Source organism: Acetatifactor muris, from assembly GCF_024623325.1.
In the GTDB taxonomy this organism is placed as follows: domain Bacteria; phylum Bacillota; class Clostridia; order Lachnospirales; family Lachnospiraceae; genus Acetatifactor; species Acetatifactor muris.
In genome coordinates, this window is record NZ_JANJZD010000032.1 from 1 (window position 1) to 51,737 (window position 51,737).

At 46.0% G+C, this 51,737-nt stretch carries 46 protein-coding genes; 30 read left to right on the plus strand and 16 right to left on the minus strand.

Going from position 1 to position 51,737, the window contains the following annotated elements:
• Positions 1-220: 220 nt before the first annotated feature.
• The 3 genes from NSB25_RS22635 to NSB25_RS22645 all read right to left on the minus strand — a co-directional run bounded on the left by NSB25_RS22635 (position 221) and on the right by NSB25_RS22645 (position 4,750).
• Positions 221-1,111, minus strand: coding sequence for a carbohydrate ABC transporter permease (locus tag NSB25_RS22635; protein WP_103241194.1), 891 nt, complete (start codon positions 1,109-1,111; stop codon positions 221-223).
• 29 nt (positions 1,112-1,140) lie between these two features.
• Complete coding sequence (locus tag NSB25_RS22640; RefSeq protein WP_103241193.1) at positions 1,141-2,088, minus strand: ABC transporter permease; 948 nt, start codon at positions 2,086-2,088, stop codon at positions 1,141-1,143.
• Between the two features lie 307 nt (positions 2,089-2,395).
• Entirely contained in the window at positions 2,396-4,750 is a 2,355-nt protein-coding gene (locus tag NSB25_RS22645; RefSeq protein ID WP_103241192.1) for a helix-turn-helix transcriptional regulator, read from the minus strand.
• Positions 4,751-5,217: 467 nt separating this feature from the next.
• Between NSB25_RS22645 and NSB25_RS22650 the strand changes: the two genes are divergently transcribed.
• From NSB25_RS22650 to NSB25_RS22680, 7 genes are all read left to right on the plus strand, one after another.
• Positions 5,218-6,840, plus strand: a complete 1,623-nt coding sequence (locus NSB25_RS22650; protein ID WP_103241191.1) for a CTP synthase — start codon at positions 5,218-5,220, stop codon at positions 6,838-6,840.
• A 155-nt stretch (positions 6,841-6,995) separates the two neighbouring features.
• Positions 6,996-8,273, plus strand: a complete 1,278-nt coding sequence (locus NSB25_RS22655) for an AI-2E family transporter (RefSeq protein WP_172455203.1) — start codon at positions 6,996-6,998, stop codon at positions 8,271-8,273.
• 29 nt (positions 8,274-8,302) lie between these two features.
• The gene (locus tag NSB25_RS22660) at positions 8,303-9,157 is read left to right on the plus strand and encodes a helix-turn-helix domain-containing protein (protein ID WP_103241189.1); all 855 of its coding nucleotides are present in this window, start codon (positions 8,303-8,305) and stop codon (positions 9,155-9,157) included.
• Positions 9,158-9,297: 140 nt separating this feature from the next.
• Positions 9,298-10,380 carry a Gfo/Idh/MocA family protein gene (locus NSB25_RS22665; RefSeq protein WP_103241206.1) on the plus strand — a complete coding sequence of 361 codons (1,083 nt, stop codon included), beginning with the start codon at positions 9,298-9,300 and terminating at the stop codon, positions 10,378-10,380.
• Between the two features lie 193 nt (positions 10,381-10,573).
• Positions 10,574-11,737 carry a Gfo/Idh/MocA family protein gene (locus NSB25_RS22670; RefSeq protein ID WP_103241188.1) on the plus strand — a complete coding sequence of 388 codons (1,164 nt, stop codon included), beginning with the start codon at positions 10,574-10,576 and terminating at the stop codon, positions 11,735-11,737.
• A gap of 86 nt (positions 11,738-11,823) precedes the next feature.
• Positions 11,824-13,002, plus strand: a complete 1,179-nt coding sequence (locus NSB25_RS22675; protein ID WP_103241187.1) for a Gfo/Idh/MocA family protein — start codon at positions 11,824-11,826, stop codon at positions 13,000-13,002.
• Positions 13,003-13,072: 70 nt separating this feature from the next.
• Positions 13,073-13,801 (plus strand): MerR family transcriptional regulator, encoded by a 729-nt coding sequence (locus NSB25_RS22680; protein WP_103241186.1) that lies wholly within the window; start codon positions 13,073-13,075, stop codon positions 13,799-13,801.
• Positions 13,802-13,885: 84 nt separating this feature from the next.
• Here NSB25_RS22680 and NSB25_RS22685 read toward each other — a convergent pair whose 3' ends face one another.
• Positions 13,886-15,271 carry an MATE family efflux transporter gene (locus tag NSB25_RS22685; RefSeq protein ID WP_103241185.1) on the minus strand — a complete coding sequence of 462 codons (1,386 nt, stop codon included), beginning with the start codon at positions 15,269-15,271 and terminating at the stop codon, positions 13,886-13,888.
• Positions 15,272-15,545: 274 nt separating this feature from the next.
• Here NSB25_RS22685 and NSB25_RS22690 point away from each other — a divergent pair, with 274 nt between their 5' ends.
• The 7 genes from NSB25_RS22690 to NSB25_RS22720 all read left to right on the plus strand — a co-directional run bounded on the left by NSB25_RS22690 (position 15,546) and on the right by NSB25_RS22720 (position 21,728).
• Positions 15,546-16,259, plus strand: coding sequence for an MBL fold metallo-hydrolase (locus NSB25_RS22690; RefSeq protein WP_103241184.1), 714 nt, complete (start codon positions 15,546-15,548; stop codon positions 16,257-16,259).
• Between the two features lie 115 nt (positions 16,260-16,374).
• Positions 16,375-17,220 (plus strand): DUF2971 domain-containing protein, encoded by an 846-nt coding sequence (locus tag NSB25_RS22695; protein WP_103241183.1) that lies wholly within the window; start codon positions 16,375-16,377, stop codon positions 17,218-17,220.
• A gap of 83 nt (positions 17,221-17,303) precedes the next feature.
• Complete coding sequence (locus NSB25_RS22700; protein ID WP_103241182.1) at positions 17,304-17,966, plus strand: metallophosphoesterase family protein; 663 nt, start codon at positions 17,304-17,306, stop codon at positions 17,964-17,966.
• Between the two features lie 97 nt (positions 17,967-18,063).
• A complete protein-coding gene (locus tag NSB25_RS22705) occupies positions 18,064-18,498 on the plus strand; it encodes a DUF2383 domain-containing protein (protein WP_103241205.1) in 435 nt (144 codons plus the stop codon).
• A 60-nt stretch (positions 18,499-18,558) separates the two neighbouring features.
• Positions 18,559-19,239 (plus strand): NUDIX hydrolase, encoded by a 681-nt coding sequence (locus NSB25_RS22710; RefSeq protein WP_242982544.1) that lies wholly within the window; start codon positions 18,559-18,561, stop codon positions 19,237-19,239.
• Positions 19,240-19,495: 256 nt separating this feature from the next.
• Complete coding sequence (locus NSB25_RS22715) at positions 19,496-21,052, plus strand: DUF1538 domain-containing protein (RefSeq protein WP_103241203.1); 1,557 nt, start codon at positions 19,496-19,498, stop codon at positions 21,050-21,052.
• A complete protein-coding gene (locus NSB25_RS22720) occupies positions 21,036-21,728 on the plus strand; it encodes a transposase (protein ID WP_103241181.1) in 693 nt (230 codons plus the stop codon). Before NSB25_RS22715 ends, NSB25_RS22720 begins: the two co-directional genes overlap by 17 nt.
• Before the next feature lie 12 nt (positions 21,729-21,740).
• On the opposite strand, the gene NSB25_RS22725 is transcribed toward NSB25_RS22720, so the two are convergent.
• On the minus strand, positions 21,741-22,481 hold the full coding sequence (locus tag NSB25_RS22725; protein WP_103241202.1) for a DUF8091 domain-containing protein: 741 nt from the start codon (positions 22,479-22,481) through the stop codon (positions 21,741-21,743).
• Positions 22,482-22,629: 148 nt separating this feature from the next.
• On the minus strand, positions 22,630-23,271 hold the full coding sequence (locus tag NSB25_RS22730) for a helix-turn-helix transcriptional regulator (RefSeq protein ID WP_103241180.1): 642 nt from the start codon (positions 23,269-23,271) through the stop codon (positions 22,630-22,632).
• 455 nt (positions 23,272-23,726) lie between these two features.
• Between NSB25_RS22730 and NSB25_RS22735 the strand changes: the two genes are divergently transcribed.
• From NSB25_RS22735 to NSB25_RS22745, 3 genes are all read left to right on the plus strand, one after another.
• Complete coding sequence (locus NSB25_RS22735; protein ID WP_103241201.1) at positions 23,727-24,050, plus strand: PadR family transcriptional regulator; 324 nt, start codon at positions 23,727-23,729, stop codon at positions 24,048-24,050.
• 88 nt (positions 24,051-24,138) lie between these two features.
• Positions 24,139-24,816, plus strand: coding sequence for a permease prefix domain 1-containing protein (locus tag NSB25_RS22740; protein WP_146040125.1), 678 nt, complete (start codon positions 24,139-24,141; stop codon positions 24,814-24,816).
• A gap of 546 nt (positions 24,817-25,362) precedes the next feature.
• The gene (locus tag NSB25_RS22745) at positions 25,363-26,565 is read left to right on the plus strand and encodes a DUF4097 family beta strand repeat-containing protein (protein WP_103241177.1); all 1,203 of its coding nucleotides are present in this window, start codon (positions 25,363-25,365) and stop codon (positions 26,563-26,565) included.
• On the opposite strand, the gene NSB25_RS22750 is transcribed toward NSB25_RS22745, so the two are convergent.
• From NSB25_RS22750 to NSB25_RS22765, 4 genes are all read right to left on the minus strand, one after another.
• Positions 26,552-27,688: a type II toxin-antitoxin system HipA family toxin gene (locus tag NSB25_RS22750; protein WP_103241176.1), complete on the minus strand. Its 1,137-nt coding sequence runs from the start codon at positions 27,686-27,688 to the stop codon at positions 26,552-26,554. The two genes, NSB25_RS22745 and NSB25_RS22750, sit on opposite strands and share 14 nt — an antisense overlap.
• A complete protein-coding gene (locus NSB25_RS22755; protein WP_103241175.1) occupies positions 27,675-27,959 on the minus strand; it encodes a helix-turn-helix domain-containing protein in 285 nt (94 codons plus the stop codon). Before NSB25_RS22755 ends, NSB25_RS22750 begins: the two co-directional genes overlap by 14 nt.
• Positions 27,960-28,491: 532 nt before the next feature.
• Positions 28,492-29,541 carry a LacI family DNA-binding transcriptional regulator gene (locus tag NSB25_RS22760; RefSeq protein ID WP_103241173.1) on the minus strand — a complete coding sequence of 350 codons (1,050 nt, stop codon included), beginning with the start codon at positions 29,539-29,541 and terminating at the stop codon, positions 28,492-28,494.
• Positions 29,510-30,346 carry a histidinol-phosphatase gene (locus NSB25_RS22765; RefSeq protein WP_103241172.1) on the minus strand — a complete coding sequence of 279 codons (837 nt, stop codon included), beginning with the start codon at positions 30,344-30,346 and terminating at the stop codon, positions 29,510-29,512. Before NSB25_RS22765 ends, NSB25_RS22760 begins: the two co-directional genes overlap by 32 nt.
• Positions 30,347-30,818: 472 nt before the next feature.
• On the opposite strand from NSB25_RS22765, the gene NSB25_RS22770 reads away from it, so the two are divergent.
• From NSB25_RS22770 to NSB25_RS22825, 12 genes are all read left to right on the plus strand, one after another.
• On the plus strand, positions 30,819-32,180 hold the full coding sequence (locus tag NSB25_RS22770; protein WP_172455202.1) for an extracellular solute-binding protein: 1,362 nt from the start codon (positions 30,819-30,821) through the stop codon (positions 32,178-32,180).
• A 103-nt stretch (positions 32,181-32,283) separates the two neighbouring features.
• Positions 32,284-33,660, plus strand: coding sequence for a carbohydrate ABC transporter permease (locus NSB25_RS22775; protein ID WP_103241170.1), 1,377 nt, complete (start codon positions 32,284-32,286; stop codon positions 33,658-33,660).
• Positions 33,657-34,523: a sugar ABC transporter permease gene (locus tag NSB25_RS22780; RefSeq protein ID WP_103241169.1), complete on the plus strand. Its 867-nt coding sequence runs from the start codon at positions 33,657-33,659 to the stop codon at positions 34,521-34,523. Before NSB25_RS22775 ends, NSB25_RS22780 begins: the two co-directional genes overlap by 4 nt.
• A 450-nt stretch (positions 34,524-34,973) precedes the next feature.
• Positions 34,974-35,534: an RNA polymerase sigma factor gene (locus NSB25_RS22785; RefSeq protein WP_103241168.1), complete on the plus strand. Its 561-nt coding sequence runs from the start codon at positions 34,974-34,976 to the stop codon at positions 35,532-35,534.
• The gene (locus NSB25_RS22790; protein ID WP_172455201.1) at positions 35,512-36,201 is read left to right on the plus strand and encodes a DUF4367 domain-containing protein; all 690 of its coding nucleotides are present in this window, start codon (positions 35,512-35,514) and stop codon (positions 36,199-36,201) included. The genes NSB25_RS22785 and NSB25_RS22790 overlap by 23 nt, the downstream gene beginning before the upstream one ends.
• A 78-nt stretch (positions 36,202-36,279) precedes the next feature.
• Positions 36,280-36,696, plus strand: a complete 417-nt coding sequence (locus tag NSB25_RS22795; RefSeq protein ID WP_103241166.1) for a hypothetical protein — start codon at positions 36,280-36,282, stop codon at positions 36,694-36,696.
• A 111-nt stretch (positions 36,697-36,807) separates the two neighbouring features.
• Positions 36,808-38,394 (plus strand): hypothetical protein, encoded by a 1,587-nt coding sequence (locus NSB25_RS22800; RefSeq protein ID WP_103241165.1) that lies wholly within the window; start codon positions 36,808-36,810, stop codon positions 38,392-38,394.
• Between the two features lie 172 nt (positions 38,395-38,566).
• The gene (locus tag NSB25_RS22805; protein ID WP_146040123.1) at positions 38,567-39,400 is read left to right on the plus strand and encodes a hypothetical protein; all 834 of its coding nucleotides are present in this window, start codon (positions 38,567-38,569) and stop codon (positions 39,398-39,400) included.
• Between the two features lie 14 nt (positions 39,401-39,414).
• A complete protein-coding gene (locus NSB25_RS22810; protein ID WP_103241163.1) occupies positions 39,415-40,194 on the plus strand; it encodes a hypothetical protein in 780 nt (259 codons plus the stop codon).
• Between the two features lie 381 nt (positions 40,195-40,575).
• Entirely contained in the window at positions 40,576-40,704 is a 129-nt protein-coding gene (locus NSB25_RS22815; protein WP_257479316.1) for a hypothetical protein, read from the plus strand.
• 80 nt (positions 40,705-40,784) lie between these two features.
• Positions 40,785-40,988, plus strand: a complete 204-nt coding sequence (locus NSB25_RS22820) for a hypothetical protein (protein ID WP_103241162.1) — start codon at positions 40,785-40,787, stop codon at positions 40,986-40,988.
• Between the two features lie 104 nt (positions 40,989-41,092).
• Entirely contained in the window at positions 41,093-42,166 is a 1,074-nt protein-coding gene (locus NSB25_RS22825; protein WP_103241161.1) for a C39 family peptidase, read from the plus strand.
• Here the strand turns inward: NSB25_RS22825 and cptIN are convergent.
• Both cptIN and NSB25_RS22835 read right to left on the minus strand, forming a co-directional pair.
• Positions 42,161-42,664: a type III toxin-antitoxin system CptIN family toxin gene (gene cptIN / locus NSB25_RS22830; RefSeq protein WP_103241160.1), complete on the minus strand. Its 504-nt coding sequence runs from the start codon at positions 42,662-42,664 to the stop codon at positions 42,161-42,163. The genes NSB25_RS22825 and cptIN overlap by 6 nt on opposite strands.
• Positions 42,665-42,901: 237 nt before the next feature.
• Positions 42,902-43,597 (minus strand): hypothetical protein, encoded by a 696-nt coding sequence (locus NSB25_RS22835; RefSeq protein WP_103241159.1) that lies wholly within the window; start codon positions 43,595-43,597, stop codon positions 42,902-42,904.
• A 239-nt stretch (positions 43,598-43,836) separates the two neighbouring features.
• Between NSB25_RS22835 and NSB25_RS22840 the strand changes: the two genes are divergently transcribed.
• Positions 43,837-45,687 (plus strand): LysM peptidoglycan-binding domain-containing protein, encoded by a 1,851-nt coding sequence (locus NSB25_RS22840; RefSeq protein WP_103241158.1) that lies wholly within the window; start codon positions 43,837-43,839, stop codon positions 45,685-45,687.
• A gap of 146 nt (positions 45,688-45,833) precedes the next feature.
• Here NSB25_RS22840 and NSB25_RS22845 read toward each other — a convergent pair whose 3' ends face one another.
• From NSB25_RS22845 to NSB25_RS22860, 4 genes are all read right to left on the minus strand, one after another.
• Positions 45,834-48,422 carry a glycosyl hydrolase family 95 catalytic domain-containing protein gene (locus tag NSB25_RS22845; protein WP_103241157.1) on the minus strand — a complete coding sequence of 863 codons (2,589 nt, stop codon included), beginning with the start codon at positions 48,420-48,422 and terminating at the stop codon, positions 45,834-45,836.
• 79 nt (positions 48,423-48,501) lie between these two features.
• Complete coding sequence (locus tag NSB25_RS22850) at positions 48,502-50,310, minus strand: type 2 periplasmic-binding domain-containing protein (RefSeq protein WP_103241156.1); 1,809 nt, start codon at positions 50,308-50,310, stop codon at positions 48,502-48,504.
• A 57-nt stretch (positions 50,311-50,367) separates the two neighbouring features.
• Entirely contained in the window at positions 50,368-51,261 is an 894-nt protein-coding gene (locus NSB25_RS22855; protein WP_103241155.1) for a carbohydrate ABC transporter permease, read from the minus strand.
• A gap of 79 nt (positions 51,262-51,340) precedes the next feature.
• Positions 51,341-51,737 (minus strand): ABC transporter permease subunit (locus NSB25_RS22860; RefSeq protein WP_257479317.1); only part of this gene is annotated, 397 nt, incomplete at its 5' end.

The following is a 51,737-nucleotide window of genomic DNA, read 5'->3' on the forward strand; positions in this document are numbered from 1 at the left end:
TTTTCAAGGCATAGTACCCGCTATGTCCAATGTTTATGTCCATTTTTCTCAAATTTCTTTTCCTGCACCATATTCAGTTGTCAATTTTCAGTTAGAATCACATTCATTGAGATTCCGAGAAGTTATTGTTTTAAAGAATTTTTACTATTATTAAACGGATACCAAAGAGGCCATCCGGTTTAACCACTGAACGATGACATTTCGAATAACAATTCACGGCTTACCCCTTTACGGAGCCGATCATAACGCCCTTTACAAAGTATTTCTGTACAAAGGGATAGATAATCATCAATGGTAAGGTACTGATAATGATCGTTCCATATTTCAGCATCTCGCTTAAGTACTGGTTCTTTCGGATCATCTCCGGGTCTATGTTGGATTGGTTCAGGTTTACCTGGGACAGCAGAAGAATCCTTCTGAGCACCAGCTGTAACGGATACTTTTCCTGGGAATTCAGGTAAATCATAGGTCCGAAATAGGAATTCCAAAGGCCTACCACCACCCACAGGGAAAGCACCGCAATAATGGGGGTGGATAAGGGAATCACGATTCTGGTGAAAAATCGGAAATCCGAACAGCCGTCCATCTCCGCAGCTTCCTGTAACTCCTTCGGAATGGTATTGGCGAAAAATGTGCGTGCCACGATGATATTGTAAGCGCTCACTGCGCCTGGCAGCACTACCGCCCACATGGTATCCATCAGTCCCAGATTCTTGACCAGCAGATAGGTGGGGATCAGGCCGCCTGAGAACATCATAGTAAACAGGATGATCATTGTGAAGATTTTTTTCCCCCGGAAATCATCCCGTGAGAGCGGGTAAGCCGCAAACAGGGTGAGTACCATGCTGACGATTGTACCGACAAACGCATAAAGGATAGAATTCCGATATCCGGTCCAGATACTCTGATATTTAAATACTGCCTGATAGCTCTGCAGCGTGGGTTCTACCGGAAAAAGCTTAACCTTACCGCTCATCAGCGCGTCTCCGGAACTGAAGGAACAGCTGATAATGTAGATAAGCGGGTACAGAACTATCACAAGAAGAGCCGTAAGCATGATATAATTGATAAAGTAGACCACCTTATCCTGTGTTATCTTTTTACGTTTCATATATCCAACTCCTTTCCCATTCCGCGGATTTACAGAAATCCTGTCCCGGAGAGCTTATCCGCAATTTTATTTGTGATCAGAATCAAAATCAGGCCAACCAGCGACTGGAAGAGGCCGATTGCGGTAGAGTACGGAAAATCCGGGAAAGTGGAGACCAGTGACACCTTGTAGGAATAAGTGCTGATGACCTCTGACATGGCAATATTATTCTGGTTCTGCATGGCCAGAATCTTTTCATATCCGATATTCAGAGTACCTCCCATATTCAGGATCAACATAATGATAGCTGTGGGAATGATAGCGGGAATATCCACATACCAGATCCGCTGCAGAAGCGTAGCTCCGTCAATGATGGCTGCCTCGTGCTGCTCCTGGTCCACCCCGGCCAGCGCCGCCATGTAGATGATTGCTCCGAAGCCAACCCCCTGCCAGACACCGGACCACACATACAGGGACGAAAAATAATTGGCATTTCCCAGAATATTAATTCCAAAATTGTTGAAGAAGAAACTTCCGATGACACCGGCCCGGTTGTCAAATATCATGTTGATAATGCCTACAAACACGATGGTGGAAATAAAGTAAGGACAATAGCTTACCATCTGAACAACCTTTTTATATGCCAGATTTCTGGCGTAATTCAAAGAAAGCGCCAGAATTATTGAACAGGGCATACTGACCAGCATGGAATAGACGGAAAGCACAATCGTATTGCGCAGACATTCTCTGAAATTGTAGTTGCTGAAGAACCGCATAAAATTGGACAAGCCGTGATTGGAAGCCCAGGGACTGTCCCAGATGCCAAGACTCACTTTATAATCTTTAAAGGCGAGTATTACCCCGTACATGGGGGCGTAGGCAAAGATAAACAGCATGATGATTGGAAAGGCAATCATCAGGTATAACTGCCAGTGTCCGAGAAAATATTGGGCAAAGGTTTTTCGGTGTCCAATCTGAACTTTTGTCTTTTTTGACATTTTCTGTTTTTACTCCTCTCTGCATTTATTCTGATTTGACTTTACCAATTTGCACAAAAAAAGTAAATATTCACTTCTTTTTTTGGTTATTCATTTTTTAATGTATTTGTGTAAACAGTTAAAATCCGTTACTTTACTGGCTTTTTTCAAAAATAGTACCTCTGACATTATGGTGGTGAACAAGGGAATGGCAGGGGAATGTTCCGTTAAAAAAGAAAAAAGATGGCGAACGATAACCATCTTTTTTCTTTTTATGCATTATTTCATTTTAACAGGTTTTATTTTCCTTCTATAATAATATGGGTTTCTAATTCTTACGGTATTCCGACGCGCTGTTTCCCGTCACCCGGCGGAATGCTCTGCTGAAGGAGTTAGTGGAGCTATAGCCTGCTGCCACGGCAATCTCTCCCACAGACATGGATGTATTTTTCAAAAGTCCCTTCGCCTTTTCAATCCTGACTTCCTCCACATAATTGGAGAAATTGACCCCGGCAGATGCTTTGAACAATGAGGAAAGATAAGGCACGCTAATCTGAAAGGTATCTGAGACCATTGTCAGGGATAAATCCGGATTGCCATAGTTGGCATCCAGGAAAGCCAAAATGGCAGGCATCATCTTCCCTGCCTCTTTTGTCTTCTTCTCATTTACAAGTGCACAGAGGGAACGATATAACCCAAGAGTACTTGTAACCTGCTCAACCAGAGGGGTCCGGTGCTCTTTTTCCAGTTCTCCAAAATATTTCTGATACTCCTGTTCCTCCAGTTCCAGCCTGACAAGGATGCGGAACAGAATCGCTTTCAGCTCATTCAGAAGAATCTGCTGCAGCCAGGCAGGAAGATTATTTTCGAGAATATATTCTGTCATGATTTCTTTCAGGGCGTCGTGGAGTCCCTGCTCTTCTCCCGAAGTAACCAGCCTGGTCAATTTTACGGACAACTCAAAATACGGGAATACAGTGGCTGTTTTTCTTGTATTCTTCTGAAACCAGATAATCTGGTTCTCTGACCGTTCCTTTTCATTCATGAATGCGAATGCCGCGTTGTGATAAGATTCGTAAACATCCTCTATCTCCTCCACCACACTGCCTCCGTAGACAAAGATTCTTTCCGCAATATTTTCCGGAAGCTCTCTTCGGATCCGCTCAAATCTTTCTTCCACAATCGCCTGAAAAGAATCTCTGTCCGTTCCGGGCACACCCATAATCAGAGACACCTGGTCCTCACCGGTCGCAGCGTACAGGCTTCCCGGGAACTCTTTCTTAATCATCTCCATCAGAGAAAGCAGATAAGTGTTCAGCAGGTCGATGTTCCTCTCCTCTCCACTTGCAATAATCCTGAAAATCAACACACAGAAAACCATACCTCTCCGGTCAAAACCCATGCGATTCACCAGCAAATCCTCTTCCTCCCGGGAGAGAGGATTGCCGAACAGAAGCCTGTTTACGAAGGCATTGCGTATGTAGGGCTTCTGCTCCTCCATCATCTCCACGAGATCCGAGTTGACGCCCGCCAGGTATTGGAAGATATCGCTAAGCTTCATGAACACGGAACTGTGCTCCTGGTCCCGATCAGTGAGCCTTGACGCTTCTTTCAGAAGCTGATTCAGGGGTGTGGCAGATCTGACAGACATATGCCAGCACAAAAAGAGCCCCACTGCCGCAGCCAGCAGAATAAGGATTGTCACAGTGAGCATGCTTGCCATCTTCCTTGCGTTCAGCTGCGTCTCCTGGAGCAATGTACAATAGCTGTAACCAGAGGGAGAACTGTAGCGGAGTGCATAATATTTCGTGCCGGCCAGTCTGACCGGCGCTTCCCACATCCCGTCTATTCCTTCATTCTCCTGCTCTTTGCCCTCCTCCAGCTCCTCCTGCCATCTATTCTCCACATTCCGGATAAGCGCCTCAATCTCTGCCTTATCCTCCTCATCTAAAATCTCTGCATGTGTGTAATAAATTACATTTCCGAAGTCGTCCAGAATATACTGTAAATTGGCTCCGCCCATCACAGACATGAAATCATCCAGCACGGATCTTTCAAAAAAGATTCGAACTGCACCACTGCTGGCGCTGTAGCCATTGTTGGGCAATGGCCGTGAATAAGCCAGAAGCTCCAGCCCGCCTTCTCCCTTATACCAATACTGCTCCAGCGCATTTACACCTTTTCCCATCTGATCTGACAGATAGGTTTTCCACGCTCCATAGCTTCCATCCACATCCCGCCGCAGATACAGATCATAAAAATCCTCATAGTCGTAGGTTATCTGGTCGCTGATGACCACCTGGCTCCTGTCAAAAAAGAGAAAATACGCAAAAACAGATCGGTTAATCTGAGTCGGATTAAAGAGCTTATCCCGAAGGTCGATTACCTTATGGGTATTGGGATCCTCCAGAACATTCTCCTGAAAGCGAAAGATATTGACTTCCGGCAATCCCGCCAACATATCTGCAAGATAAGTAAGTTCCTCTATAAAGCCGTCCACCAGCTCTGCGTTGTGCAGCAATTCCGTCTTTTTCTCCCGAATATCGTCCTCGCTGATTACAGAAATCATCCTGACATAATAGTTGCAGCAAAGCAAAAGAGGAATGAACAGAACGATAAAGTACGTGAAAAAATACTGGTGAAGGATATTCTTATCTATACTTCTCTTTCTGCGTTTCTTCATAATATCAGTTCCTTTATATACCTGGATTATTCTCCTTTCAGGAAAACTGTTTCTTCCATTCCTGGCAGGTGAAAAATCCCCCGGACTGTCCCATGTGTTATGTAGAAGATAGTTAGCTAAACATTTGCCTATATCCGAAATAGGCAAATGCGGCTATCTATCAAATAGTATGCAAATTAAAAAAATACAATAAGTAAAAGAGTAACTGCCCTGGTCGCTCATTTTGCTTATGTATCTTCAGCTGCCTCCATCATAGCCGAAAAAGATATACTTGTCAAATGAAAATCGAAGGAGGCCTTCTTTTTGATTGACTATATTCACACAGTGAGGTAATATAGTTACAATTGAATTCAGAAAAGACGAAGGCGTCTTCAAGTGTATACTTGGAGACGCCTTTTCTGGCAGACAGTTTTGCCTCATGAAGAAAAACGGCCCATATCGGCTATTGGAGAGAAGGAGGAAATTTTATGTCAAAATACATATTTATTACAGGCGGTGTGGTATCCGGACTGGGGAAAGGAATCACCGCGGCATCCCTGGGCAGATTGCTCAGGGCCAGGGGACTGAAAGTGGCGGCACAGAAGCTGGACCCCTATATCAATGTGGATCCGGGCACTATGAGCCCTTATCAACATGGAGAAGTCTATGTAACCGAAGACGGAACGGAAACAGATTTGGATTTGGGGCATTATGAGCGCTTTATTGACGAAGACCTCAACAAATATTCCAATCTGACTACCGGAAAAGTGTACTGGAATGTGTTGAATAAGGAACGGAGGGGAGAGTATCTGGGCTCCACCGTTCAGGTGATTCCGCATATTACCAACGAAATCAAGGAATTTGTCTACAATGTGGGGAAAAAGACGGACGCGGATATTGTGATAACGGAAATAGGGGGGACTATCGGTGACATTGAATCTCAGCCGTTTATTGAAGCGGTGCGCCAGGTCTCCCTGGAAGTGGGCAGAGAAAACAGCCTGTTCATTCATGTGACGCTGGTACCCTTCCTGCGGGGCTCGGATGAACATAAATCCAAACCAACCCAGCATTCGGTCAAAGAACTCCAGGGCATGGGCATCAATCCGAATATTATTGTTCTGCGATGCGACGAACCTCTGGAAGAAACTGTTTTCAGGAAAATAGCGCTGTTCTGCAATGTGAAGCCGGACTGTGTCGTTGAGAATCTGACCCTGTCCGATCTGTACGAAGTGCCGTTGATGCTGGAGAGGTCGGGTTTTTCTGCAGTGGTCTGCCGCGAGCTGGGGATAGAAGCGCCGGAGCCCGATCTGGAGGAGTGGAAAGCTATGGTGGAGCAGAGCAAAAACCGGAGCGGAAAGGTTCACATTGGTCTGGTGGGGAAATATGTGGGGCTCCATGACGCCTATCTTTCGGTGGCGGAAGCTCTGAGACATGCAGGCTGTTATCATAACGTTTATGTGGAAATCCACTGGATTGACGCGGAGAAAATTACGGTGAAAAGCTGTGGAGAAGAACTTTCAGGACTGGATGGAATTCTGATTCCCGGAGGATTCGGCAGCCGGGGAATCGAGGGGATGATTCTGGCGGCAAAATATGCCAGAGAAAACGAAATTCCGTATTTTGGCATCTGCCTGGGCATGCAGATTGCCGTAATTGAGTATACCAGGAATGTGGGAGGAATTCCCAATGCCAACTCAGGGGAATTCGATGAGCAGTGTACAGATAAGGTCATTGATTTTATGCCGGGGCAGAGAGGCGACATAGACAAGGGAGGGACATTGAGACTGGGGGCATATCCCTGTGTGATAAGACCCGGAACCACGATGGAGCGTTGTTACGAAAGGAATCTGATCAGTGAAAGGCATCGGCATCGTTACGAATTTAACAATGAGTACCGTGAATTGCTTCAGAGAAAGGGCCTTGTAATCAGTGGCACTTCTCCTGACGGGAGACTGGTGGAAACCATAGAACTTGCGGAGCGTCCGTTTTATGTAGGCGTACAGTATCATCCGGAATTCAGGAGCCGCCCCAATCATCCCCATCCGCTTTTCAAAGGATTCATTGAAGCGGCACAGAAAATGGGAAGTAAGCACCGTGGCCGGGAGAACTAAATAATTAATTAACAGAACATGTCTTGGTTAAATGAGGAGAACATGATATAATGTCCGCAAATACCTTTTTGACTATTGAACGGGCGAGCGTGAAAAGGATGCGTTGCATCCTTTGGAATCCCTGGGGGAGCGCTGCCCGGGCGGAGTACATAAACATGGAGAAAAAAGAAATACAGCAGGCTGCGGAAGCGGAAAAGACGACAGAAAAGATATGGAAAAGGAAACACTGGCATCCGGTTATATCAGGATTTCTGATACTGGCAATGGCGATTTCCTTTTTCTTTTTGTTATTCCGGTTTGAAGATTTATGCGCAAAGATAAGTGCGCTGATTTCCATCCTGATCCCTTTTATCTACGGGGGTGTGATGGCATATATGCTGAGAATGCCCTGCAATTTTTTCGAGAAATATCTGGAAAAATGGCTTCCGAAAAAGCTGAAAAAAAGGGCGGGAGGTTTTGCCATATTGCTGAGCCTGTTCTGTGCGGGACTGGTTCTGTATCTGCTGATCAGCATGGTGGTGCCTCAGATGGCGGCCAGCATTTCTTCTATAGTCACGGAGCTGCCCGGGACTGCAGAAAGGGCATCGGAATGGATACAGGAATTGCTGGCGGATAATCCGGTGATGGAAAATTATCTGCAGACCGCCATGGAAGCTGTCAACACGAAGATTGAAGCCTGGGCCAGAAAAGATCTTCTGCCCATGCTGATGAGTATGGTGGATGGATTTGCCGGTACAGTCTCCACAGTAGTAACTTTTTTATTCAACATATTTATCGGAATGGTAGTATGTATTTATGTGCTTGGCTCCCGGAAGCTTTTTGCCAGGCAGGCTAAGGCGGTGGTTTACAGTATTTTCAGGCCCAGGTGGGCTGAAGCCATTCTGAATGAGGTGAATTACGCAGATAAAATGTTTGTCGGCTTTTTCAGCGGGAAAATACTGGACAGTGCAATCATCGGCCTTATCTGCTACATTTTTTCTCTGATTTTAGGATTTCCCAATGCGATGCTGGTCAGCGTCATTGTGGGGGTGACCAACATTATCCCTTATTTTGGACCCTATATAGGAGCAGTTCCGTCAGCTCTGCTGATTTTGATTGTAGATCCGATAAAATGCATCTGGTTTCTTGTGTTTATCATTGTTCTGCAGCAGTTTGACGGCAATATTCTGGGTCCCCGCCTTCTGGCCAACAGCACGGGACTGTCCGGATTCTGGGTTCTCTTCTCTGTCACAGTGTTCAGCGGTGTGTTCGGATTCGTGGGTATACTAATCGGTGTGCCGGTATTTGCCGTTATTTACGATCTGATTCGGAAGCTGGTGGTGATGGGGCTGAGAAGGAATCATAAGCTGGAATTGCTGGGGACAGACCATGGGGGGAATGAACGGCAAGACAGGCGGCAGGCTGAGAAGACCGGGATGGATACGGAGACCTGAGAATCCTGACAGGTGGTCCGGGAGGGAACATGGAACAGAATATTCTGAAAAAGTTTGCGGCGCTGGATGCCGATGTGCTGTGCCAATGTAAGACGATAACGCAGCCTCTGGGCTTTACGCCCTATTTTCACAATCACGACGGATGTGAGATATTGCTGATTCTGGGCGGAATACTGGATTTTTATACGGAGTCCGGAGGCGCGAGACTGGAGCGGGGAGATCTGGTCTGCATTAATGAATATGATTTTCATCGTGCGGATGTGGTTACAAAGGGGCAGTATGACCGCATTGTAATCAATGTCAGGCATAATCACCTCGCCAGGATTTCCACATCCAGGACAGATTTTACTGCCTGTTTTCAGCCAAATCCGCTGAATCCGATAAAAATGACACACCTGTCAGAAGATAAGATTACGGAGTTAAGCGGATATGCGCAGGCTCTGGAGGAAAGCCTGGCACAGGAAAAAATCGGGGATGAGCTTGTGTCGGATGCATTTCTGAAACTGATTATGGTGATGATTGTGCGGCAGTTTCTGAAGCAGGGGGTACCGGGAAGGACCAATATTGTACCCTGGCTGGTTGCGGAAACGTTTTCCTATATTGAAGATCATCTGTCAGAGGAAATTACGCTGAAGAAACTGGAAGAACATGTTCATCATAATGGTACTTATATCAGCAGGTGCTTTAAGCAGATTACGGGTATCACGCTTCAGCAGTTTATCATAGCAAAGAAAATTATGCTGTCCTGCCGGCTGCTTCGGGAGGGCAATGCTCCCTGTGATGTATGTTACATGACAGGGTTTAATAATTATTCTAATTATTCCAGAACGTTCTCAAAGCAGATGGGAATTTCTCCTAAAAAATACCAGATAGAAAACAGATAAAAGTCGCATTTCGCAAAAAAACAAGTCGTTTATAGTGTATTTGATAAAAATGTCCGGGTGGTATAATATGCGTGAAAGGCTGTTTATGGCATGAAAAGGCCAAAGGGCTGACTTGAAAGGTTGAAAAGATGGAGGGAAAAATGGAACAGAAAAAGGATGGTATGAATTACGCACCAAAAGGAAAGCCGGCACCGGTGGTTAAGCCGGGGGAATTCTGCATAGCGGCGATTGCGCTGGATCACGGACACATTTACGGGATGTGCAATGGCCTCACGGAAGCAGGAGCAAAGGTTAAATGGGTGTATGACCCGGATGAGAAGAAAGTGGAGAACTTTATGAAAGCTTTTCCGGGGGTAAAAGCAGCGGCAAGCGAAGAAGAAATCCTGAAGGACCCGGAAGTAAAGCTGATATGCGGAGCGGCAGTTACCAGTAAGCGCTGTGAGCTGGGACTTCGCGCCATGGCGGCAGGAAAGGACTACTTTACGGATAAGGCGCCGCTGACCACCCTGGAGCAGCTGGAGGCGGCCAGGGAAATGGTAAAGCGCACCGGAAGAAAATATATGGTGTACTACAGTGAGAGAATTCATGTGGAGTCTGCCGTCTTTGCAGGGCAGCTGATCGAAGCCGGCGCTATCGGGACGCCCATTCATGTAGACGGATTCGGACCTCACAGAGTGGGAAATCCGAAGAACAGACCGGACTGGTTCTTTGAAAAGGAAAAATACGGCGGTATTTTGTGTGATATCGGCAGTCATCAGATTGAACAGTTTTTGTTCTACTGCGGCGTAAAAGATGCGAAGGTGCAGTACAGTCAGGTGGGAAATTACGGACACCCGGATTATCCGGAGCTGGAGGACTTTGGAGACGCTGTGCTGGTGGGCGATAACGGGACCACGCAGCATTTCAGGGTGGACTGGTTTACGCCGGACGGACTTTCCACCTGGGGAGACGGACGGACCTTTATCCTGGGAACGGAAGGATACATAGAGCTGAGAAAGTATGTGAATGTAGGAACCGGTGACGGAAGCGGAGACCATGTATTCCTGGTGAACCGGGAAGGTGAGCAGCATTTTGAAGTGTCCGGGAAGGTGGGATTTCCTTATTTTGGCCAGCTGATTTTAGACTGTATCAATCGTACGGAAAATGCCATGACGCAGGAGCATGCCTTCAAGGCGGCGGAGCTGTGTGTCAGGGCGGAGCTGCAGGCAGTCAAAGTGAAGTAGACAATAATAGCACCGCGAAAAAGACGGTTAAAAAGTCTGTGAGAAATGGAATCGAAAGAAGACGCAAGAGAACCATGAAAGCGACGGAAGACAGAATGAGAGGCTGCTGAAAAAGGCAGAAGAAATTGTCACAAACGGATCCGAATATGGAATAAAAAAGAAAGAGAAGGATATTGGAAGGAGGCGGTTTTTAATGATAAATGTGGCAGTTGTAGGAACCGGAAATATTGCGCACGCCCATGTGGGAGGCCTGCTGACTTTTCCGGATAGATGTAAGATAGTGGCTCTGTGTGACATCTATCCTGAGAAGGCACAGGCGATGAAGGAAAAATACCAGCTGGACTGTGAAATATTTGCAGATCATCAGGTTATGCTGAACTCGGATTTAAAAATTGACCTGGTACATGTGTGTACGCCGCCCTATGTGCACTGTGAAATAGCCGTGAACAGCATGAATGCGGGATGCAATGTGGTGGTGGAAAAGCCCATGGCAACCTGCCTGGCAGAGTGCGACCGGATGCTGGAGGCGGAGAGGCACAACGGTGTGACCATGGCCTGTATCGCACAGAATCGTTTCAGGAATTCCATTTACAGACTGAAGAAAACCGTTGACAGCAACCTTGCGGGAAAAATCTGTCTGGCCAATGTACAGTCCGCCTGGTGGCGGGGACATTGCTATTACGACCTCTGGTGGCGGGGAACCTGGGAGAAGGAAGGCGGCGGCCCCACCCTGAATCACGCGGTTCATCATATCGACATGCTGAACTGGCTGGAGGGAAGAATGCCGGATTCCGTTATGGCCATGCTGACCAATGTGATGCATGACAATGCGGAGGTGGAGGATCTGTCTCTGGCCTGCCTGCGCTATGCAGACGGAAGTCTGGCCCAGATTACCAGCTCTGTGGTACATCACGGAGAAGAACAGGGAATTGTACTGCAGTGTGCTGACGCCAAAATATCTGCCCCCTGGGAAGTGAAGGCGGAGGTCACGCAGGCGAATGGGTTCCCGAAACAGGAAGGAAACGAAGCACTCAAGAAAGCGCTGGAGGAATTCCAGGAGCAGATTCCGCCTCTTGCCCATGAGGGACACACAGGAGAAATTGAGAATGTGCTGAGCGCATTGGAAAAAGGAGAGCGGCCTCTGATAACCGGCGAGGACGGAAGGAGAACTGTGGAGGTAATCACAGCCATTTATAAAGCGGGCTTCACCGGACAGCAGGTAAAGCTTCCCATAGAAAGCGGGGATGAGTACTATACTTTTGATGGTGTTCTGAAAAATGCCGTTCATTTTTATGAGAAAACAGCTTCTGTGGAAAACTTTGCAGAAGAGAGAATCACGGTGGGAAATTATAAGTAAGTGAATAAAAATAACTGAGGTTTACAAAGGCGGCAGTCTGGAGAGTATCCTGACTGCTGCGTTTACAGAGCAGCAGGAGGACAGATATGGAGACATTGCGGATTGGAATAGTGGGAATCGGAAATATGGGAAGCGCCCATGCGGTGCAGCTTTTTGAAGACAGAGTAAAAGGTGCCAGACTGACGGCGGTATGTGACATAGATAGAAATCGTCTGCAATGGGCGAAAGAACGCTTATCCGATAAGGTTTTGCTCTATGAAAATGACGAAGCGCTTCTTGACAGCGGAGAAGTGGATGCCATTATAATTGCAACGCCTCATAACTTTCATCCTGTGATTGCGATGAAGGCCTTTGAGAGAAAAATCAATGTACTTACGGAAAAACCGGCGGGTGTCGACACGGCAGGCGTGGCTGAGATGAATCGGGCGGCAGAGGAAAGCGGCGTGGTATTCGGGATTATGTTCAATCAGCGGACAAATCAGCTTTACAGAAAGCTGCATGATCTGGTAAGGGAAGGGGCGCTGGGAGATATCAAGCGCTTTGTCTGGATCATCAACAATTGGTACCGCACCCAGGCTTACTATGATTCCGGCGACTGGCGGGCCACCTGGAACGGCGAAGGCGGAGGCGTACTGCTGAATCAATGTCCGCACAATCTGGATATCTGGCAGTGGATAATGGGAATGCCCGCAAGACTCAGAGCTTTCTGCAATGTAGCTCATTATCACCGGATTTCAGTGGAGGATGACGCCACGATTTATGCGGAGTACGAGAACGGTGCCAGTGCTGTATTCATTACCTCCACCGGAGAATGTCCGGGCACAAACAGAATGGAAATCAGCGGTACTCTGGGGAAAGCCGTCATTGAGAACGGCAGTCTGAAGCTTTTCCTGCTGGAAAGAGACGAGCGTGAAATCTGCTTTACTTCAAAGGAAGGGATGCCGAAGGAAAAGGTGAACTGCCGGACCATAGAACAGGAGGGCCCGGATGGCGGCCACCTGGAGATACTGCAGAATTTTACGGATGCGGTATTACAGGGGAAAGAGCTGCTTGCGCCCGGAACCAGCGGAATCTTCAGCCTGAGTATCAGCAATGCGGCATATCTGTCCGCATGGAAGGATGAATGGGTTACGCTTCCGGTGGATGCGGAAGAATTTACCCGGCTTCTGGATATCAGGAAAAAGGAAGAGAAAGTAGCGGATAAAAAGGTAAGAAAAGAAAAAATGACGGGAGAGTATTCCAACAGATGGAGCGTCCGGTGGTGATAAAAGTTTTTCTTGACTCCTACGTTACGTAATAGTATATGCTGTGTTTACACGGGAGGAGGAAATGGCAATGATGACGGTAAATGAAGTGAGCAGGCTGACAGGAGTGAGTATACGCACTCTGCAATATTATGATAAAATCGGACTGCTGAAACCGACGGGATACACGCAGGCCGGTTACCGGCTGTATGACGATACGGCGCTGGAGACACTGCAGCAGATTTTACTGTTTCGGGAGCTGGAATTTCCCCTGAAAGAAATTAAAGAAATGATTTCCAGACCTGATTTTGACAGGAATAAGGCTCTGGAGCAGCAGATTACACTGCTGAACATGAAAAAGGAGCATCTGGAAAATCTGATTCGCTATGCCCGTGATATACGAAATGGAGGAGTGAGGACAATGGATTTTTCAGCATTTGACACGAAAAAGATGGATGAGTACGCTAAGCGTGCCAGGGAGCAGTGGGGAAACACTGCGGAGTATCAGGAATTCGAAGAGAAATCTCAGGGCAGAACAAAGGAAATGGAGCTGGAAACGGCGAAAGAGTTTATGCAGCTGTTCGCGGAGTTCGGGGAGTTGAAACAGGAGGAGCCGGGCGCGGAGAAAGCGCAGAAGCAGGTGAGAAAGCTGCAGAATTATATTACGGAGCATTTCTATACCTGTTCCGATGAGATTCTGCTCAGTCTGGGGCAGATGTATGCCGGAGGCGGAGAGTTCATGGCAAACATTGATAAGGCAGGCGGAGAAGGAACCGCGGCGTTTGTGGCGGAGGCTATCCGCATTTGCTGTGGAAAATGACAGTTCGGCACTCTCCCTGAACTGCTATGGAAAAATGATATTCGGAGGCGGCTGTCACTTCAGGCAGCCGCCTCAATGTCTTAATTATACAACAGTTGATTTTTTACTGGCAGATATGCGTACGATCCTGATTTTGCTGAAAAAGCAATAATATCCCACGAAGAGCAGGCTGGTAATCACCCAGGTGAGGGGATAACTGAAAATGATGGTGTATATTTCCGGCCTTCTGGGCACGGCCAACGCAATCCACAGTACGCGGATAAGACATATGCCGCTGAGGCAGATCAACGTGGGAATCCAGCAGTCTCCCACACCGCGCAGGGCGCCGGAGAAGATTTCCACACACAGATAGGTAGAGTAAACCGGAGCAAGAAAACGGGTAATCTGTACTCCGATGCGAAGAACTTCCGGATCTGCTGTAAAAAGGCGGAAAATACTTTCACAGCCTAATATCACTGCTGTACTGACCAGCAGTGCGGAGACAAAACTCATACAGAGACAGGTACGGATACCTTTCCGCACCCTTTCTGCTTTACCAGCGCCGTAATTCTGCCCTACAAAGGTAGTGATGGAGATACCGAAGGAGCTGATGGTCATCCAGAAGAAAGCATCCACTTTTCCGTATACAGTCCAGGCGGCAACCGTGTCTGTGCCCTGACCGTTGATGGCAGTCTGGATAATAATATTGGACAGGCTGTACATGACGGACTGCAGGCCCGCAGGAAATCCGATTCGGATGATTCGTCTGAACATTCTATGGTCAAATCTGATTCTACGAAGCTCCAGATGATGCATATCTTTTGTCCGTACCAGAACCCGGAGTACCAACAGAGCGCTCAGCGCCTGGGAACAAATCGTTGCAACCGCCGCACCCGTGACTCCCAGACCACAGTATGCCACAAGAAGCAGGTCCAGAAGGATATTGGTAAAACAGCTGGCAATCAGGAAATAAAGAGGGCGTCTGGAATCCCCCACAGCCCGCAGGATACCGGAGCCTACATTGTAGATCAAATTCCCTGTGATTCCCACAAAATAGATGCGGATATAGAGTATTGCCAGGTCCAGCACATCAGCCGGTGTATCCATGGCAGTCAGGGTAGCAGGTGCGACCACAATGCCGCCAACCATCATTACCAGTCCGCCCACAATGCTGAAAGCAATGGCTGTATGTACTGCATAATCCACCATCTCGGCTCTCTTAGCGCCATAATATTGGGAGATAATGACAGTGGCGCCGCTGGCCAGCCCTACAAAAAAGCCTACCAGCAGGTTGATGACCGTTCCGGTCCCTCCGCCTACCGCGGACAGAGCTTCCTTTCCTACAAAGCGGCCCACAATCACCGCATCAGCCGCATTATAGAGCTGCTGAAACAGTGTTCCGAACAGAATGGGAAAGAAAAACAGGAGCAGCTGTTTCCAGATGACTCCCTCTGTAATCTGATTTTCTTTTGTCTGGTCTGCATTACCCATTTTATCTGTAAACCGTCCTTCTTTACTGTGAAAGTTTAAATCAGTTGTGACATTTCCGATTGTAGCACTGTTGAGGGAAGTTTTCAATATAAAAGACACTGTTGCCTGGATAATGATGTATCCAGACGAATTAGCAGGATAGATGCTGTTAAGGTTGAACTTAGTCAGGGAAAGTACTATAATACAGCTAACAGATTGGGAACATGGAGGTATAGGAAGGAACTGCAATGGGTAATAGCAATTCACATATCAAACAAGGGGGTAAAAGTTGGAGATGAAAACGGTTATTCAGAATGAAGAGTATCAGGTAATTTCAATAGATGAACATACCTGGCGAATTGAGGACAAAGGCGTGCGCTTTTTTCTGCTGGAGGGTACAGAAAAAGCTTTGTTGATAGACAGCGGAATGCAGGTACATTGTGCAAAAGAGATTGCGGAAGGACTGACGAAGCTGCCCCTTTCTCTCCTGATCACCCACGGAGACCGGGACCATGTGGGCAGCAATGAGGAATTTCCTTCTTTTTACATGCATCCTTCGGAGGCGTCAAATTATTATAATACACAGAAAAAGACAGGCAGGTTTATCCCGGTGCAGGAGGGGGAGATACTTGACCTGGGAGAGCGGCCGCTGGAAATCATTGCCTTGCCCGGACATACGCCGGGAAGCATTGCGGTGCTGGATAAAAAGAACAGAACGTTGATAAGCGGAGATCCCATACAGGATGGCAATATATTTATGTTCGGTGTCCAGAGGGAGTTTCATGCTTATGTACACAGCCTGGAAAAGCTGGACCGCTATAAAGAGGACTTTGACCTTATATATCCTTCTCATGGCGGCTTTCCTGTGAAGCCGGATTTGATTCCCCGGCTGCGGGAGAGTGCGGAGAAGATCCTTTCGGGAGAGCTGGAGGGCGAGAATTTTGAGATGTTCGGGAATCACATTAAGCGGTACGACACAGGAGTGGCGGTTTTTCTGTGTGAGCCGTAAGCAGGTGGTTAACGGGAAGCTGCATGTGAGAAGGGCATACGACAGAAGGCAGCAGGATGCAGAATGGAAGAAATAAAGCGGAAATGAAAAGGCAGAGAAGACAGGGAGCATAAGTATGCCGCAGGGATATGACAACGAAATCTTATATCATTATACAGATTTTCAGGCGCTGGACGGAATTCTCCACAGCGCTCAGCTTCGCGTGAACAATATTCTGAATATGAACGATGCGGCGGAGATGCGCTATTTTATGACCGGACTCTGTGACGCGGTGGTAAAGCGGCTGGAGGAGGAAGGGGATACTGGACGGGGAGAACAGGTCCGGGCCCTTTTTGAGAAAGAGCTGAAAAAGGAATTCTACTATTCTGCCTATGCCGCCTGCTTCTCACTGTATCGGGATGATGCGGCCCAATGGGAGCGGTATGGGAACAGAGGAAGAGGCGTATGTATTGCATTTCAGGGAGAGTATCTGCAGAAGATGGCCCAGGGAGCGTTGTCTTTGCAGACGGTTTTCTATCAGGATGACATGGCGGCCCATAAGCTGACAGGTATATTTTATCGCCTGATGAAACGGGAGAAGGATCTGACAAAGGAAAGTCCCGATGTGGAAAAGGCCATGAATTATGCCTGGAGCTGTTCGGCGGCATTCAAGCATCCCTCCTTTTTCTCCGAGCGGGAAGTGCGGCTGGTAGTTTCTCCGTTTGTGAAGGAACATTTAGAGGTGAAGCCCTGTTATCATATCAGTGTGGAGCGAATCAAAAAATATTACCCGCTGGACCTGATGGCCATGTGCCGGAAAATCGGAATTGGGATGGAGGACCTGATAGCGGAGATTATCATCGGACCGGAATCTACCCAGGCAAAATATATCCTACAGGATTATCTGCGGGACAACGGTCTGAGCGGGCTGGCGGAAAAGGTTTCTCATTCCAAATGTCCGCTGCGCAGGTCGCCGAAATAAATCTGTCGGTTACACCATCACACATGGAAAATTAGGTTATAAAGGGAATTGCCTGGAGAAGAGCGAAGGGAGAAGTACAATCTATGGAAGAGCATCGTATTGCAGTTATATCAGACACACATGGCATTCTACGGCCGGAGGCAGCAGCTGTTCTGAAAAGCTGTGAAGTGATTCTTCACGCAGGTGATTTTGACAATGCAGAAATATGGAAAGATTTGAAGAAAATCGGTCCTGTATATGCGGTTCGGGGAAATGTGGATAAGAAATGGGCAGATGATTTTCCGGAGGAACTGCCGTATGAAAGAGAACTTTCCCTTTATGGGTTCAGAATTTATATGATTCATAATAGAAAGCAGGCCAGGAAGGATGTATCGGGTATCGACATGGTAGTATTCGGCCATTCCCATGAATATGAGGAAAGCAAAAAGGGAGAGGTGACGTATCTCAATCCCGGTAGCTGCGGACAAAAGCGCTTTCATCTGCCTCTTACCATGATGGTGCTCACTCTTTACCCGGAGAACCACCAGTTTCAGACGGAGAAAATTGACTGTAACCCGGCGGTTCCTGACGTATCGGTGGAAAAAGCGTCAACGAAATTCTTGGGCGGCTTTTTCGGTAAAAAGAAATCCTCAAAAGAGAATCATCTGGACATGGAGCTGACAGAACAGATCTGCCGTATGTATGTAACGCATCCTGGTGTAGACGCAGACGGTATTATGGACAGGCTGGAAAGAAAAGACTTATAGTTTTTCAGCGTATACTCTCATGAATCCTTGAAATACTAAACAAAAAAGAAAGGATAAAACCTGCCCGACAAACGGAAAGCAGGCGGTGAGAGAAATCATGGTATATACAGACACAGTAAAACTCCTCCGGGAATGTGATGCGGGAACGAAAATGGCAGTGACTTCCATTGATGAAGTGCTGGAGAAGGTTCGGGATACAGAAATGAAACAGCTCCTGCAGGAGAGCAAAGATCATCATGAAAAACTGGGAGATGAAATCCATTCTCTGTTGAACAGCCACGGAACGGAAGAAAAAGAGCCTAAAGCCATGGCAAAAGGGATGTCATGGATGAAGACCAATGTGAAGATGAGTATGGATGACAGTGATGCCACAGTGGCAGATTTGATTACAGATGGATGTAATATGGGCATCAAATCGCTGAACAGATATTTGAATCAGTACAAGGCGGCGGATCACAAGTCGAAGAATATCAGCACAAAGCTGATTTCAATTGAAGAGAAATTGTGTAAAGACTTAAGCAAATATTTATAGACGTGCCAAAGAGCTGTTATGGATTATCATAATGAGAAATTACAGATAAGGAGTAAGGCAGTGGCAGGAAAACAAAGGATAAACCGGGAAGATGTAAAAACGGTATTTGAATCCCCTTACATTCGAGTGGCTGATTTACAATATGCGCCGGGCAGGCATTATTATGATGCCACCCGGCGGGCAACTGACGATCTGACCGCGACAAAATCCGACGAAGAATTCAGAACCATGCTTCCGGATGCGGTGAGCTGTATCGTGATTCTGGATACCCCGGAGGAAGAACCGAGGCTGCTGCTTTCTTATGAATTCCGCTATCCGGCCGGGCAGTTTCTGCTCAGTGTGCCGGCGGGACTGATAGACAAAGAGGATAAGGAAGGGAAGAATCCGATTATTTCCACCGCTCTGCGGGAAATCAGAGAGGAGACCGGACTGGAAACGGCGCAGGGAGACTCTGCTTTTACAGTCAATTCACTGCTTTTCTCCAGTCCCGGGATGACAGATGAGAGTAATGCACTGGTTTGTGTGGTCTTTCATTCTGCGGATCTGTCTGAACTGTCCCAGGAAGGTGCGGTGGGAAGCGAACTGTTTGACGGTTTTGCATTGCTCACAAAAGCAGATGCCATGGAGACACTGAAGAAAGGCCGTGATGACAGAGGTAATTTTTATTCTGTATACACTTGGGCAGCATTGGCCTTTTTTGTATCGGATATGTGGAGGGAACCGGGGGCTGTTATTTTGTAACGGTTTCGTGTACTGCTGAACGACTTTACTATTTAAGAAGGCTGTAAACCACTTATTTACCTCTCAGCAAGAGGTGCCCATCCTGGTACTGACAGGGTGGGTATTATTTTTTGCCTGTTACAATTGCAAAAAACATGAGGTACTTAAATTTCCATAAATATATACATATCATGTGGTAAGAACAGCAGTTATTTGATATGATAAATATAGTCTGACAAAAATGGTCTGATAAAAATGAGTAAAAGAGGTGATGCAGGTGAACCAAAAACTGAAAGAGAAGATTCTGGAATCTCTGTCTGCGGTGCTGCCGATCACGGGAATTGTCCTGTTGCTCAGCATTTTGCTGGTACCCATAGATCTGGGAACTATGGTGATGTTCCTTGTGGGGGCAATTATGCTGGTGGTGGGAATGGGCTTTTTCCAGCTGGGGGCGGAGATGTCCATGACGCCGCTGGGGGAGGGTATCGGCGTGCAGATATCCAAAGCCCGGCGGATTCCGCTGATCTTTCTGATCGGATTCTCCATGGGGGCGATTATCACGATCTCCGAGCCGGATCTGCAGGTGCTGGCGGAGCAGGTGCCGTCCATTCCGAATCTGACCTTGATTCTGACCGTGGCGGTGGGGGTTGGCATTTTCCTGGCGGTGGCCATTATCAGAATTTTGTTTCAGATTAATCTGTCAACCATATTGATTGTGTTATACACAGTATTGATAGGAGTCTCCTTTTTTGTCTCAAAAGATTTCCTTGCAGTAGCATTTGACTCCGGCGGTGTGACAACGGGGCCCATGACAGTTCCTTTTATCATGGCAATGGGTGTGGGCCTTGCTTCGGTCCGCGGTGACAGAAATGCTTCCAGCGACAGTTTTGGTCTGGTGGCGCTGTCAAGTGTGGGGCCGATTCTGGCAGTGTTGATTCTGGGAAAGTTCTTCAATCCCGGTGAGACTGCATATGCAGCATCCGGTGTCCCACATGTGAGTACCACCCGGGATGTGGTGAAGGAATTTCTCTTCAGCATGCCTCCTTATGTGCGGGAGGTTCTGATATCGTTGGTACCGGTTGCCTTTGTGTTCGTTTTGTTCCAACTGTTTACACATCGATATCCGCGCAGGCAGGTAAAGCGTGTGACGGTAGGTTTCGGGTATACATATATCGGTTTGGTGCTGTTCCTGTGCGGCGTTAATGTGGGATTTGCTCCGGTGGGTTCCCTGCTGGGGAACGAAATTGCCTCCGAGGCCTGGAAATGGCTGCTGATACCTATCGGTATGCTGATTGGGTATTATATTGTAAAAGCAGAGCCGGCCATCCAGGTGCTGAATCGCCAGGTGGAGGGTGTGACTAACGGCTCGGTGTCCGCCAGGTCCATGAACCTCTGCATGTCCCTGGGAGTATCGGCCAGCGTGGGAATGTCCATGATGCGGGTGCTGACCGGTCTGCCCATACACTGGATTATCATACCGGGTTATTTGATCGCATTGCTCCTGTCCAGATTCGTGCCGAAGATGTTCGTGGGTATTGCATTCGACTCCGGCGGTGTGGCCAGCGGTCCCATGACCACCACATTCCTGCTTCCGCTAAGCATCGGAGCCTGTGATGCTGTGGGAGGAAATCTGATGACAGATGCTTTCGGCGTGGTGGCGCTGGTGGCGCTCACGCCGCTGATTGCCATTCAGGTGATGGGAATCCTGTATCAGTACAGGCTGAAGACAACGGATCAGCTTGCGGTACAGGAAGCAGACTTTACGGAAGTTATGGATGCTATGGATGACATCTTTGAATTTGAGGAGGGCAGTGAAAATGGCGGACAATCATAAGAAAGCGGCGTTTCGAATGTTGCTTCTCATTGCAACACCAAAACTGGTCAATAAGGCGGTGGGACTGTTCAAAGAAGGAAATGTTCCCACTCAGTATGTTTTCCACGCCCAGGGAACTGCCACCAGCGAAGTTATGGATATGCTGGGGCTGGACGGTGTGGATAAAAATATTCTGATGGGTATGATGCCGAAGACTTTTGCCGATGAAATGCTGAAAAAGCTGCGGAAGAAGCTGCATCTGGGCATGCCGAATACCGGAATTGCCTTTACTGTCTTCATGTCCGGCGGCAGCGGTCACCTTGTTCAATTGATTGAGAGTCTGGAACCGGAGGAGAAGCAACTTGCAGAGAGGAATGAAGCGGATATGACAGAGAATGAATACAGTATGATTATGGCGATTGTAAATCAGGGATTCAGTGAGGACGTAATGAACGCCGCCAGACCCAAAGGCGCCTCCGGAGGCACAGTATTCCACAGCAGGCGAATCGGCAACCAGGAGGCTATGAAATTCTGGAAGATAAGCGTGCAGGAGGAGAGAGAAGTGGTCATTATCCTGGCCCAGAAGGAGGATAAACTGGCTATCATGCAGGAAATCGGCAGACAATGCGGCATGCACAGCAAGGCCCAGGGAATTGTCATGTCCCTGCCTGTGGACGGCATAGTAGGGCTGGACTGATTACAGGGATTTTTACTCATTAATTTCATACAGATACATGTTTCCCTTTTTCCCTGTCCGGGTCACTGTCTCCACATGATAGAGAATATTCAGGACCATCTGGGCCAGGGAGAGGGAAATGTGTGCCGTGGCGGCAAACTCCCGGGAGGTGAAGGCGCCTTCCAGTTCCGGGGGAACAAACTGCATGTAGTCCTGTGGGCAGTCGATTTCAAATTCCCGTATAAGTTCGGTGGGAATGCGGTCATATTTGGTTGCTTTTCTTCTTTTGCTCTTAGGCCGGCTGCTCAGGAGCTTGTATTCTTCCACATCCATCAGGACCAGCCGCAGACGAAGGTTAGGGTCTTTCAGATACATTTTAATCTTATACAGTTCGGGGAAAACCACATAAGGATTGCCTTTTACCGGGGATTTGCGCTTTCCGCTCAGCTCCCCGGTTTCTTCGTCTATCCAGATAATCCTGGTCTCCCGGGGAATGGGATAGACGATGGTCACAGGGTACAGAGGCAGAAAAGCACCCAGCTTCCCCCGCATTTTGTCAAACTGTCTGGTCTGGATCTCTATGATTTCACCGTCCGCGTAAATATCGGCAATATAATTCTCTATGGGGATTTCCTGCCTGTCCTCGTCAGGCTCATAGTAATTTTTCAAAATGGCATGAACAGTTTTCTCAGACAGTGTGCCGATACCGAAACGCTGTCTGTCGATTCCTATGACTTTTCTCTTTGCTTCTTCAAAATTTCTTTTGTCCGGCATATTTATCCTCACTGCACCCCTGAACAACGATTTTCCTGTATCGTGCCTGTGAGACATGGATGGACGATACTTTTGTATTATAGCAGATTTTGGACAGAAATGACACATGCTTTTATTCCCTGCAGATATGCTTTTTGCAAATATATTTCTACTTTTTGCAGATTTTATTCCACAAAATACCTGCCTCCAAACCGCAAAAAGAAATCAGAATGCCTGCTGCCATATATGGAATATTAGGAAATCTAAATATAAAGGTAACTGTTTCCTCTGTAAACAAAAACTGAGTATGAGTATAAGGAACTGTAAGAAATGTTATAGCCGCACCTGGGACACACAACCATTTCCCTTTTCCGAAATAATCATTTTTCGCAACAGTTACTGTTATGAAAAGCAAAAGAGCAGGTAACAAAATCCACCTTAATATCATATCCAGTTCATTGATTATAGTCCCCGCAACATTCCAGAACAGAATCATCACTGTAATCCAGACAACAAAATAGGTGGAAAGAAGTACTATCTTGCTGAGATTCTTTTTGGCTTTTACAGTGTTGGTGCTTTCTTCTAAAAATTCCTGATAGGTTTGCTTCATTGTATTGTCCTCCTTAAGCAGGTGGTCAAGACTTACGGAATAAAGGTCGCTCATCTTTATTACACTGATGATATCCGGATAAGACTTACTGTTTTCCCAATTTGAAATAGTCTGTCTACTGACACCAAGTAACTCGGCCGCATGTTCCTGTGTCATACCCTTTTCATTTCGTGCATTTTTAAGTCTGTTTCCAATTTCCATATTCGTCCACCTTTATTTTGCCTCGATAAGGGGCATACCCAATATACAATATCCCTGAATGCTTTTCTATCAATTTGCTTTTACATTGCAAGTAAAGGATGTCAAAATCCTTTTACAACGCCCGGAAATGTGGGAAATAAAACATATAAAAAGTATAGCATAAAATATGCGGGAAGAGTGAAAAAATAGACGGACATTTTGTGTGTCCGATTTACAGAAATAAAAAGCGGCTTATAAAACGTGGTGACAGATCATGGAAATTTTTGCGGAAAAAAGAGTCCATGATTTTTTGTAGAATAACGAGAGTAAAAATGATTATGTATCAGGAAATATATTTCGGAGAAAAATATACCTTGACAGGCGAGGTATATTGTAATATAGTATAAATGAAAATCGGGACCATAAATGTCCGGGTACTGCGGTACAGAGACAAAACGAGAAAAAGGAGGCGGAACATGTCAATTACATCAGACATCCTGCGGGGACATACGGAAGCCATTATTTTGGCTCATCTCCTGGAACAGGATAGTTATGGATATCAGATTAATAAAGATATCATGAAAAAAACGGATAATCGCTGTGAGTTGAAAGAGGCCACTCTGTATTCCGCTTTTCGCAGGCTGGAACAGGCAGGCTACATACGGACCTATTGGGGAGACGAGACAGTGGGCGCCAGACGCCGCTATTATTCCATTACCGAGGAAGGACGGCGGGCCTATCAGTCTTACAAGAGGGACTGGGAAGAGGCAAAGGAGACGATTGACCAGTTGTTGAAATAAACAGAAATAATTTAACGTTATGCGTTGCCTCAGAGAAAACGAAAATCATTATGACACATCGCTGTGCAGCGGGAAAGGAAGAAATAAAATGAAGGAAAGAATCAGAAAACACATCGACGGGCTTTTTAAGGATGCGCCGAAGACAAGGAAGGCCATGGAGCTGAAGGAAGAAATGATTCAGAACACCCTGGAAAAATATCAGGACCTGATTGGGGAAGGATATCAGGAAGAAGATGCCTATCAGAATGTGGTCAATTCCATCGGAGATGTGACCGAACTTTTCGGAGAACTGGAGGAGAAAAACCTTCTGAATCTGCCGGAAGACCTGAGAAGGAGAAGAGCCATGTTAAAGACCATTGCCGTGGGATTATATATTTTTGCAGGCGCTATGTTTATAACAGGTATGGTAGTAGTAGATTTCTATTTCTACATGATGCAGGAAGCAGGTATGCTGGTCTTCGTCGCGACGATTTGTCTCTGTATTCCTCCCACCTGTATGCTGGTATATGCAGCGAATATGTATCCCGCATTCAGCAAAAAGGAGGAAAACCTGGTGGAAACCTATAAAGAGGCAGTCCATGCCAGGAATAAAAGGAAGGCGGTAAAGGTTTCCATGGGAGTCACGATCTGGATTGTGACAATAACCATCTATTTTATCATCAGCTTTGCAACCTGCAAATGGGAGGTGACCTGGATTACGTTTTTGATCGGAGCCTGCGCGCAGGCAATTTCAGAACTGGTTTTCAACCTCCGCCGAAGCGACTGAGGGGGCGATGTTCAGAAAATTTTCCGCGGGGAAGGTACTGTTCAGACACAGACGGAACTAATAAAAAACAGTCTGTGTGTGAATGATGCCCGGAAAATTTTATGAATGCAGTATATTCAGAAAATTTTCCGCAGGAGAAGGCAGCATTCAGACACAGACGGAACTAATAAAAAACAGTCTGTGTGTGAATGATGCCCGGAAAATTTTATGAATGCAGTATATTCAGAAAATTTTCCGCAGAAGAAGGCAGCATTCAGACACAGACGGAACTAATAAAAAACAGTCTGTGTGTGAATGATGCCCGGAAAATTTTATGAATGCAGTATATTCAGAAAATTTTCCGCAGGAGAAGGCAGCATTCAGACACAGACGGAACTAATAAAAAACAGTCTGTGTGTGAATGATGCCCGGAAAATTTTATGAATGCAGTATATTCAGAAAATTTTCCGCAGAAGAAGGCAGCATTCAGACACAGACGGAACTAATATAAAGAAAGGAAACAGCCCATATCCGAATGCTGTTTGGATATGGACGGAACTATGATTCATGAAAAAATTAAAAATAACAACCATCATTTTTCTGTCGGCGGCAGCCATATGTCTGTGTGCCATGATGATTATCCTGCTGTCCTCCGACGGCCGATTCAGTTTCGGAGGGGGCAATCAGAACTATTCGCTGGTGCTGGAGAAAGAGTTCGATACAGCAGATGTAAAAAGTCTGGAAATTGATTATGGGATGAACAGCAATGACGTATTGTTCTATGAAGGAACAGGGGAATCCATTGTTATCCGTGAGTATCTGAATTTTAGGCCGAAGGAAAACCAGATTTCCACGGTGACGCAGGACGGGACGGAGCTCCAGATTAAGGGCAGCAGGAGAAATTCCTTCTTTTTCTTTTCCTTCCGGCCGAAAAACTCATATACGGAGATTTATCTGCCGGCAGATTTTGCCGAAAAGCTGGATTCCCTGTATGTAAAAACTCTGAGTGGTGATGTCAATTCTGAGCTTTCATTTGCTCTGCAGAATAGCTTTTCTGCTTCCAGCACCAGCGGAGACATTACCTTCCCGGGAGTGAAAGCCCACGAGATACAGTTTCATTCTACCAGCGGCGTAATCTATGTGAGTGCGGCACAGTGCGAAATATTTTCCGCCTCTACTACCAGCGGGGATATCTGGGCAAGACAGGTGACAGGGAAATCATCGGTTTCCTCTGTCAGCGGAGAAATCGCGCTGGGTGAGCAGAGTGGTGACATAACAATTTCTACTACCAGCGGAGATATCTTCGCAGAGCAGGTGACAGGAGAAGCATTGGCTTCCTCTGTCAGCGGAGAGATTTTTCTGAAGCGGCAGAACGGCGACGTCAAGGTCTCCAGCACCAGCGGGGATATCAGAGTAGGGGCATTGCAGGGGAATTTTGAGATGGATTCCAGCAGCGGAGAAGTCCAGATAGCCGATGGAACCGGCCAGGGCCGGGCGGATACCATATCCGGAGATGTGCAGATTTATCTGGCACAGCTCACGGGGGACCTGAACATTTCCACAACCAGCGGTTGGGTAAATTTACGGCTTCCTGAGACGGTATCCCTCACATTGGATTTTGACTCCACCAGCGGGGAATGCAGCACATTTTTTGACGACCGGCTTTCCTTTAATAAGAAAGGAAATAAGGCCGACGGGCAGTACGGCGGAGGCGCACACAAGGTTCGGATCTCCACTACCAGCGGAGACCTGAGAATCAGTGAATACTGATGTGCGACAGGGAAGCCGACACCTTTTCCTCCACTTCCTGCAGGATATAGCCTGCCTCTTTTGGCTCAATTCCGGCCTGTGCCGCCACTGCCAGCAGATCTGCCCTCCCCGGATTGTATCCATTCCCATTCACACAGGTGGCATGTTCCCCGCCGATGGAATTGCTGTAAGTCAGATCATAGGCAGGGGACAGATACCAACGGTTCTGCTCTTCATCGTACAGATAAGTAAAATTACGGGAATGGTCGTCCCTGTTGTGGGCAAATACGTTAAAACACATGCGGCGGAACAACTGTATCAGCTGGGAATAGTCCCGGGTCAAAATAGAGGTAAGTTTCATCAGGGTATGGTAATCCAGATTGGGAATACGGTGGCTGGTTTCCAGGATGGCACTTACGGTCAGCATATGGACACGCTGTTCCTTACCATCTCTGTCCCGGTATCGGTCAAAACGTTTTGTGCCAAAATAGCCTCCGCAGAAAGCAGAGGGGAAGAGCCTGGTCTCGCTCATCTGGATTCCGCAGTCTGCCGCACATTTTGCATAGGCATACTCCTGCGTACCGATATCCGGTTTATCAATCGCGGATGGAAATTTAATCAGCCATGCTTCTCCGCTCACCTGTGTCAATATCTTTGGCCTGGCACCGCCCGAGGAACCTCCCATTCGGAACAGCTGGTCGAAATCTTCCGCTGTATCTGTTAAAAGCATTTGTCTGCATTGGACGGCTATTCGATCGTAATCTTCTGTCTGCAGGGGGGACGTCCATGCATGGCAGGGACGGTAAGTTAAAGCCCCCATTCCAGATTCTCCTACAATAGCCAGCCGGTCCAGGCTGTTCAACTGATGGGGATTGATATGCTCGCGTAAAAGCATTCTGTCTACCAGAAGCCGTCCCCAGCCATCTGGCAAACTGTCTGCAAATGCGCCATAAAGACCTTCAAAAGGTTCTGGCTTCGGAAGGAAGACTTTTTTCTCCAGAGGCAGGCTAAATGGACTGATCGGAAAGCCTTCCGACAGCCATATACTGTCATATTCGAATGCAACCAGCCGGTCTCTGGTTTCAGCCAGAGTTCCGACTTTTCTTCCCTGGTAGAACACATCCATTTTCTTAAGACTGCTCATCAATGATCTCCTGTATGGACCGATATTGCTTTTTCGCGAAAAGCTGCAGAAAATCCTCCTGGCAGTCCAAAACAACGGATATCCGGATCAGGGAAGCAAGCGAGATTTCCCCTGTCCGCTCGAACCGCTTAACTGACCCCAGGCTCACTCCGGATTTTCTGCTCAGCTGTTCCTGGGTCAGATGTGCTTCCTTCCTCCTGGCCCTGACATTTTTTACTATGCTGCCGCTGATTTCTTTTGGTGTAATTTTGAATTGGTTTAAATCTATCATAGCTAATATATTAACCTATTTTCCTGGAAAAAACAATTATGATTTAAATATTAACTATTTTTTCTCGGACCCACATGGAAGTGACATCAACCCTGGCTGACAATAATGAGAACTGTCCAGTCAACAGAAAACCTGTCATACAGCTGTATGATTGAAAAAATGGTGCGACTGTCAAATGGATCCCTTTTTTCCGGTCGGAATCCCCCTTCCGCTGAGAAGGTTTGTAATTAGAGAATCAAGGTGTCTGTGAACATAGTGGAAAAATTATAAAGTCCGGGAAGAACTTTTTGGCAATAAACGCGTCTATAGAGTCATACAGATCAGGGAAAGGGGGATATTACCGTGAAAAAACAATGCTGACTACTTTTCTGCTGACTGGCTGTCTGTTACTGACCGGCTGTGGAAGTGGGGAGCCAGCTGATTTCGCTACAGGCGACGGTGGTACTGCAGAAGGGCAGGATGTTACAGAACAGAAGGATGGGGGGAAGGTACAAGCGTACCTTCCTATTACTTTTTCCGGTAACATCTGCTGTCAGGGATGATCTGGCCGGGCATTTGGGACTTCTCCCAAACAGGACTCGTTTTCCTGAAATTTTGTCTGGAGGGTAATCTGCAGATGCTGTCTCTTGCTGTTCATCAGGCCAAGTATCAAATCATATACATAGTCCATCATCTCTGCTTCCGGCTGCTCAAAGGTGGTGATGGAGGGAATGCAGTATTGCAGGTGCTCCATTCCGTCAAAACTGATGATGGCTACATCCTTTCCCGGTGCCCTGCCTGCATCGCGGATGGCTTTGACAGCAGCTATGGCCACGGCGTCGGCAAAGCAGCAGACAGCGGTGATTTCCGGATGATCTTTCAGACAGGAATAAGTCAATTGATAGGCGTTGGAACAGAGATAATGACTTTCCTGTATATAGGCCAGATTGTGCTCCAGACCATGCCGGCGGAGAACGTCCTTATAGGCGTCCCGACGAATTCCGTATGCGCTGGTATCAATTGTGGAAGAGATGACAGTGCAGATATTTCTGTGTCCTTTTGTGATGAGATATTCCATCTGTCTGGCCGCGGTACCATAATGATCTACCTGAACACTGGAATAGGCCTCTGTGCCGGTCTGATCCGGCAGAACCGTGTTGACAAAAACCACAGGACATGACAGAGATTCAAAATATTTTGAAGGGACATTTCGAAAATCTCCGCCGAAATATACCATGCCGGTCAGATTATGCTTATCAATATAGTTCAATAATTCCTGAAATTTCTCAACTTTATCCTGAGAGTAGTAATTATCATGAAAGGACATAACCGTATAATCCGCATTGTGAAACCGTATAAAAAGCGTTTTTGCCATAGCCTGATGCAGCCAGTCTGCGATGCCCTCCATAGCCAGCGCAATCTGAGGAATCTTCACAGCCAGCTTCAGAGAGCGGGCACTGTTACGGGGAATATACTGATTTTCCTCGATAATTTTCATAACATGCCGCCGTGTGTTCTCACTGATGTCAGGATAATTATTTAAAACCTTGGATACGGTACCGGGGGTTACGTTAGCCAGTCTCGCGATATCTCGTATGTTCATTTTCTTGACTCCTTGTATTCATCAGATCCGTGATCGGTCTGATTCCCAGTTCCTGCAAACGCTGATAGGCAAATTCCACCATGTCATCCCAAAGCTTTGCAGGGTTGTGACAGTCTGAGCCCACAATTACTTTTGCGGATGACTGCGCAGCCATTATCCAGAAATTTTCATGGGGATAGGGATATCTTGCCCCATCCGGAAAATCGCTTATTCCCCGTCGAAAACCGTTGGCATTATACTCCAGTACCGTCCCGGTTGCCACTGCAGCATCAATAATGATGTCTGCCGCCTTCCGGCAGTTATCATCCCACATAAACGGATTCAGCATATAGAGATCGGGGTGTGCGATTGCTTTGAAAAAACCGCTTTTCATGCCTTCTGCAGCAGTGTTGGCATAAGCGATGAACTGTTCTGTGGAAGAAGTCGGACCGTAGATATTCGCGGTCATCCCATCTGTATTTTTATAAAAATGTTCACCCATCAGCAGATAGTCAACATTCCATTTGGTCAGAAGCTCTTCATAATAATTGCGATGCTCAGGTAAATACTCGATTTCCAGACCTTTCCACAAAATTATATCAGCCTGATATTTTACCGTCAATGTATTTATTTCGTCTAAGTACTCCTGAAGTTCGCAGAACGGCATCCGCAGACCGTAGTCGATGTCCGGAAATGGGCTGTGATCGGAAAAGCCCAGCTGGGAAAGACCATTGTCAACAGCGGCTTTCACATAGTCTTCTTCAGATCCGCCCGCATGTCTGCAGCGCTGTACATGTGTATGAAAATTGGTTTTGAAATTTATCATGAGAACCTTCCTTTTCTGCAGGCCTGAAATCAGGTCCGGCCTGGCATATTTTCAATTTTTCCCTGTTATTATATCTGTGTTGAAGATAAAGAGAAACATATCAGAGAAACAGAGAAATAAAATCTAATATTTTCGGAAACAAATTTGAGAGATAATTCCATTTGTCAAAGTATAGAGTCCCCGGAAATGTAAGATTTATGATGATATAATAACATTGTATAAATAAAAATGCAATAGAATTAAAAAAATATACAGAATAATAACAAATTTGTATATTTGATATTGACATACGGTGCGGGATTTAGTAATATTGGAAAAGAACGGAACTAAATCGGTTTCGTAAATACAATTCGTTTGGAGGTTGTCAGAAAAAACAATAGAGAAACACATGCTAAAAAATACAGGAAATTTTCCGAAAATTTTCCGAGAACCTTCAAAAGAACAAATTTCATATTATTAGGAGGAAATGAGTATGAAAAGGAAATTGTTAAGTGTTCTTCTGGCTGGTGCCATGGTTTTTTCTCTGGCAGCATGCGGGAATGATTCCGGGGAGTCAGGTTCTGAGGGAAGCAGTACCTCCGGATCCGATTCTGCAGAAAGCAGCAGCGCAGAGTCCGGTTCTGCATCTGAGGAGAGTTCTGCCGAGACTTCACAGGAGTCTGCTGGGGAATCGTCAGAGGAAGAAGCGATTACCTGCACTCTGAAAGTGTGGGCTCCTTCAGAAGATCAGGATCAGGAGTACGGCGCATGGCTTCAGACCATGTGCGAGCAGTTCAACGAATTGCATCCCAACTGGGATATTACCTTTGAGTATGGTGTATGTACAGAATCTGATGCAAGAAAGCAGGTTCTGAATGACCTTGAGGCAGCTGCGGACGTGTTCCTGTTCTCATCCACGAATCTGGAATATTTCTGTAAAGAGCAGGCGCTGGCCGAGCTGGGCGGCAAGTATCTGGATACTGTAAATGAGCATTATTCACCTACTCTGGTAAGCTCTCTGACCTATGAGGACGGCGGTGTCTATGGAGTGCCTCTTACCACAAATACATATTTTATGTACTATGACAAGAGCGTATTTTCAGAAGAAGATATCAAATCCATGGATAAGATGCTGGAAAAAGGAAAAGTTTCCGTTCAGTTAGACAATGGCTTCTACAATGCCTGCTTTTTCCTTGGCGTTGGAGGAACTTTCTTCGGAGAGGACGGCATGAGTCGTGAATCCGGTGTCAAGTTCTATTCTGATGAAGGTGTTGCCATGACAGAGTACCTGATTGACCTGGCAAAGAATGAGAACTTTGTTTCCGCATCTCCCGAGGATGCGATTTCCATGATGCGTGAGGGCACTGTGAACGCATACTTCTGCGGCACATGGCAGGCGGCTCAGACCCAGGAGATATTGGGCGACAATTTCGGTGTAGCGCCGCTTCCTTCCGTAAATGTAAACGGCACAGACTATCAGCTTCGTCCTTTTAACTCTGCAAAGGGAATTGGTGTGAAGTCCACAACCCAGTATCCGCAGGTTGCCATTGAGCTGGCACTGTATCTGGGGGGGTATGACAGCGAGAAGTATCATTATGAGAATCGCGGATATGTTCCCTGCTATGATGAATATCTTGCAACTGATGAGATTCAGGCAGACGAAGTGGTAATGGTAGACAACTATACCGTTTCCAATATCGCAGTGCCCCGTATGAGCTTTACAGAGATGTCCTGGTTCTGGACTCCGGCAGAGAGCTTTGGCAAGGAAATTCTGAGTGGTGAAGTAACGAAAGACAATGCGGCGGAGAAACTGCAGGCTTTTGAGACGGCGGCAAACTCTTCCGGACTTGAATAAAAAAGCGAAATCCGGATTCAGGTGTAGGCGACGATAATCATGCGGCCCGCAGACACCGTTCAATGTGTCCGCGGGCTCTTCGTAAGGGAAAGAGGTTTCAACAATGAAAACCAGAAAATCGAAAAAAGAATTTGAAAACAAATATCCGGTCATGGATGCCCTGAAGAAGGGCTCTTTGCTGACTCGTCTTTCTGCTTTGGTCTTTGGGGCAGGCTGTCTTGCCCAGGGGCAGATTGTAAAGGGTATCATTTTTTTAGCAGCGGAAGCTGCAATTATTTATTACATGATCCAAACAGGGCTTCACAATCTGAGCATGCTGATTACACTTGGTGAGCTGGAGCAGCAGAAAGTCTGGAATGACGCCAAAAGTGTATATGAATATGTAGATGGCGACCGTTCCCAGCTGATTCTTTTGTTTGGAATCATCACCCTGGCGATTGTACTGGTGCTGATTCTGCTTGGCAGGAGTTCTCTGCGTCAGGCATATAAGCTGGAGTGCTTCAGGAAAGAAGGGCGACAGATTCCGGGACTTCGGGAAGAAATAAAGGATCTGTTCAATGGCAATCTGCAGATTACCCTGTTGTCTTTTCCGGTGATAGGCGTGCTGGCTTTTACGATACTGCCGCTGGTATTCATGATCAGTATGGCTTTTACAAGCTATAGTGTGGAGAACAGCAAGCTGGTTCTTTTTGACTGGGTAGGCCTGGAAAATTTCAAGAGGGTGATCGGATTAGGCGGAAGCCTTGGAAAAACTTTCTGGCCGGTATTGGGATGGACGCTGATTTGGGCGCTTGCGGCGACTTTTTCCAATTATTTCTGCGGTTTGATACTGGCACTTTTTATCAACTGGAAAGAAATCCGGGCAAAGAAAATGTGGAGATTTTTCTTTGTGCTGACAGTGGCAATTCCCCATTTTGTGACCTTATTGATTATGCGCACCATGCTTCAGCCGGAGGGTGCAATCAACATCATGCTGCGGAATATGGGAATCCTCGGCACAAAGGAATCGCTGCCTTTTTTCACCAATGCAGCCTGGGCGAGAGTAACGGTTATCCTGATCAATATATGGGTGGGAGTACCTTACATGCTCCTTCAGGTAACGGGTATTCTGCAGAATATTCCACAGGAATTATATGAGGCGGCCCGTGTGGACGGAGCAGGTCCCATTGTAACCTTCCGGAAGATTACACTGCCTTATATGATGTTTATTATGATGCCCTATCTGATTACTACATTTACCGGCAATGTGAACAACTTTAATGTCATCTTCCTGACTTCGCAGGGGTTGCCGAGGCCGGTGGACTCCACAGCCGGCAAGACAGACCTGCTGGTTACATGGTTGTATAAGCTCACTATTGAGAATCAGTATTACAATGTAGGCGCGGTGATTGGTATCATGACCTTTGTGACATTGGCTGTTGTATCGCTGATAACCTTTAAATTCAGCGGTTCCAACAGGAATGAGGAGGCGTTTAGATGAATAAATTCAGCAGATATCCCTTAAAGAAAAAAATAACTGTGACGGCAGCTCATCTGGTACTTGCCATATTGTCCGTTATCTGGCTGATTCCTGTTCTGTGGGTTATATTGACCAGCTTTCGCGGGACGAAGGGCTCATACAGTTCCACTTTCTTTCCCACCAGTTATACCTTTGATAATTATGTAAAGCTATTCACGGACTTTTCCGTGTTTAACTTCCCCAAAATGCTGTTTAACACTTTTCTGGTTGCCGGCGTAAGCTGTCTGATTTCCACTTTCTTCGTGATAGCGGTGGCGTATACGCTCTCCAGACTGCGTTTCAAGGCCAGGAAGCCTTTGATGAATGCCGCGATGATCATCCATCTCTTTCCCGGATTCATGTCCATGATCGCGGTCTACTATATCATTAAAATGCTTGGCTGGACAGCCGGTCCCATGCTGCGTGTGGCAATGGTTGCTGTCTATGCAGGCGGCGCAGGCTGTGGCTACCATATAGCAAAGGGATTTTTTGATACGGTTTCCATATCGCTGGACGAGGCTGCCATGCTGGACGGGGCCAGCAAATGGCAGGTGCTCACAAAGATTATCATGCCGCTGAGTAAACCGGTAGTAGTTTATACACTGCTGACATCCTTTGCCGGACCTTTTAAAGATTTCATGCTGGCGAAGGTGCTGTGCGGAACCCACAGAGACTACTATACTGTAGCGGTGGGGTTGTATCAGATGCTGGATGTGGAGTATATTGACCAATGGTTCTGCAGCTTTGCGGCCGGAGCTGTCATTATCTCCATCCCTGTTGCGGCGCTGTTCCTCGGTACCCAGAAGTACTATGTGGAAGGAGTCAGCGGAGCGGTAAAAGGGTAAGCGCGCCCTGCAAGGGCGGGCGGTTCATAAAAGAGTTCTCATATCATTCTGTCAGGAATGATATGAGGGCTCTTTTTTTATTCTCTGATAACGCCGGTTTTTGTTTTTTCCCAGTCCGTATGCTGCCGGGATTTTCCATGATAATACCGTCCGCTTCTTTTTTGATGATGATACCTCTGGGCTTTCTCCTTCTTCGACTCCAAGAATGATGACACCACCATAGCAATTGGCAAACGCAGAATAAGTGCTCCACAGAGAGTCTGGTATTCCGGCTGCACCGCCATGCATGGAAAGTAAGGCAATAAAGAGAATTAGTATTGCACGGCTAAATTGTTATTCCTGAAAAAATGTATATGAAACCACAAATATTTTCTGATTTATGTAACAAAATGCCCTGTAGGATTCGTTATTATATATAATAGAGTAAAATCTGATTATGGCGGGGGAAACATGATATTACTGATGATGATAGACTCTTCGGAGGATAAGAGAAAATTCTGTATTCTTTATGAAAAATACAGATATTTAATGTATAAGGCGGCTGTGGATATTCTGCATGACTGCTATCTGGCAGAGGATGCGGTACATAACGCATTTGTGAGGGTAGCTTGTAATATAAAGAAAGTGGCAGAGCCTGACAGCCGACAGACAAAGAGCTACTTAATCATAATCACCAGAAATGCCGCTATAGATATCTTCAGAAAGAGGAAAAAGCAGCTGCAGAGAGAAATCACCACAGATGGAATAGAAGAGGAAAAAATGCCGTCAACCTGTATGAAGGAGACGGATACCGAAAATGAAATACTGAATATTCTCAGGAATCTTCCTGAAAAGTATAGGGATATATTTCTGCTGAAGTACTCGGCGGACATGGATAACAGTGAGATAGCGAAGGTGTGCGGCATCAAGGAAGGCACGGTAAGACAGCGGCTGGCCCGGGGGAAGGCGTTGATTGAAGATGAGCTCAGGAAGCTGGAGGATAATGGAAATGCGGCATATGGAAGTGACTGACAAATGGCTATATAAGTATATGCCGGCAGTGGATGAAGCAATGATACGAGAACTTGAGGACAGCACAGATTATACATATCAGTTCTCTGCCCGGTTTGAACGGAAGATGAAGCGTCTGATGTGGAAGGAAGCGCACCCATGGCTTACCAGCGCTTACAGACAGCTGAAACGTGCGGCTGTCCTGGGGATTTGTGTGGTAGCTTCTATCCTTATGCTGTCCTTGAGTGTGGAGGGAAACCGGATTAAGTTTTTTAAGACGGTCAGTACGATACTGGAGAAGGAGGGCGCTGTGCTGTATACCTATTTTACGGATGAACAGGAAAGGGAATTTCAGGCAAGGGAGCCAGGGTATCTGCCGGAAGGGTACAGGGAAACGGAGAGACAGATGTCGGATATACGTATGTTTCTGATATATGAAAATGATAATGGGGAAATGATAACATGGGAGCAGTGGCTGGCTTCAACAGGTACAAGTATAGGAATGGATACGGAATATGATGCGCAGATTACTAAAGAGGTGAACGGAAAGTCTGTTGTAATCTGTTCTTATTCTGAAGGAGATAAATATGCATATTGTGAGTATAAAGAATCTGTATTTATACTCACAGCTGATGATTTATCAGTGGATGAAATCTGTAAAATGTTTATGTTTACAGAGTATCAGTAAATAATCTCTTGAAAATTTAACAAACAGTTTATACTGCTTTGTTATAATTTTAAAATCAAAAGGAAGGAGGAAGAGGGTATGAAGAAATTGATTCGGCAACTGACAGGAATTGCAGCCTGTGTATGTATGCTGCTATGTGGAGGTACTTTACCTATTACAGCTGTTGCGAAAGAAGCAAGTGTGCAGATTGAGCCCAGAATGACATATATTTTAAGTTATGGAGCAGATCTTTCCATTTCAAATAATGGAGTTGCAACCATAACAGGTTCCGTAACGGGCAAAGCAGGTGTTACACAAACTTCTGTTAAGGTTACTTTACAGAAAAGCGTATCCGGAACATGGACAAATGTGGAATCATGGGAAGCGTCCAGTGACAGCAGAAATGCATCTGTCAATACAACCTATCAGGTTTCCAGAGGCACATATCGTGTCACAATGACATGTAGTGCAAATGGTGAAAGCGAATCTACGACATCAGCAACGAAGACCTATTAAGTATTGGTAATGAAAACTGAATAATGGCATTGTGAAAAGCGGTAATATGCGGCGTATGCTGAGTTTACCGAATTTGTTCACAGAAATTATGAGTGAAAGGTGGAATTACATATGAGGAAAAAAGGATTAAAAAGACTGTTGGCATTAGGCCTGAGCTTGTGTGTATGTTTTTCAACATCAGTCCATGCGGAAGAAGCGAATCAGATAAAAGTGGAGTGTACACAAGAAGGAGATGCAGCCCAGGATGTTTCACTGGAGGAAGTTTCGGAAGATAAGCTGAGTGATTTATATGAAGAGATTGTTCGGGTAGAAGATGCACCGGAATATGTTCCTAATAAAATGGAAAGGAGTTATGATGGAACAGAATATAGTGTCACGAATGTATTGGGCGGCCCGGCTGCATATGCTGCGGATGATAACACAGATCCCAATAATGCATATCTGGCGGTTAACGGGAATACGGTACAGGGCACTCTGACACAAACGGGAGAAGCCAGATGGTATGGATTTATATTGGAGCAGACCAGCAAGATATCTATAATGGTTCAGACCTACACAGACGTGGATGCGGATCTATATGTGTTCAAACTGAATCAAGAGACAGGTGAGCTTATCTTTATAGGCGGAAGCCTCAGTGAAGGGATGGGTGTACAGGAATACTGTGGGGGTATTGTGGACGCAGGTATCTACTACTTTGCCATTACAGCCTGTGAGGGAAGCGGAGCATATGCATTTGCGTATTTTGCATCCCAGGATATGAATTATGAGCCAAATGATACCCTGTCTACCGCGGCGACAGTTGGCGTCAACAGTACTGTCACGGGAATTATTGACACGCCGTTTGATATGGATTATTATAAATTTACATTGGAATCGCCGGTTATTATGAACATATCTGTGGATGTGGGAGGTTATCAATACGATATCCTTGATGTGGATCCAAATGCAGATATCTATAAAATATCAACGAAGGAAAATCTGTATCGGTTAAGTGCAGGTACACATTATTTCAGGGTTTACAGTAAGGATCATACATATGACAGCAGTAAAACGTATACGTTGACTTTCAATAAAATAGCTAATATAGCTAATGATCCTGTGTCTACTCTTTTTATGGTAAATGAATCAGCTAAAATTGTTTTTCAAAGTGATGCCAATGGTAAGCATATGTATGTAAATGGAAACGAGGTTGACATAGGCTTTACCTACAATGAAGATTTCAGTACGTCAGCAGGTTCTCGAGTGTATAATATCAGTTTGACACATGTTGATTCACTAAGAGCTATTCTTTTTTCACGTGAGGCTGCAGATATGAATCAGGATTCGTTAACATCTAAGGACGACACGTATGTGGATATTCCTACTACAGTATTTTATGAAAGTGGTACAAAGGGTACGGGAGAGAAGAATTTAAATGTACTACAGCTATCATTAGTAAGTGATAAAGGAGATGAATTTTATGGTATAAACTGTTATTGTACAGGGGCATATATAAATGATTATATGTTGGCAAATCTTAATTGGGCTACAATTTTTATTAATCCCAATACCGGAAAAACTATTGATATATACTATTATAATTACTTCTATGATAAAATAGGTGGTGCGCAAAATAAATTAAAATTTACAGTAGAAGAGAAGCGTAATTGTAAGCACTTATATGCGTACAAGGATGGCTACTATCCTGAAGAATGGTAATAAACCAATGTTATATAGGAATTTGTTGATATAAGGTAAAATGATTTCCATAATGGTATATTTTGACTTATAAAATAAAGGTGTAGGAATATTGAGAGTTATCTTCTTACACCTTTATCCAGTTAATATGGAAAGATTTAATATTTTATCAATTAATTAAGGGAGATGGGTCATGAAAATATTAGATATAAGCCAATCACAGAACATGTATAAAACACCAGAAAGTCAGATAGGTGGAGAAGACAAAAGAGAAGACCAAAAGAATATCTTTGAAAAAATGCCAGAGGCTGAGGTGGTGATATCGGAGGAAGGACTGGCGGCGTGGGCAGAAGAGATAAAGAAAAGAACCGGTAATATCGGTGCGTTAACAGGATGGGAAGATACAAGCCAATACGCCGTAGGGGCTAAGAATGAGGTGTCTTTTGAACATTTCATGGAGCTTGGAAAGATAAAGAAAGAAATACGTTCTAAATCCTATAAAAATGGAGACAGTGCTGACATTGCCATGAAGTCTTTGCTGGAAGCATATGAGATTTTATATAACAAGATTATGGAACAGCACAAAACGGGAAACCGTGAAGTGAATTATTCGACAGGATTTCGGTCGGTGTCATTGGAGGAAGACCTGGAGGCGCTTGCTGAAGCATATGATCAATGGCTGGGCCATCTTGACACTTATGTGCTGTTGCAACAAAGAAGATACACGTGGTATTTAACACCTGTGCCAAGAGGGCGGAAGCGTGAAATAGAGGAACCCAAATATTACTTAGGCTCTAAAAGGAAATATAATCCCAAATTTATGACAGAAGAATATCACGAGTATCGCCGCAATATAACAGTGATGATGAAGCAGGGCAGAGAAGAGCTGTTGGCAGCACTTAAGACAACGAAAGGGGAGAATGGTCTGGCAGCAAAGGTTCTTACAAATCTTATGAATGGCAGTGCAGACTTCTGGGTGAAGACCAGAGAGCTGTGGCCTGATGAGAAACACATAGTAAGAGAATAAGGGAGATACCAGATATGCAGATTAATGATGCCATCCCGTCATACACTTTATCTAAAACAACTACAGATATTTTTGCACAGGGTTCCCCGAAAAAAATATCGGATGTATGGAAAGAACAGGGCATTGAATATGATTCTCTTAAAATCAATATTTCCGAAGAAGGATTGAATGCATATAAACACATGTTCCAGCATGATGTCCAGGAACAGGATTCCAAAAATGTGATTGTGCGGCTGATTCCCGGAGAAGGAATGGAATGGGGGAATGAGGATTGGCCGGATATGGAGGATTTTCTTGGTTGGGGACGCCGTTGGAAAATGATGGATGATAAGATACCGAATAATTATCATAATCCATTTGTATCCGTCAGAGACAAAGCAGCGGCACTCTTGAAGGGATATGCGGAAAGGTATGACGAAATTGTAAAAGGATATGAGAATGGTACAAGGGTAAAATATGTGGTGGATAAGAGCACAGAAGAACTATACCGAACTGCAACCATGGAAGAGGATCTGGAATATCTGTGGGAGGAATTCGAATCCAGGGTTTCCAGTCTGGAAAAACTTCATCAATATGACTGTAGGGATCGGGAAGCACATGCGACAAGTTCCATGGTCGGATTTCCTTATGGTGCCAGTCTGAAGGATGCACTGAAATACGGTATCCTCTACAGGAGCATGAAGGATGAAGAAAACATTGTAAACGTAAAACAGAAACTGATTAACGCCGCCTCTTTATTTATCAGTCAGTACAGGGAATTCGGACTGAGCAGGCTTAATCTGCAGGTCTTATAATATTCATCAGTTAAACAAGGGAAATCCGCCTGCAGTATCGGGTGGATTTTCCTGTTTAAAGATACAATTCGAGAGATAAAAAGGAAGGACTGAGGGTCTGTGAAGAGGCAGCAAAAATCGGCAGGGCAATGTTGGTGAGCTGACAGGAAGAGAGGCAGTGATGTATATCAGCGAACAACAAGAACAAACGAAATATGTTTCGAGCATCTGATGGAACTTGGGGAAGTAATGTCACAGGTGGAAGAGAAATATATCACCAGGATTCTGGACAAAGACATGGGAACTGTGGAATGACAAGGGGAAGAACCAGAAGAATTAGAAGGAAAGGATGTAATATTATGGGAGCGGCAGAACAGGACCCTCGGAAAGACGAGAAGATAGATGGCATTATATGATATCTCGCCTGCGCCGGGCTTTCAGCATGGAATTGTGAACGGGAATCTGTATACAATCATGATTATCTGTGATAGAAAGTATTTAAAGGAATATAACGCAGATAAGAAAAAATAAACTGCCGGAATAAACTGCCTGAAAATGGAAATCCTTATATTTGAAATTTATAGATTTCAGAATGGGGATGCAGGCAGGATATGATATCATTTTTGGAAATGGTGCAGCGCTATCCGATTGGTGCTAAGGTAAATGTGCCAGAAGGAGACAAAGCAGAAAATCGGCGGGAAATTATGGGTTACGAGTATTATAACGGAACAGGATACCTGGTTTTTCGGAATAATGAGAAGGTAAATGTGGAGCAGGTGATGGGTTTTCGCTATCCCCGGACATCAGGTTTTTAAAGGAATGGGTGTTTCTTAATAAAATATTAGGAAAGTCACAACAGAATAGTAAAATTTCAGAGCCCTTTTGTCTCTATACTAATATAGTGACAGGAGGGTTTTTTATGGTACAACATGATGTTGAAATGAGAGGCAGATGGCAGGGACAGCAGGCAGCAGGGCAAAGAAGAAACACACAGTTTGCAGCGGGGCGGCAAGTAACCGGACAGCGATCGGCTGGACCGGGAAGGAATTTACAATATATAGGCGTACAAAGAGCAGTGGTGCAGGATAGGAATAAGGGGTATACAGCCGGCCGGGGAACAACTACGAGAGCAACCGTGAGGACAACCGGCCAGAGAAGGACCGGTGCTGGAAAGCTGTCCGTAAAACGGCGCAGGAACAGAAGAATAAAGAGGTTCTGCGCACTGGCCATGAGTGTTGCATTAGGCCTGGGTATTGTCATGGCTGTGCAGAGTGCGCAGCACACGTTTGCCGGGTTCTCCATGGAATTGCCGGAGCGGGCAGGTATGAATACAGTGATCATAGAGGAAGGGAATATATCTTCGACTGCCGGACTGCCGGACTTTACCGAAGAATTGCAGGAGCTTCTGGAGAAAAACGAAGAGACCCGCGATTATGTGGAAAATTATTCAAATCGGGAGCATTACAAAAGTCAGGTGATAGACCTGACAGAGGAGGTCACCAGCGGTGAAGTACCTTTGCTGATGCAGTGGGACAGGCGGTGGGGCTATGATGCGTATGGGGATAGTATGATAGGGCTTGCGGGCTGCGGGCCTCTTTGCCTGAATATGGCTTATCTGTATTTTACGGAAGACCTGACGATGACGCCCAGAAAGATGGCGGAATTTGTGCATGACGGCGGATATCACACGGCCGCGGGAACCAGCTGGAGTCTCTGGACAGAGGGAGTGTCAGATCTGGGACTGGAAGGAAGTGAACTTTCTCTGGATGAGAGCGCAATGCAGCGGGCTCTGGACACGGGCGGGCTGATTGTATGCAGTATGCGGCCGGGAGATTTTACCACTACCGGACATTTCATTTTGATTCGAGGATATGGAGAAGACGGATTTTACGTGAATGACCCGAACCGCAGAAGCACCAGTGGGAGAACGTGGACTTTTGATACATTGAAAGGTCAGATTAAAAATCTCTGGGTGCTGCGGGAAGGTTTATAAAGATAAACGGGTATCCTGAATGACCTGCTGTTCAAGTTCATGATAGATTTTGAACACATCAGGAAAAATCACTTTTGCACCACGTTTTGCGATAGCCAGAACATTGCGGGCATTTTTTTCCACATCAGCGGCTACCCTATTATCGATTCTAATGGGATAATTATTTTTATCGACATATGCGGTCAGATATTTGCCTGTTGCAGGACACATATTTTGAATGAGAAATGCAGTATTTCTCCCAAGAACTATACCGAAACGAATCGTATTACAATATCCATATTTTTTAATTTTATCCTGTTCAATGCGTTTGAACTTTTCGAATTTTGATGAAATGGGGACAATCCAGTAAATATCGGCTGTTTTAGAATCTTTAAATGCAAAGAAGCAGGGACGGCTATGGGGCAGTCCATCAATAATATCCTTATTTTGCATAAGCCTGTCATCTGGAAAATCCTGATAATACTGATCTGAAAGAAAATACAACTGAGCCTCTGGCATAAGAAAATCTCCTGTATAAGGTAACGCCCTGCCTCTCGACAGGGCGTTACGAACATTTTAATCCTGACCATTTATAAGCCGCATATCAGGGAGCGAACACTATTTGTCATCCTGACCATTTATAAGCCGCATATCAGGGAGCGAACACTATTTTATGGGAAATGCTTTCCCGTATACTATTATTATACGTACAAAGCAGAACTATGTCAATTACTCGTTGAAAATTTTATGACGGGATTACAGATATTCTGTTTTATCCTTCATATGACGGTATATCATGACAGCACTGGCTTCATAAGCTCTGAAGGCCTGGGCTTTCCGCTTTTTCTCATCCCAGGCTTTCATCAGACTGCGATGTTCCAGCCGCTGTGCGGTCAGTCGCTCTTCCAGGAGCTTATCCTGGATTCTTTTAGCTTCCGCCTTCTTTTTCAGGTATTCTTTCAGCAGCTTTTTGCGTCTGGCCTTTTTGGCTCTTTCCGCCTGCAGACGTCTTCTTTCCTCGGCGCGTCTGGCCCGCTCACATTTCTGGACACCATAGGTGTATCCGTAACTTTTATCCCAGGAATCTTCGATGTGAATCAGGGCAAACTGGGGAGGGCAGCATCCGTAATTCACGGACCTGCTTTCTGCCAGGTAATTCAGAACCTTCTGTTCATAGGCCGGGTCAAACTGCATTCTGCGGTAGGCGGCATCGGTTATATCAATGAAAGTGAATACTTTCTTCTGAGAGGGATGCAGCGGCAGAGAGTTTATTTTATCATGGATATATAATTTATATTCCGAAAGAGTCATGTCTTTTACAGAGGGGTAGTATTTTTCTGCCATTTTATCAGCGAAGCTGGCGCCCACTTTTTCATTACTCCCGGAAGCCGGTGCCTGTGTATTTTCATAGTTGGTGCCGGCGGAGTATCCTGCGCTTATTTTATTATCCATCCCGAATTCCCTCCGTTTCCCTGCATGTGTTATAACTATGCATATTTCCAGCAGTTCGGACAAAGCCTGTAACTGCTGCGATCATTCTCATATTATATATCGGGGCAAAATATGAATTTGATGACGGCAGAGAGCATAAATTGTTGCCTGCATGTAACAAATGGTTACAAAAAAACAGGAACATTATAAATTGCTTTTCATATCATATACAGGATAGAAATAAGGAGAAGACAATCGTAATGGCGATAGGATATTTGATCATGCAGGCGCGGACTGCGCATGATGCCGTTCCGCTCAGCGGGATACAGGTGAGGATACTGGACGACAGAGGAAATCCGATTTACACCCTGACAACAGATGAGAGCGGAGAGACGCTGAAGGTTCCGCTGGAGACACTGGATAAAAGTTTTTCTCAAAGTCAGTATTTTTCGGGTCTGCCTTATCTGAGCTATAATGTACTGGCACAGGGAGCCGGTTTTAATACCCTATATATTACACAGATACCCATTTATGACGGAGAGACAGCCATACTGCCATTGGAACTTGTGCCCATGCAGCCCATGCAGCGCAGGCCGGAGGAGACGAAGCTGTTTATCGGGAAGCCTGCCGTGGCTATGCAGGAAACCCGCAGTCAGGAGGGGGAAACGGAGCCTGATGAGCGGGTATTGCGCCAGGTTGTGATTCCGAATCCCATTACAGTGCATCTGGGAGCTCCGGGCTCTTCTGCCACAAATGTGCAGGTATCGTTTCCGGATTATGTAAAAAACGTGGCCAGCAGTGAAATTTATCCTACCTGGCCGACCAACGCACTGCGGGCAAACATTTATGCCATTATTACATTTGCGCTGAATCGTGTCTATACAGAATGGTACAGGAGCCGCGGATATAATTATGATATTACCAACAGTACAGCATACGATCAGTATTATGTACACGGACGCCCGATTTATGAATCTATCAGCAGAATTGTGGATGAGATTTTCAATGAATATGTGCGGAGGCAGGGACAAAATGCACCGTATTTTACTTCTTTCTGCAATGGGACTACGGTAACCTGCCAGGGAATGTCTCAGTGGGGGACAGTTACACTGGCAGAAAGAGGACTTAGCCCTCTGGAAATTCTGCGCAGTTATTATCCGAAGGATATCGAAATCGTCAGCACGGATGTAATCACAAATGTAGTGACCTCATATCCGGGAACGGCGCTCCGGGTGGGAAGTACCGGGCTGAATGTGGAGACCATTCAGAAGTGGCTGGGAAGGGTACGCCGGAACTATCCTGCGATTCCGGTAATTACGGATGAAACCGGCACATTCGGGGACAGCACGAAAGAAGCAGTGATTAAATTTCAGCGTATTTTCGGTTTGGCTCCGGACGGAGTTGTTGGGAAATCCACCTGGTTCAAGCTGTCGAGCCTGTATACCGCAGTGACCAGACTGGCGGAGCTGGACAGTGAAGGGGATACACTTGGAATAGGAACGGTTCCGCCTTCCGTGGTACTGCGGCAGGGATCCAGGGGGCAGGATGTTATCACTTTGCAGTATCTCCTGGATGTCATTTCCGAATATTACTCCGGGATACCGGCACCGGCCCAGGATGGCATCTTTGGAAGCGGAACACAGCAGTCGGTCATTGCATTTCAGAGAGCAATGCGGCTTACCCCGGATGGAATTGTGGGACCGGCCACCTGGAAGAAGCTGTATGAGACATACCGGGGAATCGGACAGAATGTACCCATGCCGGGGCCATCGCCGGAGCCGTCGCCCGGACCTGGACCGGGGACTGACTATCAGGAATATGTGGTTCGGGCAGGAGACAGTCTCTGGCTGATTGCACAGAAGTTTCATACCACGGTGGATGCAATTAAGAAACTGAACGGATTGACCAGCGATCTGATAAATGTAGGGCAGGTGCTGAAAATCCCTTCTTCTCAGCCGGGACCGTATTTTGAGTATACGGTCCGGTCGGGAGATACACTGTGGCTGCTTTCCAGACGATATGATACCACTGTGGAGGCAATCAAGAGTCTCAATGGACTGACCAGTGACATGCTGAATATAGGGCAGGTGCTGAAGATTCCCACAAGATAATAATTGAATGTGATATCAATGTAATAAATACAATGTAAAGATCATGTAAAACGATTTCCAGATAAGATTTAAATATAAAAGCGGCTGGAGAGAAATAATCTGTCTTTTGTGTGAAAGACGCAGATTATTTCTCCATGGACGCTTTTTTACCGACTAATACATGTCTTATTTACACTGTCATCAGTATCGGCCGGAGTGATTCTGCAGTCGCTGCGGACTGTCAGGTATTTTCCTTCCTGAATATCTTCACCGCTTTCATTGACAAGGAGAACCGGGCTTTCACCCCAGGGATTACGGATCCGCAGAGGGTTTCTGCCTCCGGTGAGAACGGCTTCGGTGCATTTTCCGGCTGCAGCGCGGGCTTCCGCCTGCCACCCGCCTACGGTATGCAGCCGTATCTGTGCATCCCATTTTTCCGGCAGGGAGGAGAATAGATACAGAACAGGTTCTTCTCCCGGTGCTTTTGGATATCCCTGACATACGGCATTGGCCATGGCGGAAGTAATATGCCCCAGTCTTTGAACATCCGGTGCCTGGGGACCTTCCCGCAGTGTCATTCGGTTGGCCAGTATTTTGGTATAGGCGCAGCCCTTCAGGTCCGTGAAATCTTTCTCATAACTGTCCAGGTCATGCATGGCGGCCACAAATGCTCCCATTGCATGGGGATCATTGCTTCTGGAGACTGCATCCACACACATATCCAGAGTATTTACTCGTACTTTGCTGCCGTATCCGTAATGACGCTTAATCATATTCATTGTATTGCTACCCAGTTTTCGGATTTCTTCATCTTCTGTCTCCGGTGTACAATAGTCGTATAAAGTGACAGGGTCAGAAATATGTTCGCAGTTTGCACTGCCATACTGCCCTTTTGATCTGGCGCTGGCCCAGCATTCATCCTTTTCTTCCCCGGTGACCAGAGCTCCTTTTTCTGCGGAAGTGGGGATAGGGGCCAGTCTGTTCAGAAATTTCCGCCATACCAGGATGCGCTCTTTATCTGTTTCCAGAAATTCGGCGGCTTTTATTGCGACAGGTAAGATACCATGCATGGCAGTCATTTCAGAGACAGCATCCATACAGTCCCAGACAGCTTCATGGTTATTGCAGTGTTCCACATGGAGATTTCCGTCCTTTCCTTCTGCAATGAGAGGAAGATTTACATACAGTTCCGCGGCTCCCCGGATAAATGGATATGCTTTTTCGCGCAGCCATTCTCTGTCATCCAGAATCAGAAAGCATTTCCACATCCAATATGCAATTTTGGCTGTTGTGGAAAATATATGGCTCACATATCCGAATACACCGAAACCTCTTTCCGCATAACCATCAGCTCTGTGAGAAATATAGCTGTAGCGGGTGTCAAAGGAATTTCGGCCTTCGGCAAACTTTTTAAAGGCTTCTGAACGTTCCTCCCATTTTCTCTTACAGGTATATAATGCGATGAATTCTTCCTGCAGTTCGGCCGGAATTTCTTCGGGGCCGTTAAACCAGGTAGTTTCTGGTATCCAGAGACCTTTTGTTCCCCATTGTTGTACAGCAGCTTTTTCACAGGCATTTCTCCAGTTTTCCATATGAGATATGAAAGCTTCCGCAAGTTCCGTAAAGCCGGTAGAAATCAGCGCCGCATAGTAGCAGGAAGCGTTGTGCCACCAGTATTGAGAGCCCCACATTTTAAAATCTCCTCCGGTACTGAAAAGCAACCCTCCATATCGGGGCATATATTTACCTCTCGAGGTGATGGCCATGATGTAGAAAAAGTAATTAATATCTTCGGTGATCTGTTCTCCGCGTCCATTTTCACCGGAAAAACTGAGATAGGGAGCACGCTTCCAGAATTCTTTCCACCATTGCTCATTGCAGATTCTCAGAACCTCCATGTCCGCACATCGTTCTTCTGTGGGAATCAGGTCAAAGGTTTTGTCCTCTTCCAGTGTTGCATAGGAAGTGATTATAAATACGGTTTTGGCAGGCGTTTCCGTCGAATTTTCCCGGGGCAGCGCTTCAAGCACGGTTTCGGTGGGATTTCGATGCCAGGTGAAGACCTGGCTGTTCGGAGCTGTTACTTCCACCAGGCTGCTGCAATAAAAGCTTCCTTCCCGAAAAATCTGTCGTAATGCAATTTTCTGATCTTCTTTTTCCAGGACGGTGGATGCAAGCTGTTTTACCTGTTTACTGTAGGAGATATTCCCGTCCCTGTACAGCGCGGGATGGGTGTAGTTTCTGTTATTGCATCCAACAGCGTATTGGCTCTGAAAGCGCAGGGCTCGCAGGTGTGCAGAGATACGGTGCGGCATTTTCCTGAAATCCTTTATTTCCAATACCAGGAAATCCTCCTCCATATCTCCATAACACAGAATTTCCACCTCGTTTCCGACAATGTGCAGCTGTCCTTTTTCAATGGACAGCGTTTGTTCGGTATTTTCTCCGAATACAGGCTGGTCTGCGGAGGATAATTCCATATCCAGGAATGCACATCCTCCCGAATAGTCTGAGTCGGTTCCACGTACGGAACGGGAGGATGAGTCCATGCCGAACACATCTACCCGATTGATCTGCATGTGAAGTGCGTTCGGCGTCAGCCATACAAGGGTTCCCATGCGTCCGTTTCCCACCGGCATTCCGTCTTCGGGAAGAACACCATATTCGGAATGATTTTCCTGAGAGGAGAGATTGCCGATTCCTTTGTAATGAAGGTTTCCGGTTCTTTTTTCTTTTGCGTTTTCTTCGATTGTCATTTCTTTTGTTTTACCTCCCTGCGCTGGTTCCTGTTTGCGACAGCCCTGTATGGCTGAACCGTAACTGCTTTCTGTCTGGCTACTTCAGGTTTGCCATGTAATTGTCATACTGTGCCTGATAGAGATTTAAATAATCTTCCACTCCCATATTTTTCAGGGTATTAAGGTAATTGTCCCATTCTTTTTCGATATCCAGATCACCGGTGATAAACTGGACGGTTGCCTGGTTGACATAGCCGCCGATGGTGAGAGAATATTCGGAAATTTTCTGTGCCGTTTCGGTGTCAAAGGCGATATTGGGTACTATCTGATCCAGGTCAGGTGCATAGACACTGTATCGTTCTGCTGCTTTCTGCAGGATATACTCCAGATTTTTCTCAGTATCTTCCACCAGAATTTCCGAACGGTATGCCACATGGTCAGTACGGATAAGGACATCAGAAGGCCAGTTTACATGTTCGTATTCTTTGGCAAATCCGTTTCCGATCCAGTCAAAATCATCTCCGATTTTGGTGACTTTATAGGTTGCCGTTCCGCCTCCCAGAGAAGTTCCTTCTGTAACATAGTCCCATGCAAATCCTTTTGGCCCGTCACTCTGTACGCGGGTTCCCTCTTCACTTGCCAGAAAATCAAACAGTGCGATGGCAATTTCCGGGTATCTGCAGTTCGCTGACAGAATACCCAAAGCGCTTCCGAAATAATTATTGAGATCCCGTGCTGCCAGTCGTACGCCGTCGGGACCAGCTACCGGTTCCAGTACGGTCCAGTTAATCCAGTCGCCATCTTTACCGCTGTCAAAGTTTGCCTTGTCCGCCTGATTTCTGCCGGCGGCATGTAATGCCACAAGATGATCCCCTTCATTCAGAGTTGTGGCAAACTGATTGGAATCCTGTGTAAAAGTCTGAGTGTCCAGCAAACCTTCCTTATAGAGCCGGTGAATATAGACCAGGGCATCCTTGTAAGCATCCTGCATAACGGAATAGGTGATTTTACCGTTCTCTACAGCAAGTCCCGCACCAATGGTGGGGTTGGTATTGCTCAGAGGATTATTGCACTGGATAAAGGAATTGATCAGCCAGACGGTGGGGTCCGATGACCAGCCGCCGATATATCCGGTCATGGGAACTTCATCATTTAAGCCATTGCCGTTAGGGTCCTGTGTCTTGACTTTTACCATGAAATCATACAGTTCTTCTGTGGTCTCCGGCATTTTACCGTCATTAAGCAGGTCTACCCAGGGTTTGTAGATCCACATTCTGTTCTGGAAGTTATTATGGTAGCTCTCGCCGTCGGCGCCATAGGTATAAATATGGCCGTCAGGCAAGGTCAGATCTCCCTTTCTGGAGGGACTGATTTCATTCAGCTCATTCCAGCGTTTTGCGTCTGCCAGGTAGTCATCCAGCTGCAGAAGCAGTCCCTGTTCTGCGTACAGAGCGGTCTCGGCTTTGGACCAGCGGGTCGCAAGGAAGATATCAGGCATGCTGCTGGGGTCTGACATGACCAGGTTCAGTTTTGTTTTTGCTTCGTCGCCATCCACATCATATACGAAATTCAGATGGATATTAGTCTGCTCTTCAATCCAGTCTGTCACATAGTTGTCCTGCATAGTTCCGCCTCCGGTGTTGGAAGCATACACAAATACATCCAATGTCACTTTTTCAGGCAGCGGAAATACCACATCACTGACAGAACCAAAATCAAGGGCGCCTGCCGCTTCCTGATTTCCCAGAGCCTCCTGACTGTCTGCCGCACCGCTGCCGTCCGTAGAAGGGCCTGCTTCGCTGCCGCCTCCGTCAGTTGAACCACAGCCAGTCATTGCAGCTGCCGCCATTGCCACAGCCGTCAGCATTGTAACTGTTTTTTTGAAGTAACGGTTTCTTTTTTTCATACAAACCTCCTGTTGTTTATATTTGTATTTTTGCAGCGGAATATTCCGCTTCAAATTCTAACCTTTTACGGATCCGATCATGACGCCTTTTGCAAAATGTTTCTGTATAAACGGATATAATATCATGAGGGGAAGTGTACTCAGCACAATTGTACCGTATTTCAGCATTTCACTCAGATACTGGTTTTTTGCAATAAGTTCCAGATCCAAAGAGCCTATATTGGTCAAATCAATTTTTGACATCAGCAGAATGCGGCGCAATACCAGCTGAAGAGTGTACTTTTCTTCGGAATTCAGGTAAATCATAGCGTTAAAGTAACCGTTCCACAGAGGCATTGCACACCAGAGGCACATGACTGCTATGATTGCCTTTGACAATGGAACGACAATACGGGAAAAAAATCTGAAATCCGAACATCCGTCCATTTCCGCCGCTTCCAGGAGTTCTTTGGGAATGGACTGCTTGAAAAAAGTTCTGGCGACCACCACGTTATAGGCACTCACACATCCCGGAAGGATCACCGACCACATGGTGTCCAATAATTTCAGATTTTTTACCAGAAGATAGCTGGGTATCATTCCTCCGGAAAACATCATGGTGAAGATAAATAATATTGTAAAAAATTTTTTCCCCTTGAAATCGTCTCTTGACAGTGGGTACGCTGCCAAAAGTGTCATGACAACGCTTATGATGACGCCGATAACAGTATAGATTACTGTGTTTTTATAACCTACCCAGATAGAGGTATAGCCGAATACTGTTTTGTATCCCTCAAAGGTAAAGCCCACGGGAAGCAGCCTTACTTTTCCACCCAGCAAAGCATCGCCGGAGCTGAAAGAACAGCTGACAACGTAAAGGATGGGATACAGTACGACCAGCGCAAAGCACAGTAACAGAAGATCATTTACAAAATAGACAATTTTGTCCTGTGTAATTCCTTTTTTCTTCATTTTTCCTCCTGATTATAGTAATTCTGTATTCGCCTGACCCGCAACCGGACACAGGCAGAGCGCTGTTTTGCCGACGGACTTACACAAAACCGTTTCCTGAAAGTCTGTCTGCAATTTTATTGGCCGCAAGCAGTAATGTCAGCCCCACCAGAGACTGAAACAGTCCGATTGCGGTAGAGTACGAGAAGTCCGGAAAGGAAGATACCAGAGACACTTTATAGGCATAGGTATTAATCACTTCCGATGTGCTGAGGTTGTTCTGATTCTGCATTGCCAGCACTTTTTCGTATCCTACATTGAGAATACTTCCTATGTTGAGAATCAGCATAATGACTGCGGTAGGAATGATTTCAGGGAGATCAATATGCCGGATTCTCTGGAGCAGAGTTGCGCCGTCAATAATAGCCGCCTCGTGCAGCTGCATGTCTACACCGGCCAGAGTGGCCAGATAGATGATGGCGCCGTAACCGGTTCCC

Bases quoted from the DNA above. Each gene is read 5' to 3' on its own strand.
- NSB25_RS22730 (WP_103241180.1), bottom strand. From the start codon at position 23,271: ATGGAAATTGGAAACAGACTTAAAAATGCACGAAATGAAAAGGGTATG.
- NSB25_RS22805 (WP_146040123.1), top strand. From the start codon at position 38,567: ATGAAAATATTAGATATAAGCCAATCACAGAACATGTATAAAACACCA.
- NSB25_RS22675 (WP_103241187.1), top strand. From the start codon at position 11,824: ATGGAGACATTGCGGATTGGAATAGTGGGAATCGGAAATATGGGAAGC.
- NSB25_RS22765 (WP_103241172.1), bottom strand. From the start codon at position 30,346: ATGATAAATTTCAAAACCAATTTTCATACACATGTACAGCGCTGCAGA.
- NSB25_RS22820 (WP_103241162.1), top strand. From the start codon at position 40,785: ATGATATCATTTTTGGAAATGGTGCAGCGCTATCCGATTGGTGCTAAG.
- NSB25_RS22775 (WP_103241170.1), top strand. From the start codon at position 32,284: ATGAAAACCAGAAAATCGAAAAAAGAATTTGAAAACAAATATCCGGTC.
- NSB25_RS22855 (WP_103241155.1), bottom strand. From the start codon at position 51,261: ATGAAGAAAAAAGGAATTACACAGGACAAAATTGTCTATTTTGTAAAT.
- NSB25_RS22745 (WP_103241177.1), top strand. From the start codon at position 25,363: ATGAAAAAATTAAAAATAACAACCATCATTTTTCTGTCGGCGGCAGCC.
- NSB25_RS22780 (WP_103241169.1), top strand. From the start codon at position 33,657: ATGAATAAATTCAGCAGATATCCCTTAAAGAAAAAAATAACTGTGACG.
- NSB25_RS22695 (WP_103241183.1), top strand. From the start codon at position 16,375: ATGCCGCAGGGATATGACAACGAAATCTTATATCATTATACAGATTTT.
- cptIN (WP_103241160.1), bottom strand. From the start codon at position 42,664: ATGCCAGAGGCTCAGTTGTATTTTCTTTCAGATCAGTATTATCAGGAT.
- NSB25_RS22725 (WP_103241202.1), bottom strand. From the start codon at position 22,481: ATGCCGGACAAAAGAAATTTTGAAGAAGCAAAGAGAAAAGTCATAGGA.
- NSB25_RS22835 (WP_103241159.1), bottom strand. From the start codon at position 43,597: ATGGATAATAAAATAAGCGCAGGATACTCCGCCGGCACCAACTATGAA.
- NSB25_RS22670 (WP_103241188.1), top strand. From the start codon at position 10,574: ATGATAAATGTGGCAGTTGTAGGAACCGGAAATATTGCGCACGCCCAT.
- NSB25_RS22845 (WP_103241157.1), bottom strand. From the start codon at position 48,422: ATGACAATCGAAGAAAACGCAAAAGAAAAAAGAACCGGAAACCTTCAT.
- NSB25_RS22700 (WP_103241182.1), top strand. From the start codon at position 17,304: ATGGAAGAGCATCGTATTGCAGTTATATCAGACACACATGGCATTCTA.
- NSB25_RS22735 (WP_103241201.1), top strand. From the start codon at position 23,727: ATGTCAATTACATCAGACATCCTGCGGGGACATACGGAAGCCATTATT.
- NSB25_RS22740 (WP_146040125.1), top strand. From the start codon at position 24,139: ATGAAGGAAAGAATCAGAAAACACATCGACGGGCTTTTTAAGGATGCG.
- NSB25_RS22665 (WP_103241206.1), top strand. From the start codon at position 9,298: ATGGAACAGAAAAAGGATGGTATGAATTACGCACCAAAAGGAAAGCCG.
- NSB25_RS22810 (WP_103241163.1), top strand. From the start codon at position 39,415: ATGCAGATTAATGATGCCATCCCGTCATACACTTTATCTAAAACAACT.
- NSB25_RS22815 (WP_257479316.1), top strand. From the start codon at position 40,576: ATGGCATTATATGATATCTCGCCTGCGCCGGGCTTTCAGCATGGAATT.
- NSB25_RS22785 (WP_103241168.1), top strand. From the start codon at position 34,974: ATGATATTACTGATGATGATAGACTCTTCGGAGGATAAGAGAAAATTC.
- NSB25_RS22650 (WP_103241191.1), top strand. From the start codon at position 5,218: ATGTCAAAATACATATTTATTACAGGCGGTGTGGTATCCGGACTGGGG.
- NSB25_RS22640 (WP_103241193.1), bottom strand. From the start codon at position 2,088: ATGTCAAAAAAGACAAAAGTTCAGATTGGACACCGAAAAACCTTTGCC.
- NSB25_RS22760 (WP_103241173.1), bottom strand. From the start codon at position 29,541: ATGAACATACGAGATATCGCGAGACTGGCTAACGTAACCCCCGGTACC.
- NSB25_RS22660 (WP_103241189.1), top strand. From the start codon at position 8,303: ATGGAACAGAATATTCTGAAAAAGTTTGCGGCGCTGGATGCCGATGTG.
- NSB25_RS22690 (WP_103241184.1), top strand. From the start codon at position 15,546: ATGAAAACGGTTATTCAGAATGAAGAGTATCAGGTAATTTCAATAGAT.
- NSB25_RS22755 (WP_103241175.1), bottom strand. From the start codon at position 27,959: ATGATAGATTTAAACCAATTCAAAATTACACCAAAAGAAATCAGCGGC.
- NSB25_RS22705 (WP_103241205.1), top strand. From the start codon at position 18,064: ATGGTATATACAGACACAGTAAAACTCCTCCGGGAATGTGATGCGGGA.
- NSB25_RS22795 (WP_103241166.1), top strand. From the start codon at position 36,280: ATGAAGAAATTGATTCGGCAACTGACAGGAATTGCAGCCTGTGTATGT.
- NSB25_RS22800 (WP_103241165.1), top strand. From the start codon at position 36,808: ATGAGGAAAAAAGGATTAAAAAGACTGTTGGCATTAGGCCTGAGCTTG.
- NSB25_RS22825 (WP_103241161.1), top strand. From the start codon at position 41,093: ATGGTACAACATGATGTTGAAATGAGAGGCAGATGGCAGGGACAGCAG.
- NSB25_RS22635 (WP_103241194.1), bottom strand. From the start codon at position 1,111: ATGAAACGTAAAAAGATAACACAGGATAAGGTGGTCTACTTTATCAAT.
- NSB25_RS22840 (WP_103241158.1), top strand. From the start codon at position 43,837: ATGGCGATAGGATATTTGATCATGCAGGCGCGGACTGCGCATGATGCC.
- NSB25_RS22790 (WP_172455201.1), top strand. From the start codon at position 35,512: ATGCGGCATATGGAAGTGACTGACAAATGGCTATATAAGTATATGCCG.
- NSB25_RS22720 (WP_103241181.1), top strand. From the start codon at position 21,036: ATGGCGGACAATCATAAGAAAGCGGCGTTTCGAATGTTGCTTCTCATT.
- NSB25_RS22655 (WP_172455203.1), top strand. From the start codon at position 6,996: ATGGAGAAAAAAGAAATACAGCAGGCTGCGGAAGCGGAAAAGACGACA.
- NSB25_RS22750 (WP_103241176.1), bottom strand. From the start codon at position 27,688: ATGAGCAGTCTTAAGAAAATGGATGTGTTCTACCAGGGAAGAAAAGTC.
- NSB25_RS22850 (WP_103241156.1), bottom strand. From the start codon at position 50,310: ATGAAAAAAAGAAACCGTTACTTCAAAAAAACAGTTACAATGCTGACG.
- NSB25_RS22685 (WP_103241185.1), bottom strand. From the start codon at position 15,271: ATGGGTAATGCAGACCAGACAAAAGAAAATCAGATTACAGAGGGAGTC.
- NSB25_RS22680 (WP_103241186.1), top strand. From the start codon at position 13,073: ATGATGACGGTAAATGAAGTGAGCAGGCTGACAGGAGTGAGTATACGC.
- NSB25_RS22645 (WP_103241192.1), bottom strand. From the start codon at position 4,750: ATGAAGAAACGCAGAAAGAGAAGTATAGATAAGAATATCCTTCACCAG.
- NSB25_RS22770 (WP_172455202.1), top strand. From the start codon at position 30,819: ATGAAAAGGAAATTGTTAAGTGTTCTTCTGGCTGGTGCCATGGTTTTT.